This is a genomic window from Exiguobacterium sp. s28 (assembly GCF_018618135.1).
Classification (GTDB): domain Bacteria; phylum Bacillota; class Bacilli; order Exiguobacteriales; family Exiguobacteriaceae; genus Exiguobacterium; species Exiguobacterium mexicanum_A.
Genome location: NZ_JACSLL010000002.1, coordinates 288357 through 346027, shown reverse-complemented (window position 1 = coordinate 346027; position 57671 = coordinate 288357). Strand labels below are relative to the sequence as shown.

Here is a 57671-nt window from a genome sequence, read left to right as displayed (position 1 = left end):
CGTTATTATACAAAACGCTTTTTAGCGAACTGGTTTGATTTAGAGATGGACCAATTCACCCCTTATTTATCGATTCGTGAAGGAGAAGAGGCAATTCGCCACTTGTTCCGCGTCACGTCTGGACTCGATTCGATGATCATTGGGGAAACACAGATTTTAGGACAAGTGAAATCAAGCTTCTTCCGCGCCCAAGAGAACGGGACGACGGGAACGGTGTTCAATAAACTGTTCAAAGAGGCCGTGACGCTCGCCAAACGCGCCCATACCGACACACAAATTGGGGAAATGTCGGTATCGGTCAGCTCGGCAGCGGTCACGCTCGCTCAAGGGATGTACAACCGTCTCGATGACAAACAAGTCGTCGTCGTCGGTGCCGGTGAGACGGGCGAATTGACGACGCTCAACTTGTTCGAGGCCGGTGCGAAACAGATTGCCGTCTTTAACCGGACCGAGAGCAAAGCAAAAGCGGTCGCCGACAAGTTCCAAGGCCGGGCCCACTCGATCCGTGAGATCGCCTGTGGATTGCTCGACGCTGATATTTTGATCAGCTCGACCGGCGCCAAAGAAGCGGTCATCGCCTATGACGATGTCGCCGCCGCACAACTGCTTCGCCGTGAACGTCCACTTTTGTTAATCGACATTGCCGTGCCGCGAGATATCGATCCAGCGGTCCGGGCGCTTCCGGGCGTCCATTTGTTCGATGTGGATGACCTGAACGGGATCGTCAACAAAAACTTGGCGGCCCGTCTCGTCGAAGCGGAAAAGATTGAAATCAAAATCGACGAAGCGATTCAAGAGTTCCAAACGTGGCTCGTCACACTCGGTGTCGTCCCGATCATGAACGAGTTGCGCGCCCGCGCCCTCACTGTTCAAGAAGAGACGATGGAAAGCCTCGAGCGTAAGCTTGACCATCTATCGGACCGGGATAAAAAAGTCATCGGTAAACATATGAAGTCGATCATCAATCAGATGCTTCGTGAACCGATCGACTACATCAAAGACGCCGCGGCGCAACCGGATGCGAACACACGCATCAACCAGTTCGTCGAGACGTTCGGCCTTGATGTCGACGTTCCTGACGTCGAGCCGGAAATGGAAGAGACAGAAGCGATGTCAGCGAAAGCACCACTCCGCGCTTTGATGCGCTAATACAAAATCAAAAAAGGCGGCGGATCTCGTCGCCTTTTTCTATGAAGGGGATATGGACTATGCGTAAAATTATCGTCGGCTCACGCCGTTCACAACTTGCGATGACACAGACGAAATGGGTCATCGAGCAATTGAAGAAAGCCGGGGCTCAAAACGAGTTCGAGATCAAGGAAATCGTGACGAAAGGTGACCAAATCGTCGATGTCCAGTTATCGAAAGTCGGCGGCAAAGGGTTGTTCGTCAAAGAGATTCAGCAACAAATGATTGCCGGGGAAATCGATTTCGCCGTCCATAGCATGAAAGACGTGCCGGCCGAGTTGCCTGAAGAGCTCTTTATCAGCTGCATGCCGAAACGCGTTGACGCCCGTGACGTGCTCATCTGCGAGAACGGATATACGCTCGAGACGCTCCCGGAAGGTGCTGTCATCGGGACGAGTTCACTTCGTCGCGGTGCGCAGATGCTCGCCGCCCGTCCTGACTTCGAGATTCAATGGATCCGCGGAAACATCGACACACGCCTCAAAAAACTTGAGACGGAAAACTTCAACGCCATCTTGCTCGCCAAAGCCGGGCTCGAACGCATGGGGTGGACGGACCGCGTCGACTTCGAAGCGCTTGACGCTGACATGATGGTCCCGGCGGTCGGCCAAGGTGTACTTGCCATCGAAAGCCGGAAAGACGACGCTGAAGTGACGAATGTTTTGCAACTCCTGCATCACGACGTGACGGCGAAAGCGGCGACGGCGGAGCGGACGTTCCTCAAGGCGATCGAAGGAAGTTGCCACGTGCCGGTCGGCGGTTATGCGACGGTCAACGGGGACGACGTGACACTGACAGGCCTCATCGCCTCGGTCGACGGCAAAGAAGTGCTCCGCGTGACGAAGACGTCGTCTGACGCGGTCGCACTCGGGAACGAGGTAGCAGACGATCTTCTCGGACGCGGCGGGCGCGAAATTCTCGCCTCGGTCAATGCGTGACGTCTGGTACACAGGGACAAAACGACTGACCGCTACGCAACGAGCCCGGCTCGCCGCGAGCGGTCTTTCCGTGCATCACGTCCCGCTCATCGAGACGAGATTGACGCACAACCAGATGCCGATTCACCGGTTCGATTGGCTCATCGTGACGAGCCAGACGGCGGTGCCGGCGCTCCGTGACGTCCCGCGCGACGTCCGGGTCGCGGCCGTCGGGGAAAAGACGAAACAAGCACTCGAGGCCGAGGGCTTCACCGTCTCGCTCATGCCGAAGACGTATACGGGCGAGGCGCTATTCCGTGACCTCGCGGACGTCGTAACAGCAGGCGAGGTCGTCCTGTTCGCCCGGGGCGACTTGGCGAACACGGACCATATGAAGCAACTCGAAAACGTCCATGACTGGGTCGTCTATGAGACGATCGGCCGTGAACTGACAGAGGCAGAAGTCGAGGCGCTCATGAACGTGGACGCGCTCCTCGTCCTCAGCCCGTCCGCCGTTCAGGCGATCACGCCGTACCTTGAACACTTCCACGGGACGTGGTACGCCATCGGTGAAGTGACCGAGCGCGCCGTCCGGGAAGTGTCGACGTTACCGGTCCGAGTGCCTGAGTGTTATACTATGGATGCATTAATACAGTGTATAGGGGAGGATTTTTCATGAACCAGTTTGACCGTCACCGTCGCCTTCGTTCATCGAAGTCGATGCGTGCACTCGTACGTGAAAATCATGTTCGGAAAGAAGATTTGATTTACCCGCTCTTCATCATCGAAGGGACAGACATTAAACGTGAAGTCAGCTCGATGCCTGGCGTCTTCAACTTCTCGCTCGACCGTCTCGAGGACGAGATCAAGGAAATCGTCGACCTCGGCATTCAATCAGTGCTCTTGTTCGGCGTGCCGGAACATAAAGATCCGGAAGGTACGGAAGCGTATCACGACCACGGCATCGTCCAAGAAGCGATTCGCAAAGTGAAAGAGTGGGCGCCACAGCTCACGGTCATCGCCGACACGTGCCTATGTGAATACACGTCGACGGGCCACTGCGGCATCGTGAAGAACGGTGACGTCGATAACGACGCGTCGCTACCGCTTCACGTCCAGACGGCGATCACGCAAGCGCAAGCAGGCGCTGACATCATCGCACCGAGCTCGATGATGGACGGCTTCGTCGTCGCCATCCGTGAAGGGCTCGACCAGAACGGGTTCAACCATATCCCGATCATGAGTTACGGCGTCAAGTACGCATCGGCGTACTACGGACCGTTCCGTGACGCGGCGCAATCGGCACCTGGCGAAGGTGACCGTAAAGGCTATCAGATGGACCCGGCCAACCGCCGTGAAGCGTTCCGTGAATCACAATCGGACGTCGAGCAAGGTGCCGACTTCATGATCGTCAAACCGGCGCTCGCGTTCATGGACATCATCCGTGACATGCGCGACTCGCTCGATATGCCGATTGTGGCGTATAACGTGAGCGGAGAGTACGCCATGGTCAAAGCGGCTGCCTTGAACGACTGGGTCGATGAGCAACGCATCGTCATGGAGACGATGGTCGGCTTCAAACGGGCCGGTGCGGACCTCATCGTCACGTATTTCGCAAAAGACGTCTGTCGCTATTTGGAAGGAGACTATTCATGACCTACAAACAAACACGCTCAGAAGCAGCGTTCGAACAAGCACGTCCGCTCATGCCGGGCGGGGTAAACAGCCCGGTCCGTGCCTATAAATCAGTCGGCATGACGCCAATCTTCGCTGAACGCGGTGAAGGCTCACGCGTCTACGATATCGATGGCAACGAGTATATCGATTACGTCCTCTCATGGGGACCACTCATCCTCGGTCACCGCGACCCGGTCGTCACGAAGGCGATTCAAGAGCAAGCCGAGAAAGGCTGGACGTTCGGGACGCCGACCGAGCTGGAAACGAAAATGGCCGAGCTCGTCATCGAGCGCGTCCCATCGATCGAGATGGTGCGCATGGTCAACTCGGGTACGGAAGCGACGATGGCGGCACTTCGCCTCGCACGCGGCTACACGGGCAAGACGAAAATCTTGAAGTTCGAAGGCTGCTACCACGGTCACGGCGACTCGCTCCTCATCAAGGCCGGTTCGGGCGTCGCGACGCTCGGCCTTCCGGACTCACCGGGCGTGCCGAAAGACTTGGCGAGCCAGACGCTCACGGTACCGTACAACGACTTGGATGCCCTCCGCGTCGCGTTCGAGAAGTTCGGCGACGACATCGCTGGGGTCATCGTCGAACCGGCGGCCGGCAACATGGGCTTCGTGCCACCGCAACCTGGATTCCTTGAAGGGCTCCGCGAGATCACGGAACAATACGGCGCGCTCCTCATCTTTGACGAGGTCATGACCGGGTTCCGGGTCGGCTACAACTGTGCCCAAGGTTACTTCGGCGTGACTCCGGATTTGACGTGCCTCGGAAAAGTCATCGGCGGCGGCCTTCCGGTCGGTGCCTATGGCGGGAAACGCGAGATTATGGAACAAATCGCGCCACAAGGACCGATTTACCAGGCGGGGACGCTCTCAGGGAACCCGCTCGCGATGATCGCCGGCTACACGACGCTGTCGCAACTCAAGCCTGAGCACTACGCCGAGTTCGAACGCAAAGCGGACCGTCTCGCCGAAGGCTACACGAAAGCGGCCGAAAAGTATAACATCCCGCACGACACGAACCGGGCCGGCTCGATGTTCGGATTCTTCTTCACGAACGAGAAAGTAACGAACTTCGAGAAGGCGAAGACGGCGAACCTCGACTTGTTCCGCGCTTACTATCAGAAGATGGCGGGGCGCGGTGTGTTCTTGCCACCGTCACAGTTCGAAGGATTGTTCCTCTCGACCGTGCACACGGACGAAGATATCGACCAGACGCTCGCAGCGGTCGACGCGACGTTCAAAGAGCTGCAACAAGAGTTTTCACTGTAATCTTGACGGAAACAGCTTCTGTCGCTACAATTGTTTAACAGATACGAACAAAAGCTACGATGAGGAATAGTACGCAATCAACATCCTTTTTCAGAGACGCGGCCACTTGGTGCGAGGCCGCGAAGGATGGTGCGGAAGTCGCCTCGGAGCTGACCTTTTGAACGAAGTAGGAAGGTCCGGTCCATCGACCGTTATTCGATTTTGAGGGCGCCACCTGTTGGCGAACTAAGGTGGTACCGCGGAAGATACGGCTTCTTTCGTCCTTAGCGTTAAGGACGAGAGTAGCCGTTTTTTTGTCCACATTATTAGAGGAGGTTGGGCATATGGCCAACGAGACAAACGAAATCACCATGCCGACGAAGTACGATCCAAGTGCGACGGAAGCGAAATGGTATGACTACTGGTTAGAGAACGACGTATTCAAAGCAGACGAGGACGATTCAAAACAGCCGTACACGATCGTCATCCCGCCACCGAACGTAACAGGGAAACTTCACCTCGGACACGCGTGGGACACGACGCTCCAAGATTTATTGACGCGCCTTAAGCGCATGCAAGGTTATGACGTCCTCTGGCTCCCAGGAATGGACCACGCCGGTATCGCGACGCAAGCGAAAGTCGAACAGAAGCTCCGTGAGGACGGCATCATGCGTTACGACCTCGGACGCGAGAAGTTCCTCGAGAAGACGTGGGAATGGAAAGACGAGTACGCCGACACGATTCGGGCCCAATGGTCAAAACTTGGCCTCGGTCTCGACTACTCACGTGAGCGTTTCACGCTCGACGAAGGACTTTCGAAAGCAGTCCAGGAAGTGTTCGTCCGTCTCTATGAGAAGGGCTTGATTTACCGCGGCGAATATATCGTCAACTGGGACCCGGCGCAAAAGACGGCCGTCTCGGATATCGAAGTCATCTATCAAGAAGTCGAAGGAGCATTCTACCACATGAAGTATCCGCTCGCTGACGGCTCAGGCCACATCGAGATCGCGACGACACGTCCGGAGACGATGCTCGGCGATACAGCCGTTGCCGTCAACCCGAAAGATGAGCGTTACGCGCACCTCGTCGGCAAGACGATCATGCTTCCGGTCATGAACCGTGAGATCCCGATTGTCGCTGACGACTACGTCGACATGGAGTTCGGTACAGGTTGCGTCAAGATCACACCGGCGCACGACCCGAACGACTTCGAGATCGGGAACCGCCACGAGCTCCCGCGTATCCTCGTCATGGACGAAGGAGGCAAGATGAACGAGAACGCAGGCAAGTACGAAGGGCTCGACCGCTTCGAATGCCGCAAGCAACTCGTCAAAGACCTAGAAGCGGACGGCACGCTCGTCAAGATCGAGCCGCACACGCACTCGGTCGGCCACTCGGAACGTTCAGGCGCAGTCATCGAGCCGTATCTTTCGAAACAGTGGTTCGTCGACATGGAGCCGCTCGCGAAAGCAGCGCTCGAAGCTCAAGGACATGACGATACGAAAGTCAACTTCGTCCCAGAGCGGTTCGAAGGCACATACCTCCGTTGGATGGAGAACATCCGCGATTGGTGTATCAGCCGTCAACTCTGGTGGGGCCACCGCATCCCGGCTTGGTACCACAATGAGACAGGAGAGATCTATGTAGGGAAAGAAGCACCGGCTGACAGTGAGAACTGGCACCAAGACGAAGACGTGCTCGACACATGGTTCTCGTCAGCGCTCTGGCCGTTCTCGACGATGGGCTGGCCGGACACGGACTCAGCAGACTTCAAACGTTACTTCCCGACGAGCGCGCTCGTCACGGGTTACGACATCATCTTCTTCTGGGTATCGCGCATGATCTTCCAATCGCTCGAGTTCACTGGGAAGCAGCCGTTCAACGACGTGCTCATCCACGGTCTCATCCGCGACTCGGAAGGCCGCAAAATGTCGAAATCGCTCGGAAACGGCGTCGACCCGATGGAAGTCATCGACCAATACGGCGCGGACTCGCTCCGCTGGTTCCTCCTTACAGGATCGACACCAGGGAACGACCTTCGCTTCTATTGGGAGAAGATCGAATCGACATGGAACTTCGCGAACAAGATTTGGAACGCGAGCCGTTTCGCCCTCATGAACATGGACGGCATGAAGTATGAGGATATCGATTTGTCAGGTGAGAAGACGCTCGCCGACAAGTGGATTCTCACACGCTTGAACGACACGATCGACCAAGTGACGCGTCTCGTCGACAAGTATGAGTTCGGCGAAGCCGGTCGTTACTTGTACAACTTCATCTGGGAAGAGTTCTGTAACTGGTACATCGAGATGGCGAAACTCACGCTCTACGGTGAGGACGAGGCGGCGAAAGCGACGACGCGTTCTGTGCTCGCCTACACGCTCGACTCGATCATGCGTCTCATGCATCCGTTCATGCCGTTCCTCACAGAGGAAATCTGGCAGCACTTGCCGCACGAAGGCGACTCGATCGTCCGTGCGAGCTACCCGACACGTCGCGACGAGCTCCACTTCGCGGACTCGGTACCAGCGTTCGAAGCGGTCATGAACGTCATCCGTTCGGTCCGTAACATCCGTTCGGAAGTGAACGCCCCGATGTCGAAACCGATTCAGCTCTTCATCGCGACAAGTGACGACACGACACAAGGGTACTTGAGCGAAAACGAAGCGACGATCGGCAAGTTCACGAACGCGACCGAGCTCGAAATCGGACGCGGCTTGGCGGCTCCTGATAAGTCGATGTCGGCCATCATGACGGGTGCGGAACTGTTCATCCCACTCGCCGACCTCATCAACTTCGAGGAAGAAATCGCCCGTCTTGAGAAAGAAGTGGCGAAGTACGAGAAGGAAGTCGAGCGTGTTCAGAAGAAACTCGGCAACCCAGGCTTCACTGGCAAGGCGCCGGCTCACGTCATCGACGAAGAGAAGGCGAAAGAGAAAGACTACCTCGACAAGCGTGACGCAGTCCGTGCCCGTTTGGAAGAGTTGCGTAAATAATGAATCAACCTTCTTTGGAGAGCTGTTCTCCGAAGAAGGTTTTTTTGTCGTTTGGTGGAATTTAGGAGAGGAGACGATATAAAGGTGGAGTGACATGAGACGAATCGGAATGATGTTAGGTTTGGCTGTGATGGGATTGAGTGGGTGTGTGGCGGAACGAGCGGAACGAGCTGAACCGAGCGAACCGATGGAATCAGGAGTGACAATTAATGAAAGTGCAGAAGAGACGTCTTCCAAAGATATTCCCGTAACGACGGACAAAGAAGTGTTCGGCTCGATGATTGAGGACGTGCCAAAAGGGACCGTTCGATTAGTTGATGCGGTCACGGCCCAATACACACTTCAATATACAGATGGTACGTCCGAGCGACCAGCGAGAGACGGTGTAATCTATGAAACCGTCATCGATGATCTCGGGCTCATTGCCATTAAGTTACCAAACCGCGACGATTCGTTCGGCGTATTCAACTATTCACGGGACGAGGAGTGGGGGTTGCACGGGATTCAAAACTTTACGATTCCCGAGGCGGCCGAAAAAGTCCGACACGGGTTGGACTTGCCTGAAGAAGAGCTGTTTGTCGCCAACTTCGAGATGAGTCAGCTCGAGCGGCCGGTGGAGATGTGGACGTTGTATGATGAGACGCAATGCATCACGATTTTAGTGACCGATGCGTCCAGTGTGGCAGACGGAGAATTGATTGACCGGCGAGACGATTCAAATGAACGGTATCGCTTGAATCAACCGGAAGGGAACGGCTTGTTTTACGTAGACCAGGGCAAGCTCATCGTCGTGACGGGCAATGTGTCGGAAGAGGTGTTGCTCGACCTCTCGGACTCGCTACCAGAGGCGTGGTCGGTGGATTTTCCGATGAACTGATCATACTTGTGACATCAACTATTCAAGAGGAGGGAATGCCATGCCGTACACACACGAATTCGGTGTATTGGATTCAACAAATCGTCAATCATCATATGATACGTATACACCTGAACACTTCGATTGTGTCTCGGTGGATGGGGAGTGGGTGGATGAGTTTATCGAGGAGCTGAACGAGATGCGCACGTATTTCCACTCCTATGACCGTCCTGGATTCGGATTAGACGAATGCGGGATCACGCTCATTCCATATGAGTCACTGGCGCTGTTCTATCAAGTCGTCAAAGCGATGATGTACACGCATGAGTCGGAACAACTGAATCGACTTATTTCCAAAATCACACAAGCCCAAGTAGACAAGAAGGACATGATTCATTTCGGACTATGAGTCTATAGAAAAGAACGACCCCGAGCATCGTCATCGATGTTCGGGGTTTCGTTTGCGTTCGATGTAGATTATGCCAAATACAGTGGCGGCAAACAAAACATGCAAGAGGGGCGGTTGAGGATAACCAATGCGGAGTAGATGAATGACATAGACGACATAAAGGATGCTGCCGAATACTAGCGAGATGGAATAAAAAACCTTCATACGTCCTCTTCCTCCGGTTCTGTCCAAAACGGAAGGCGACCGGTTGTCACGAAGTAAGACGACGTGAGCAGAACACCAATCGCAAGGCCAGTCAATTGCGACTGAATCGGCTGACTTGTCAACGACAGATAAAAACCGTAGACGAGGTAGGATGTTGACACGACGATAAGTGTCATGAGCAAGAGTGTCGTTTTCATTTTGTTTCACTCCATTCGAGCTCGTTCAAATGCTTCATGAACTGGACGAACGAGACACCTAGGAAGAAAGCCGGCATTGTCCAGACCCAATTGCTTAGAAACGGACCTTGCCAGAGCTCGAGCGAAATCATGCAGGCAAAGCCTAAAGAAATAAGTGAAGCGAGTAGTCGCATTATAAAACCTCCAAACAGATTTTGTCTATTCTACGTGGTGAATAGCCAAAAGGTTCCAAAAAAACCATCCCGCGAAAGCGAGATGGTTCATGTGCCGCAGAACGTCTGATACGGATAAGTCCGTGGCGGTCCAGGTGAGACATAGCGTCCATAGTCGGCTTCGTAATCGTACGGCTTCCGCAATACGTCGAGTAATGCATGCGTCGGTTCAAAGTCACCGCGTTCGGCTGCCATGAGGGCGGCCTCGACGTGATGGTTGCGCGGGATGACGGCCGGGTTATGCTGACGCATGAGCCGAGTGACGTCTTCGTCCGGGAGACCTTGTTCTCCAAGACGTTTCTGCCAAGCGGCGAGCCACGCCTTGCCGTCATCTCGATTGGCGAACGCAAGGGAATCTGTATCGCCGAGCGTGAGGGCGCGGAACGTGTTCGTGAAGTCGGCCTCGGTTTCCATCATGAGCCGGAGCAATTCGTCCGTCAGTGCGTCGTCTCCGTCTTTTCGCACGTAGAGTCCGATTTTATGGGCGAGCCCAGTGAAATACGTCTCTTTATACGTTTCCGTGTAGTCGTTCAACAGCTTGTTGGCGATATCGACGGCCTTTTCTTGTGTGTCAGCGAGGAGCGGGAGCAACGTCTCGGCGAGGCGGGCCAAGTTCCATGACCCGATATACGGCTGATTCGCATAGGCGTAGCGTCCCTCGCGGTCGATCGAGCTGAAGACGGTATTCGGGTGATACGTATCCATGAACGCACACGGGCCATAATCAAGCCCTTCACCGCTGATGAACGTATTGTCCGTGTTCATGACGCCGTGGATGAACCCGACGAGCTGCCAATCCGCGATCAGTTTCGCCTGCCGGGTAATGACGCGGCCGAGGAACTGTTCATAGCGGTCCGGTTGTCCTGCAAGGTCAGGGTCGTGGCGCTGAATCGCATAATCAGCGAGCGCAACGACGTCATCAATTGATCCGGCCGCGGCGGCGTATTGGAACGTACCGACACGTAAATGGCTTGCCGCGACGCGCGTCAGAACGGCGCCGTGCTTCGGTCCTTGGCGCATGATCGGCTCACCGGTCGTGACGACGGCGAGCGCCCGGTTCGTCGGGATGCCGAGCGCGTGCATCGCCTCACTGATGAGGAATTCACGCACCATCGGACCGACGGCGGCTCGGCCATCACCGCCACGCGAGTACTCGGTCGGACCCGAACCTTTCAATTGAACGTCGACACGCTTTCCATTTGGGGCAACGTGTTCTCCGAGCACGAGCGCCCGTCCGTCACCGAGCATCGTGAAATGGCCAAATTGGTGGCCGGCATACGCTTGCGAGAACGACGTGTCGGTCTGACGATTCCCGGCGAAGAGTGCGACGTCTTGAGACGTTTCGGCGTCGAGACCGAGCGTCTTGGCGAGTGCTTCGTTCCACAGGACGAGTTCGGGCTTGTCGACCGGATGGACCGGTCCCCGGTCGTAAAAAATGTCACGGAGATCGAGGTAGGTCGCCTCGAAGTTCCAACTGTTGGTCATAGTAATTCCCCCTTCTTCGCCTCGAGTATAGCACAGCCGATTCCTTGCGTAGCGCTTCGCGAATTTTGGTAAGATGAGAGGGAAGTGTGAAAACAGGAGTGATGGAAGATGGAGACGAGACAAGACGTATTGGAATGGCTGAACGGGCAGCTGCGGTTCGGGATCAAGCCCGGGCTCGAACGCATCGAGTGGATGTTGAACGCACTACAAATCGAGGAGTTGCCGTCGATTCACGTGGCAGGGACGAACGGAAAAGGGTCGACGGTCGCTTTCTTGCGGGCGATGGCGCACGCGGAGGGGTTGAACGTCGGGACGTTCATCTCGCCATACATCATCCAGTTCGAGGAACGGATCATGTTGAACGGGGAGCCGATTCGGGAAGACGACCTCGTCCGAATTGCTAATCGGGTTCGTGACTGTGCGAGTGCGTCACCGGAGACGTTGACGGAGTTCGAACTGCTGACGGTCATGGCGTGGCTCTATTTCCATGAGCAACAGCCTGACCTCGTCATTTGGGAAGTCGGTCTCGGCGGCCGCCTTGATTCGACGAACGTGTTGACGCGACCGCTCGCGACAATCGTGACGTCGATCGGGCACGACCATCAAGGGATTCTCGGCGACACGCTCGAAGAGATCGCGCTCGAGAAGTTCGGCATCATGAAGCGGGGCGTGCCGATGTTCCACAGTTTGACGGATGAACAGTTGGTCACGTTGCTCAAGCGACAAGGGGAGACGATGGACGTATCGATTCACGACGTCACTCCACTCGTCACATCAATTGAGGACGGGACCGACACGGTCGTCACATATGATGGATTGGATCCAGTGACGCTCGGGTTGACCGGACACCATCAAGCTTATAACGGGGCGTGTGCCGTCGCCGTCGCGCGCCACCTCGGCTGGAAGGCGGAAGCCATTCGAGCGGGGCTCGAGGCGGCACAACACCCGGGTCGCTATGAGCTCATCTCGAGACAGCCCCGCATCGTGCTCGATGGGGCACATAATGCGGAAGGGGTCGCCGCGCTCGTTGAACAGTTGAAGCTCGAGCGTGACGTGACCGTCCTCGCGGCCATTCTTGCCGACAAGGACCGAGAAGCGATGATCGCGTCGCTCCAGATGGTGGCGGATGTCTATGAGACGACGTTCGATTTCCCACGTACCCGGACGAAAGAAAGTCTAATTGCCGACGGGGCCCGTTACGTGGACTGGCAAGAATGGTTGGCCGCATGGCTCGAAGCGCCGAAATCCGAGACGCTTGTCGTGACCGGGTCGCTCTACTTTATCAGTGCGGTCAGAAATCATTTAGCTAAAGATATTCAAAAAATGTAAGAAAAAGATTATAGGTGTGGGATAATAGGCTTAGATTGGGATAAACTGAATGGGAATCCACTTTGAGGAGTAGTGAGGTGCAATATGGAGAGTGAGAAAGGTTTCACATTAGTAGAAGTATTAGTTTCTATTGTTCTCCTCGGTATTATTTTTACAAGTTTTTATGGACTTCTCGTTCAAAGTGCCCAAACGAATACGGTTTCTCGGACGATGATGGATTTATCTTACGTTGCTCAAAATGAATTCGAGCTGATGAAAGCAAAAGGGCAGGAGACTAGTGCCAAGACGAGAATTCAAATAATTGAAGAACTCGGCTATACCTATCGACAAACGTCCTTAATAAATGGGACGGTATGGCTGGAATTCTCAAAACCGATTCCACTTGATAATCGGCGCATCGTTTTAAGGGTGGAGAATAGTCCCTCAGCTTTAAATCGAATCATTATCGAAGTGTTTGAAGAGGCAACGATTGACTCTAATACAAAACTGGAGGGCGTCTTGAGGTGGGGATGAAGCAATTTGTTATCAAAATCCGTAATGAATCAAAAGGCGTTACTTTAGTCGAACTACTGGTGACAATAGTCATTAGCTCAATTGTTGTAATCGTATTGGCAAATATTTTGACTGGTCTTGTTCAATTCAATCAATCCGAAAAAGTACGAGATCATCAGACGGCAGAGATGCGATTAGTCATTAAGATGATTACTACTGATGTTCGCAGAAGCAGCACGTTTGAAATGAATTCCTCAGCTTTGACTGTGAATAGTCGTACATACAAAGAGAGTAATGGAGTCATTTATCGAAACAATGAAGTGATTGCGCGAGGCATCGAATCGTTGACGTTTAATTTCAAGGATCAAATGTTAACAATCGATTTAAAACTTGAGGGTGTTAATCAACCTTCAAAAGTCGTAACGACAAAACTGTTTATCGGGGAAGGTGTGGCAGTTGAAAACTTGGAATAATTGGCGCCTCGCCAAAGAAGAAAAAGGGAATACTCTCATCTTAGTCTTGATAGTGATCTTACTGTTTTCTTCAATTGGTTTAAGCATGATTCAGTCTAGTTTGAATTCTGTGTCGCTTTCGGATGGGGAAGTCAAAGAACAATCTGCCTACTACATCGCTGAAAGTGGCATCACGTATACACTTGATCAGATTCAACAAGCGCTCGACGAGGTGGAAGATTTAAACAAAATGACGGATGAACAGTACTACAACTATGTAAATGCCAACATTTTAACTGGTACTCAACCTCGAGTGTTTTCTTCGTTTGAGAAACAGAAAGGCATTCAACCGATGGCTATGGTAACTGTAAAGATGAGTAATGTTTCATCTGATCGAACGGTTAGAGACTACATCATCACATCGACTGGTCAGGTCGGTGAGCGAAAAAAAACGTTGCAAACAAGTTACTCGTTGGATCTCGAGCGGACGCCAGGACCAACCCTTCCTTCCAACTTAGGAATATACTCCAAAGGAAAAATGAAGCTCGCTAACGGAGTTGTGACAGGTAATATCCTCCTAGAATCGAACGCTCAAAATATGTTAGAGGTTACTGGAAATCCGACAATCAACGGAGCTGTCTACACGTTACCCTCGTCTCATTCCAAAACTATTTTGGCGCCGAATTGGTGGCTGGATCAAAAGAGACCTACAATTTACAAAGAAGACTTTAATTTAGGTGTAACACTTCCTGACTTTCCGTCAGCAAATGATTTCAATTATAAGATGATTCCCGATACTACTTTTAAAGCGGGCAGCAGTCAATACCAAGTGATTTCAAAAGGTAACATCAATATTTCGAACTGGATTGTCAGTGATTATGAGCTCATTTTGGATCAAGATTATAAAGTGAACGACATTAACTTGAGTAGTAACTATCGTTTGACGATTAACGTGAAAGATAAGGATGTGTCCTTATATGTTAATTCGATTCAAGGAACCGGACATTTAGATGTGAAGAGTCAACCGGGTGGGAGTTTGACGATGTACCTAGCTGACAACATTTCATTAAACGGTCATGTGAACGAAAGCGATGGGAATGATTTGTTCATGTATATCGGACCTTCTAATGGTCAAACGAAACTAGTAAAGAGTTCTGGTTATGGGAAATTTAATGCCTCGATTTATGCGAAAGATGCCAACTTAGAGTTCGTTGGTTCGGCCTCCCTGAATGGAAGTATTTTGTCAGGTGGGGAAAATGTGAAAGTTACCGGTGGGACTCAAATCAATGTACCAAAAAAATTAATTTTTGCTCCGAACGCCCATGTCGAGATTATTGAAGGCGGTACGGTAAACGGTGGTATTGTTTCCGACACGTTTACAATTAGCGGTGGAGCGAAAGTCAATGCAGCATCAATTGAATTAGACGACTTACCCTTCTTCGGAGAGGCAAGTTCAGAAACAAACTTGATTGTAAAGAAAGGGACTGTTAGAGAAATTGCTAACCCATGAGAACTTTTACAAAGTGGAGGAATTTAAATGAAACAGTTTGGAATGCATGTCTCCATCCTCATCGGACTTGTCTTACTCGTATCGCTGCCAACGATTGGTCTTGTCAATTATCTCGAAGCATCAGCGAAGACAAATGCTACATATAAAGAGACAACGGTTGCCGGTATCGATGTATCAGGGATGACGAGAGAAGAGGCGATCATTCGACTTGATAATGCAATCAAAGATTTTAATAATACACCATTCGCATTGACACTAGTCGATGGAACGGTACTCGAGGTCGGTAAGGATACCGTCGCTTATAATGTCGAGGCAACCCTCGACGGAGTAACAGAGTCCGGTACTTATTCACTCGTTACGACGGTTGATGAAGAACGACTTACTCCGTACCTCAATAATCAACCGGTGACGCTCACCATGGTCACGCCCCCCCTCGTTGAAGCAGCTTCGAACTTTAATTCAGATGTTATTTTAGAGATGACGGCTACCGAGAGCGAAGTTGTCTCATCCATAACTATAAGTCCGACGCCTGCGATGCGTTCAGCAGTTGAACGAATGAATGGTTTCGAGATGGAGGCTGGAGATATTTTCAGTCTGAAGACGTTCGGAGAAGACTTTGACGCACTCAGTACGCTTGGTTCGTCTATGTATCAACTGTTCGCAGCGACACCGTTCCAAATCCTTGAACGTGTGCAACATGAGACGCTACCGGCCGGCGTTGAGCTCGGCTACGATGTCAAAATCGACGATCGTTCGAACTTCGCTGTGCAGAATACGGAACAAACTTCATATGCGCTGATCGTATTAGAAGAAGGGAACACAATGACAATTCAATTGCTCGGTAAAGCATTCGTTGGAGCTTATGAGTCACGTGTCGAAGACGTGACAAGCGTACCGTTCCAGAATGTCGTTCGCTTCTCATCTGCACTCACAGCAGGCAGTTCATCTGTCACTCAGTCTGGACAGACGGGTGAGTCGGGCAAGTTATATCGTGTCCGTATTACGGAGACTGGTGAGTCATTAGAACTTCTCGGTTTTGATTTCTACGAACCAATTCCGGAAATCGTGACAAAGAGTTCTGTACCGGTTCCTGAGCCCGAGCCTGAACCAGAACCGACTGAACCGATTATTATTCCAATTTTGCCGGATAATCCGGAAGAATGGCTAAATGAATGGCTACTAAATGACGATGTACAAGATAACAACGACGACGGATATGAACAACAGCCGCCGGTTCAACAAGAAGATCCAACCGCGGTACCAAATGAGGGGGCAGTCGGATGATTGGATATTTGATATTGGTTGCCTTTTGGGTACTCGCAACTCTGACCGTGTTCGCCTTATCCATTCCACACACACGAAAGCGTGAGACGAAAGGTATTATTTCACTTTTTGTGGCTTTGCTTTCACTTGGAGTATACAGCGTTTATAACGAAGGGCTCGAGCGAACGTGGTGGATTTGGGCCCTCCTTGCACTCGTTTTAATTAGCGGTGCGGCGCTCAGTTCGTTCGTTGAACAACGAGGCTCCGCACAGGTGGTGCCTCAGGAGGAACCACAGAGGATGGTGAAGTAAGGTGAGACGAACGAAAAAACGACTTGGCGAGATGCTCGTCGAGGCGGGGTTAATTACGCAAGAACAACTCGACGAAGCGCTCGTTCAAAAGCGGACCGGGGAAAAGCTCGGGGATGCGCTCATGCGATTGAACTATTTGACCGAGACACAATTGATTCAAGTACTGCACGAACAATTAAATGTACCAGTCATTTCTTTATACGCGCAAGACATCAATGTGACGGTGACGAAACTCGTCCCGAAAGTTATTGCTCAAAAACATGACATTATGCCAATTGAGTTACAAGGGAACACGCTGTTCATCGCAACGGCGGACCCGCTCGACTTGATCGCCATCGATGACGTCCGGCTTCAGACGGGAATGAACATCGAGGTCGGGATCGCCACGCGCGAACAGATTCGTAAAACGATCAGCCGCTATTATGAGATGGATGCGTCACTCATCGAGATTCTGAAAGAAGAAGCGCCTGAACTCGAGCGCGAGGAGACGGCGTCGCGCGATGACGCCCCGGTCATCCGGCTCGTCAATCAGCTCTTCTTGAGTGCGATCGACCAGCGCGCCTCGGATATTCACTTCGACCCGCACGAGAAGCAGTTGCACGTCCGCTTCCGGGTCGACGGTGATCTTCGGACCGAAACGATTTATCCGAAGAAGATTCAAAGCGTCATGCTGACGCGCCTTAAGGTCATGAGTAACTTAGATATCACCGAGAGCCGTTTGCCGCAGGATGGACGTATCAAATATACGCTCCGGGGCCGCCCGTACGACTTCCGCGTCTCGACGCTCCCAACGATGTATGGCGAGAAAATCGTCATCCGGGTGCTCGACTCGTCGGAAGGATTGACCGATTTGACGAAGCTCGGCTTCGGCGACCAGAACGAGGCGGTGTACCGCGACATGTTGAAACGGCCGAACGGGATAATTCTCATCACCGGGCCGACGGGATCAGGGAAGTCGTCGACGCTCTATGCGTCGCTACGCGAACTGAACGAGGAATCGAAGAACATCATCACGGTCGAGGACCCGGTCGAGTATCAACTCGACGGCATTAACCAAGTCCAGGTCAACGCCAAGGTCGGCTTGACGTTCGCGTCGGGTCTGCGTTCGATTTTGCGACAAGACCCGAACATCGTCATGGTCGGGGAGATTCGGGACACCGAGACGGCCGAGATTGCCATTCGAGCGTCGTTGACCGGTCACTTGGTGTTGTCGACACTACATACGAACTCGGCCATCAGCTCGATCACCCGCTTGATTGACATGGGAGTCGAACCGTTCCTTGTCGCCGCCTCGACATCCGGGCTCGTCGCCCAGCGGCTCGTCCGGCGCGTCTGTCGCGACTGCGGTCATGAACAGCCGGTCTCGAAGCGCGAGCAGGAACTGTTTGCCGCTGAAGGGATTCCGGTTGAACGAATCATGCGCGGCAACGGTTGTGCCTCATGTAGCTTCACAGGTTATCGTGGACGGCTCGCCATCCATGAGGTCGTGCCAATCGATGAAGGGTTGCGCCGATTGATTATGAACCAGGCGACGGAAGCCGAGATGGTCGCCTACGCGAAAGCGCAAGGTGCCCGCTTCCTCCTTGCCGATGGGCTCGAGAAAGTCGCGTTCGGACTGACGAATACCGAGGAAATATTGAGAACAGTGATAACGGAGTGAGTCTATGATCCATCAGTCGATTGAAGTGATTTTAACGAAAGCGGTCGAACAACGCGCCTCGGACATCCATTTGACCGCCGGCTCACCGCCGATCATCCGGGTTGACGGGAGCCTCATCACGATGGGTGATGAGAAAGTGTTGCCGCTCCATATCGAAAGCTATTTGAAAGACATCATGACCGAGGAGATGCGGGGGCGGCTCGAGATGCAGCGCGACCTCGACTTCTCGTTCGGGGTCCCGAGCGTATCGCGGTTCCGCGTCAACGCCTATTACCAGCGGGGCACGGTCGCGATCGCGTTCCGTTCTATTTCCGGGGAAATCCCGACGATGAACGAGCTCGATTTGCCGCAAGTGCTGAAACGTTTGATTGAAAAGCCGTACGGGCTCATCCTCGTCACCGGACCAACGGGGTCGGGGAAATCGACGACGCTTGCCGCGATGATTCATGAAATCAACCGCACACAGCGGAAACGCATCATCACGCTCGAAGACCCGATCGAGTATTTGCATTCGCACGACCAAAGCATCGTCGACCAGCGTGAGATTGGCTCCGACGTCATGAAGTTCGTCGACGGTCTTCGGGCCGCGCTCCGTCAAGACCCGGATGTCATTTTGCTCGGGGAGATGCGTGACCTTGAGACGATTTCGACGGCGATGACGGCCGCTGAGACGGGGCATCTCGTCATGGCGACCCTCCATACGTCGAGCGCGATGTCGACCGTCAGTCGGGTCATCGACGCGTTTCCGGCCGAGCAACAGGATCAGATTCGGACCCAGCTCGCCAACGTCCTGCTCGGTGTCGTCAGTCAGCGCTTGTTCCCTCGCGTCGACGTCCCGAAAGGTCGTGTCGCCGCGATGGAGATTATGATTGGCAATCCGGCCGTCGCCAACTTGATTCGGAACGAGAAGGAGTTCCAACTCCCGACCGTCATCCAGACGAACCGGCAGAACGGGATGCAGACGATGGACATGGCGATTGAACAGCTCGTCCGTCAAGGCGTCATCAACCCGAACGCCGTACCAAATGAAGAGAGGTGACTGAATGGCCATCTTCCAATACGAAGGTAAACTGCTGAACGGGAAGCGTAAGAAAGGGCGGGTCACTGCCGTCTCGCTCCGCGAAGCGAAAGAAAAGCTGCGCCAAGAATCGATTCTCGTCACCGAGCTCGCTGAACTCGAGTCGACGGGATTGAATAAAGAAGTCAACCTGCTCCCTGAGCGGGTCAAGATTGAACATTTGATTATGTACGTGCGCCAGTTCGCGACGCTCATCCGGGCCGGTGTGCCGATTGTCCGGGCGACGTCCATCTTACGCGTCCAGACCGAATCGAAAGTGTTGAAGAAGACGCTCAGCCAAGTCGAGGACGATTTGCGCGAAGGGATCGCGTTCTCGGAGGCGATCAAGAAACATCCGCGCGTGTTCTCGAACTTCTTCAGCTCGATGGCGCTCGCGGGTGAGGCGAGCGGGAATTTGGAGGAGGCGCTCGACCAAATCGGGCTCCAACTCCAAAAACAATATGACGTCAAACGGAAAGTCATCTCGGCGTTGACGTATCCGCTCGTCGTGTCGATCGTCGCCATCGGCGTCGTCGCGTTCCTCATGGTGAACGTCGTCCCGACGTTTGCGAGCATCTTCGGACAGCTCGGTGGGGAACTCCCGCTCATCACGCGTATCGTCGTCGCCGTCTCCGATTTCGTTGCCGCCTATTGGTGGCTCATCTTCGGTGGGGCGCTTCTCGCCCTGCTCGTATTCACATGGATGTTGAAGCGCGATAAGGAACGGTATGTGATCGATGGATTGTTGTTGAAGATGCCGATTTTCGGGCCGATCGTCCTAAAGTCGCAAATCGCCTTATTGACCCGAAGTTTGGCCGTCTTGCTGCAAGCGGCGGTCCCGATTTTATCGGCGATCGAGATCACCGAGAAAATCGTCTCGAACCGGGTCATCCGCAAAGGTCTTGCTCAAGCACGTAAGATGATGGCGCAAGGGATCCCGCTCCATGAACCGCTCGAACGGAACGATAGCTTCCCGCCGCTCATGACGCAAATGATTGCGGTAGGCGAGGAGAGCGGGGATTTGGACTCGATGCTGAACGAAGTCGCGGAGTTTTATGAGACCGAAGTCGAGACGACGACAGACCGTTTGAAGTCGATCATCGAGCCGCTGTTAATTGTCGTCTTGGCGAGTATCGTCGGCGTCATCGTCATCGCGATTGTCGTCCCGATGTTCCAAATTTATGGCGATATCCAAAATCAGTAGAAACTTTTTATTTATTTGCAGATTTGCATCTTTTCAATCCTAAATTTTGAATGTATAGTAAAATTGTTCTACTAGTATTAGGTCAAAGGTAATGAATCTAGCTTACATCACAGCAAAACACACAAAAGGGGAGAATGAATCATGTTAGAAAAAATGAAAATGATTTGGCAAGATGCCAAACAATTGAAAGATGAGCGCGGACTCACACTCGTCGAGTTGCTCGTCGTCGTCGTTATCTTGGGGATTATCGCAGCGATCGCCGTTGTCGCAATCGGTGGGATTATCGAGAACTCGAAGAAGGACGCGATGGTTGCCGATGCGAAACAAATGGTAAGTGCGGCGAAGTTGTATACTGTTTCTAACAGTGTAGAAACAACTGAAGCTCTTGATTTTAAAACTACTGATGGTAAAGAATTTATTGCATCTATGAACGATCCTTTTAATACAGATAATGAATACGGCACAGCAGTTGTCGATATTACTAACACAGACGGTAAATATTCATACACAGTTCATTTAGTTGGTTCGAAATTCCAATTCGCGGACAATACTTCAGAAAGTTCATTGAAGAAAGATAATCTGGCAAAAGTAACTGCAAAATAATAATAAGTTCATCTCCGGCTGGCGCTGGGCACTCGCTCAGCCTAGCCGGTTTTCTGTTTTTGGCATATACTTACAAGTAAGGGAAGTGACCTTGATTGGTTGAACTTATTGGACTCATTTACAGCCTCGTCCTCGGGGCCGTCATCACGTCATTCACGAACGTCGTCGGGCTCCGCGTGCCACGCAAACAGTCCATCGTCACGCCGCGCTCGCACTGTCCGTCATGCGGACACGTCCTCTCCGCTGGGGAACTGATTCCGGTCTTCGGTTACGTGTTCCTGCGCGGGAAATGCCGCGGCTGTGGCGGGCGGATCGCGCCGACGTACCCGCTCTTTGAATTACTTGGAGCGGTCGGTTACGCCTATAGCTTCTGGTTGTATGGCTTCAGCCTCACGACGCTCCTCGCCTTCGTCTTCTTGTCGACGCTCCTTGCTTTGGCAATGTCGGATCTGTCGACGATGCTCGTCCCGAACGTCATCTTGCTGTTCACGGCACCGGTCCTCCTCTTGCTCGCGTATAGCGCGGGTATGGCCTGGTGGAGCCCGCTTGCAGGAGCGGCGCTCGGCTTTTCCGTCCTCGCCACCGTTTTTTTCGTTTCCAAGGGGGGACTTGGGGCCGGCGATGTCAAACTATTTACAGTAATCGGGCTCGTCCTCGGGCCACGCGACGTACTCGTCGCACTCTTTTTATCGAGCTTGATCGGCGCGATCGTCGGCTTGACGCTGATCGGCTTGAAACGGATGGATCGCAAACAGCCGATCCCGTTCGTGCCGTCAATCGCACTCGGCACGATGCTGACGTTTTGGTTCAGCGAAAACTTCTTTGAATGGTATTTTGATTTGATGTAGGGGGAAACCAGCATGAGCCGGTCTATAGAGAAAGGAACGGTCGCGTATTTCTCGTTTGATGCACTCAGCATCCACGGGGCCGTGATTAAACAAGGCGTGTTCAAGCGCAGCGCCTCCGTCCAATTGGCGAAAGGCGCCTATACAGGGGGACGCATCGAAGACGAGAACGCATTCGGTCTCGCCTTCGATGAACTGTGCCGTAAACTGAAAGTACGAAAAGGGATGGTCTGTGCCGTCGATATGGCCGAGACCGAGGTGTTGTCCCGTAAAGTCGAGATTCCATCGACGATCCCGAAAGATGAGATCCGGGGTTATCTGTTCATGGAAATCGGTAGCTCGATCATCTTGCCGTTCGACGACGTCGCCTTCGACTACGAGGTGCTCGGCGAGACGGAGACGAAGACCGAGGTCATGCTCCACGCCGTCTCGGTCGATTTGACAAAAGCCATCCGCGCTTACATGAAAAAACGCGGGTTCCAATTGAAGAAAATCGTTCCACGCCCGGTCGCGATCGCGAACGGCGTGAGCCGACTCGAGACGCTCGACCCGCTCAAATCGACGCTCCTCTGGCACGTGACGCCGTTCGCGCACCAGTTGCTCGTGCTTGAGGAAGGGCAGGTCCGCTTTATCCGCGCCATCGAGACGGACCTCTCGTATCGCGCCGAGACGACGGACGGACTTGTCACATATACATATAGTGGCTCGAAGGAGACGCTCGCGAACCAGACGGACGAGTGGCTGAACGAACTGGCCCGCTTCCTCGACTTCTATCGCTACTCGCTCCGGACGGACGGTCGTCCGATTGACGAGTTGCTCGTCTCGGGGACGGTCCCGAACCTTGACGATCTCGTCCAGACGATTGAAAGTGAGGCGATGGTGCCGGTCAAACGGATCGCCGACCCGCTTCCACTGTCTCACGCGACGCCATTGTCGCATCAGATGTTGCCGCTCCTCGGGATGGCGACGCTCGACAAAGAGCACGACGCCAACTTCATCAACTCGACCGATGTGACGCTCCGCTGGCCAATCATCGCGAGCCTGCTCGCACTCTTGATCGGCGGCGGGGCGACCGGTTACTTGTTCTATGAAGTGAACGAGTTAAAGCGGAACGAGGCCCAGGTCGAGGAGCAGTTGCAGCTCGTCCGCATCTATCAGACCGAGCAAGTGAACTCGAAAGGTCAGCAAGTCCTATCGCTCGACCAGACGGTGACTGCGCTCACAGCTGAAGAACGATGGGCCGTGCCAGCGCTCCGGGCGTTGACCGAGCAATTGCCGCCGACGGGCTACGTATTGACGTATAACTACGCCGACGGTTCGCTCATGAGCGTGCGTACTCAGTTCGAGACGCTCGCCGATTTGAATGCGTTCCAACGCTCGCTCTTGAACGACCCACGGTTTGAGAACGTCAAACTGCTCGGCGTGACGACCGAGACGAAAGCGGAGACCGAGCAGGATGAGACGGACACCGATGAGCCGCTCAGTCCGAGCGTGCTCGATTCGACGAACGAACCGCTCCCACGCTACATCGGCGAGTTCACTTTCACGTTCATCGATGCCGAACCGGAGACGCCGGAAGGGGAGACCCCAGATGGTGAGACACCGGACGGCGAGACGGAAGAGACGACCGATGAGGAGGTGGTGAGCGAATGAAACGCTCGACGATTTATTTGATTTTTACAATCTGTTTGTTCGCGGCCATCGCCGTACCGTCTTATTTCGGCTACCAATACTTCATCCACCAAGGCAACGTCAAGTCACTCGAGCGGGAACTGTCGCTCGAGCAGACGAAGCTCGAACTGTTGCGCCAAGAAGGGGAAGTCGTCGACGTCGCCGACTCGCAGCGCCTCCAGACGCGTGTCCCGACCGAGGCAGCCCTCGACACGGTCGTCGAGACGTTATCGCAGGCGAGCCAACTGTCTGACGTGCGCGTCACGAGCATCGCTTTCGACGACGGTGTCATCGCCGAATCGGAAGTGCCGGAAGACATCGACGAGCCGGAACCGAACGATGTGAGCGCGACGGCTGAACCGGCCGAACCGGTCGAAATCACGCCGGTCAACGCCTCGTCAATCCGCTCGACGGTGTCGCTTCAAGCCGACACGTACGAGTCGCTCGTCCTGTTCCTCGAGTCGGTCGAATCGATGAACCGGATTCACATCTTGCGCACGGTCCAATTCACTGGACCGACGGAGACGGGGCCGAACACGACCGAGACGGCCCAGCCGCTCGACTTCACGGTCGAACTCGATGCGTTCTATCGTCCGGACCTCGATCAACTCACAGACGATCGTTACGTACCGGCGCAGACGTTCACCCCGAAAGACATCCCGGTGTACGACTATACGACGCCATGATGCAAACGTCCCTTCAAAAAGAAGGGGCGTTTTTTTGAGGCGTCTTGGATTGTAAACGCCTGCCCGTTTGCCTACAATCGACAGTGAAGTGTGATACGGAAAAGAAGCCCGTTACGCACATATGGAAGGAGTCGTTACAATGAAACCAACACAGAAACGTGTCATCCTCGCCTCGATGTCGCCACGGCGGACTGAGCTGTTGAGCCAGGCCGGCATCACGCATGAGGTCATCCCATCGAACGTCATCGAAGGGACGAACGGTCGGGAACATCCGGACGAGTACGTCGGACGCCTCGCTCGCGAGAAAGCGATGGACGTCGCCCGTGACAACCGTGACGCCATCGTCATCGGCTCGGATACGGTCGTCGTCTTAGACGGGACGATCTTAGAGAAACCGAAAGACCGGGACGACGCGCGAGATATGCTACAGCGCTTATCGGGGGCGACCCACGAAGTGCTCACCGGCGTCAGCATCATCGGGCCCGAGCGGCAAGACTTGTTCGTCACGACGACGCACGTCACGTTCATCGACATCCCGAACGCTTGGCTCGACGGCTACCTCGATTCGACGGAGCCGTACGATAAAGCTGGCGCCTATGGCATCCAAGGGTCGGGCGGTCTGTTCGTCGAACGGCTCGAAGGGGACTTTTATAATGTCGTCGGTCTGCCGATTCGTCCGCTCGTCGAGACGCTCGAGCGACACGGGGTAGCGCCGCGCTTTCTGTGAATGAAGCGAAAGTTGGTGAAGGAATGACCATGGTGCTCGACCGAAGTGTTGAATCCGCGATCGCCCGGCTGCTCCAAATCGGGGGCAGGGGCGGCGACCCGCATGAGACGGCCCGACGGCTGTCCGATGTGTATCCGACGCTCCGGGCGCTGTCGCAAGCGTCCGTGAGCGACCTCTGTCAAATCGAGGGTATGACGAAGAAGAAAGCCGAGCAGTTGCTCGCGGCGTTCGCAATCGGTCTCCGTTACGTCGAGGAACCGAAAGTGGAGACGCCGACGATCCGTTCGCCACAGGACGCCTATGAACTGCTCCGTGATGAACTCCGGCTGTTGAATCAGGAACATTTCATCTGTCTGTATTTGAACACGAAGAACCAGCTCATCGCCCGGAAGACGCTGTTCGTCGGTGGGCTCAATTCGTCGATTGTCCATCCGCGCGACGTGTTCCGGGAAGCGCTCAAACTGTCGGCGGCGTGTTTCATCGCTGTCCATAACCACCCGAGCGGCGACGCGACTCCGAGCCGGGAAGACATCGAGGTGTCAGAGCGTCTCGTCGAGGCGGGCCACATCGTCGGTATCGCTTGCCTCGACCACGTCATCATCGGGGAGGACCATTACGTCAGTATGAAACAGCGGGGCTATATGAACGGTTGAAACTGGGATTTATTTTCCAAATGAGACATCCGTTTGTTATACTGACAGACGAGGTGTTCATATGGAAAAATTGATTTGGTTATTGATGCTTGTTGTCGCGCTCGTCGCCAGTTTCGTCCCGCTCGAGCCACTCGTGTTGTCGCTTCTCGTATTCGCGATGTTCGTCTTCATCAGTGTGGCGCTGTTTCAACGGTTCCAACGTGAGGATCATTGGCTCGACCGCGTCTCACCGCTCGTCGGTGTCGGCATCGGGATTGGCGCATTGATCGCGTATGCTGCTCTATTTGTCGCCTGGTTCAATTCATCGATCGACCTTCAGGCGTGGCAAGTCATCCCGCAACTCGTCTTCATGTATATCGGAATTTACTTATTCGTGGTGACGGTGTCGAGTTTTTTGGCAGGGGCGACCCGCGTCCGTCCGTCCCGATTCTTTCGGCCGGTGCTCATCTTCTCGGTCGTTTTTTATGGGTCGATGCTTTTGCTCCCGCTCCAACCAGGTCTCTAATCTTCAACTTGTCATTCGAACGAAGCAGGCGCATCCGTGCCTGCTTTTTGTCTGTTTAGAGGAGTCATCAAACGCGGCGTCGAACACGGAGAGTATACGGTTCTATACGACCTACGAAGAGGGAATGTGATCAGATATGAATGAGGAAACCATCTATCAGGCACGGGATTTGAAGTTGATGTTGACGGACATCAAGGACGGGATGGTTCGGTTACAGGAATTAGATGAGGAGCGGGTCATCCAATCGATGCTCCATCATATTGGCTCGACGGATGCGGAGCTCCGAGATCAGTTGATTTACACGCTCTTTTATCGGTTCATCATCGAAGACGAACACCTGACGAACGAACAACTGACTAATCTATCCAATACGACGCTCAAATACCACTTGTTTCATGGTATCGGGGAGACGTCATCAGATACCGTCTTCACGCGGGCGTTCTCGACGCTATTGATCGCCTTGATTTTGTACCAAGACCGTCAACAAGGATTTTTATCGGAAACGAATCTCGAGATGTTGAAAGCGAAGCTCCTGGCATATCTCGATTGTGAAATCGATACGAGAGGGTACGTGCCCACAAAAGGTTGGGCCCATGCGATCGCCCATGTGGCCGATGCCTTCGACGAGCTCGTCCTGCATCCGCACCTCGACGAGACGGAGTTCGTTGAGATCCTCGAGGCGTTGTGGGACAAAGTGATGTTTCCGACCGTTTATTTGCACGATGAGGATGAGCGCTTGCTGAATCCCATCTTCGCCTTGCTAGAGCGCGGAATGGACGAGCACGAAATCGTCGTTCTATTAGACGGCCTGCCGGCTCAACTGAGCGCACAAAAACAGCAACTCGAGCCCGAGCAGTATTGGCACGTCGTCCACAACATGAAAACGTTTCTAAAGAGCTTCTTCGTGAAATTGTACGATGCAAACCGACCGATGCTTCAAACCGCAGTATTCGAGACGTTAAAGCAGATTTGACGAGAACCTATAAAAATCTAGGCAGGCGCTTTCACGCGCTTGCTTTTTGATTTGCGTTTTTGTCGAAAAGAAGGCACACTAATATACGGTGAGACAGGACTGAGATGAACGTTATTGTAAATAACCTGTAATCGAATGAACGTTTTCAAACATGATTTTTCCGTTATAATAAAAAATAGTGTAACCAAGAGAGGAGCAGCACGTATGTTTCGTAGTTTTAACCGAGAAATCGGAATCGACCTTGGAACGGCAAATACGCTCGTTTATGTAAAAGGTCAAGGCATCGTTGTTCGTGAACCGTCCGTAGTGGCGTTCCGTACAGATACAGGTAGAATTGAGGCCGTGGGTAACCAGGCCAAGGATATGATTGGACGTACGCCGGGTAACGTCACGGCACGCCGTCCAATGAAAGATGGGGTTATCGCTGATTTTGAAACGACAGCGACGATGATCAAATACTTCATGGAGCAAGCTCAGAAGTCGAAGAGCGGTTTGTTCTCATCGAAGACGAACGTCATGATCTGTGTGCCAAGCGGCATCACGTCAGTCGAAAAACGTGCCGTGGAAGACGCAGCCAAGCAAGCGGGCGCGCGTGAAGCGTACACGATTGAAGAACCGTTCGCGGCAGCAATCGGTGCCGGTCTCCCAGTTTGGGAACCGACAGGCTCGATGGTCGTCGATATCGGTGGCGGTACGACCGAAGTCGCAGTGATTTCACTCGGCGGCATCGTGACGAGCCAATCGATTCGTGTCGGCGGTGACGAAATGGATGACGCCATTATTCGTTACATCAAAAACAAATACAACCTCATGATCGGGGAGCGGACGTCAGAGACGCTCAAGATGGAAGTCGGTTCGGCTCGCATCGACGCTTCGAACGAAAATGAGAAAATGGAAATCCGTGGTCGCGATCTCGTGACAGGTCTTCCGAAACAAATCGAAGTCTCGGCTGCTGAAGTGTGTGAAGCACTCTCGGATACGGTCGAAGCGATCCTCGCTGGCGTGAAACAAACACTCGAGCAGACGCCACCGGAACTTGCGGCTGACGTCATGGACCGCGGTATCGTCCTCACAGGCGGTGGAGCACTCCTTAAAAACTTGGATGACGTGATCTCGGACGAGACACACATCCCGACACTCGTCGCGGATGAGCCGCTCGATTGCGTCGCTATCGGGACAGGAAAATCTCTTGAAATGATGGACGTCCTCCGTTCAAAATCAGGCATCTCGTCGCGTCGATGAGTGGTGACACACGATGAGCCGGTTCGTACGGAATAAAAAGCTCATCATCACGCTGATCGGTATCATCTTATTCGTTGTGATTTTAGGGGTTTCGATTCGAGGACGGTCGGAATCCGCCTGGTACCAAGACGTCACGCGTGATGTGGTCGGAACGTTCCAACGGGTGTTCACGGTGCCGATCGGCTGGATGGACAGTACCGTGTCCTCGATTTCGAACGTACGAGATATTTATGAAGAGAACCGTCAATTGAAACAACATTTGACGAAATACGCGGAAGTGTCGGTCGAAGCCGATGACCTGCGCCGTGAGAACGAAGAATTGCGGCAAATGGTCGAGGCGTCCGACACGTCGCTCCGTGACTTCGACTTGATTCCCGCCGAAGTGATCGGGCGTACGCCGAACGACTGGCAGCGCTACGTAACGGTCAACGTCGGGGAAGAGCGCGGTGTCGAGAAAGGCATGGCCGTCACGGCCGCCGGCGGTATGGTCGGTCGTGTCATCCAGACGAGCGCCTATACGTCGCAAGTGCAACTCCTCTCTGACAACAACCGGACGAACAACGTCTCGGCCGTCGTCAAGGACGCGGACGGCAAAGCGACGTACGGGACGATCGACGGCTTCGACAGCGAGACGAACGAGCTCTTCTTCACGAAGGTCTCGAACAGCGTCAAGTTGAAAGAAGGCGAGATCGTATCGACGTCAGGTCTCGGTGGGCGCTATCCGGCCGGTCTCGTCATCGGTACGGTCGAGTCGATCGAAACCGACGAATACGGCGTGTCTCAAGTCGCCCGCATCAAACCTGAGGCGGACTTCAACGAGTTCTCGCAAATGTTTGTCATCGATCGAACGCTAGACGAACCGTTCTTGACGGGTCCCGAGGAAGGAGGAGCAGCGGGTGAGTAACATGAAAGTGTTCATCGCCCTGTTCCTCCTCTTTCTTATTGAAGGGACATGGGCCGCCATCTTCTCATGGCACTATGTGACGCCGTTCTTGTATTTGACGTTGATCGGCTTGATGTACGTCAGTTTGTATGGCCGCTGGGAGTCGGCGCTCGGATTCGGTCTCGTCTTCGGGCTATTGTATGACATCGTCTACACCGACTTGCTCGGAATTTACTTATTTACTTTTTCACTCATTCCTCTCTTAGTCAGCTTCGTGTTAAAATATATAGGTGAGAACTTCTTCTCGGTCGTCATCACGTTCACATTCATGATCCTCGTGTTTTCTTTCGGGATTTTCAGTGTCATGACGGCGGTCGGTGGGACGACCATGACCATTCAAACACTATTAGTTGAACAGATTCCAGGGACGCTCGCCGTCAATGCTGTCGCCATCGCACTGTTATACGTGCCGATGACACGATACGTGGCGCCGCGGCCTGTAGCGAAAAGAGGGTAGCCATGATGGAGCGTAAACGACATATTACGATAAAAGGACATCGCAACGGTATTGCAATCCACTTCAATCCACGGAGTGGCATCGATGAGGTGCTCGGAGAGCTTGAGGCCACGTTACAAGAAATGGAGCCGCCCTCTGGGAAGATTGCACTCAAATTGCACGCGGGTACTCGTTACATCGACGAGGAGCTGTCACGTCAAATTCGTGAAGTCGTCGCTCGTCATGGCGTTTTTTATATCGAGGAGCTGTCGAGCGAGGTCATGTTGACCGAAGAGGCGAAAGCGACCTACGGCAAAAAGACGTTCCACTACCATAGCGGGACGATTCGAAGCGGGCAAATGCTCGATTTCGATGGCTCGGTGCTCATTATCGGAGACATCAACCCGGGGTCCGAGGTTCGGGCAACGGGCAGCATATATTGTTTAGGGACGATACGAGGAAATGTGCGTGCCGGTGTCGAAGGATGGGAGGAAGCGGTCATCACCGCCAGTCTGCTCCATCCGAAGTTTTTAGCGATCGGTGAACATGTGCTCGCGTCGGACGACGACGAAGAGCTTCCGGAGATCGAGATGGGATGCGCGTATCAGACGAATCAGGGCATTGAAATGACGCGTCTTCGTCAAGTCATGACTGGGCTGAAAGACGCATATGCAATGGAATTACAGAGAGGGTGAGTTTGATGGAGCAAGTAGTAGAGCCTGTACATACAGCTAAAGAAGTGAAGAAAGGTCGGGCCATCGTCGTGACGTCGGGGAAAGGTGGCGTCGGGAAGACGACCACGACCGCGAACCTCGGGACGGGCCTCGCATTGTCTGGCCACTCGGTCTGTCTCGTCGATACGGATATCGGTCTACGGAACTTGGATATCATCTTAGGACTCGACAACCGGAGCATCTATAACCTCGTTGACGTCATCAACGGGCAGTGCAAGCTGCATCAGGCGCTCGTCCGTGACAAGCGGTTCGAAGAGATGTATCTCTTGCCTGCGGCCCAGTCGAAAGACAAGACGTCGGTCCAACCGGAGCAAGTGAAAGAGATCATCGACCAGTTGAAGACCGAATACGACTTCGTGTTGATCGACTGCCCGGCCGGTATCGAGCAAGGTTTCATGAACGCCATCGCCGGCGCCGACGAGGCTGTTGTCGTGACGACGCCTGAGAAGGCTGCCGTTCAAGACGCGGACCGCATCATCGGCATGCTCGAGCAAGCGGAACACGTCGCGGCACCGAAACTGATCGTCAACCGCGTCAAGAACCATCTCGTCGAATCAGGCGACATGCTCGACATCGATGACATCATGCGTATCTTGTCGATCGACTTGCTCGGCGTCGTCGTCGACGATGAAGAAGTCATCGCCGCTGCGAACCGCGGAGTGCCGGTCACGATGAACCCGGACAATAACGCCGGACAAGCGTATCGCAACATCACGCGCCGCATTCTCGGCGAGTCGGTGCCGCTCATGTCGATCCAGACCGAACAAAAACCGGTCGGCTTCTGGACGCGGCTCATGATGAAGTTTGGAATGAAAAAAGCCTAAGGCAACGAAAGTTGCCTTTTTGTGTCGAAAGGAGAGATACGTGTGCGATTGATCTATGAACGGACCCCGTCCATCGAACGGGCCATGCTCGTCGATGGGGAACGCCTCCTCGAGGTCGAGGAACGCTTCATCGACCAACTGTCGGTCGGGACGATTCTCGAGGCCGCGATCGAACGGATTCACCCGTCGCTCGGCGCCGCGTTTTTGACGACCGGCGAGACGACGTTCTTCCTGCCGATTGCCGAGACGCTCAAAGCGCTCGAGGCGTATCCGAACGTGCCGGGCATCGGCCAGGCGGCCGTCGTCGGTGACAAACGCCTCGTCCAAGTGACGAAAGAAGGCATCAACGGCAAACATCATAAAGTGACGGAGAACATCCGCTTCGGCGGACGCTACATCGTCTACTTCCCATACGGCCGGCGTAAGCTGTATAGCCGGAAGCTCGACCTCGTCACCCAGGACCGGTTATCAAAAGTGTTCGAGCTCGAAGAAGCGGAAGGTGTCTTGTTTCGGACGGAGTCAGGGCAAGCGAGCCCGGACGTCCTTCAAGAAGAACTTGCCTTGCTTCGGCGTCGCGCCGCGGACGTCGTGACGGCACGACGCGGGCAGGATGAGCTGCTGTGTGAACAGTTCGTGCGCCGCCATGCGGTCGAGTCGGTCATGTTGAACGACAAGGAAGCACAAGAGCGGTTATCACGGCTCGAGGTCAACGTCGAACGCCATGTCGGTAAAGGCCGGATGAAAGAAGCGGCCCGGCTCGACGGGGCGATCGAAAAGCTCGGGCAGCGCGTCGTCTGGCTTGAAGGTGGTTCTTACGTCTTGGTCGAACAAGTTGAGACGATGACCGTCATCGACGTCAACAGCGGCAAGAACGTCGCCGTCAAGGACAAGGGACGGGCGGCCGACACAATCAACGAGGCCGCACTCTACGCGGTCATGGAGCAGCTCCGGCTGCGCAATATCGGCGGCATGGTCGTCATCGACTTCTTACGCGGGTCAAAAGACGGGCAGAACCGGCTCTTGAAAAAGATGAAAGAGCTCGGCGCCCGTGATCCACGCCGCGTCGAAGTGTACGGTTTCACGCGTATGGGCTTGTTCGAGCTGTCCCGGGAACGCACGGGACGTTCGATTCAAGACCGGATGACGCACGACGGGAAGCCGTCGAAGCTCGCCGTCTTCTCTCGGATTGAACGTGCTTTGATGGAGCTCGCGCCGGAAGTCGAAGCGGTCGTCTTGACGCTCCCGGGCAAGTGGCACGACGCGTCGTGGGATGGGTTTGCCTGCACGGTCCTCCTCGTCGAGGGAGAACCGGATGTGGCGTTCTACGGGACGCTCGAGGAATGTCAGAATTTCGTATCTCGTCATTGACAACGATGAAACGAGAGTGGTATTATCTATAACGTTAGTTCGTTTGGAAGCACCCAAATGGCTACAACCGCACAGAACGGGTTGAAACGGTTTCGCCCTGCCCTGGATGGCGAGTCTGAGTTTAATAAGGAGGTGCACGTATATGTACGCAATCATCAAAACTGGTGGTAAGCAAATCAAAGTTGAAGCAGGTCAAGAGATCTACATCGAAAAACTCGATGCTGATGTCGAGGGTACTGTAGAATTCGGTGAAGTTCTTTTCGTTGGTGGTGACGATGTTAAAGTCGGAGCTCCACTCGTAGAGGGCGCTAAAGTTGTCGGTACTGTGGTAAAACACGGCCGCGCTAAGAAGATCACTGTCTTCAAAATGAAAGCTAAGAAAAACTACCGTCGTAAGCAAGGTCACCGTCAGCCTTACACGAAAGTTCGCATCGAGAAAATCGAAGCGTAAGCTATGATTCGAGTAACGGTCAGACGAGACGAGACGAAGTCGATTCGTTCCGTCGAAGTGACAGGTCACGCCAACTTTGCCGAACCCGGTTCTGACTTGGTATGTGCCGGCGTTTCTGCCATCATCTTTGGGGCATACAACGCTGTCGAGGTACTCGCCGGTCAGTCGCTTCTTGTAGAAATGGCAGACAAAACAGAGGGTGGCTACTTTTATGTCGAGACGTATCCTGACCTATCACCGGAGGATATGACTCGCACCCAATTGTTATTAGAAGGGATGCTCGTGCAACTAGACACGATCGCCCAGAGTTACGGTGATTATATCCAAATTGAACAATAGGAGGTGGACCTCATGTTACAATTGAACCTTCAGTTCTTCGCATCGAAAAAGGGAGTAGGATCGACTAAAAACGGTCGTGACTCGATTTCGAAACGCCTCGGCGCTAAACGCGCTGACGGACAAACGGTTTCAGCTGGATCGATTCTCTACCGTCAACGCGGTACGAAAATTCACCCAGGTGAAAACGTCGGCCGTGGTGGCGACGACACATTGTTTGCTAAAGTTGACGGCGTAGTACGCTTCGAGCGTCTTGGTCGCGACAAGAAACAAGTGAGCGTTTACCCAGTTGCGTAAGTAGAACCACGCAGAAGACTCTAGCCACTTATTTGGTTAGAGTCTTTTTTACTAGTTTTACCTAGGAGAGGATTGCATGAACTCACAGGCAGCACTGAAACTATTATCGACCGTCCGTCACGAATGGATGAATCGGCTTCAGATGATCTCCTTGTATGCGGCGCTCGAGCCTGAAAAACTCGAGGAGCTGTACGAGCGATATCGTCAGCACGCCGACGAGGAGAGTGCGCTCATTCGTTTGGATTTGCCGATGACGAGTCTCGTCATCATACAAGCGAATTGGGAAGGACGGTTGACCTACAAGGTATCGGCCGACCGTGTGTCGCTCGACGACGCGCGTGTGGCGGACAAACTTGTCCGTCTTCTGTCAGGAACGGATGGACCGATTCATGTGACGTTCACGGACGGACTGATGGTCCGCGTCTTCGGTCATGTGCCGGACGACGTGTTCACGTCAGACGAAGTGTACGAGCAGACAGTAGAATGTTCTACGTTCGTTATAAAGGAGGGGAATTAAATGTTTGTCGATCAGGTTAATATTTTTGTAAAAGCTGGAGACGGCGGTAAAGGGATGGTCGCGTTCCGCCGCGAGAAGTATGTTCCAGACGGTGGACCAGCAGGAGGAGACGGCGGTCACGGTGGTGACGTCGTATTCGAAGTAGAAGAAGGATTGCGCACGCTCGTAGATTTCCGCTTCTCGAAAAAGTTCATCGCCCATGACGGTGAAAAAGGGATGTCGAAAGGCATGCACGGACGAAAAGCGAAGCCGCTCGTCGTCAAAGTCCCACCAGGTACGATCGTATTTGATGCATCGACCGATACGGTCATCGCCGACCTTACCGAGCACGGCCAACGGGCCACGATCGCCAAAGGCGGACGCGGTGGCCGCGGGAACTGTCGTTTTGCGACGCCAGCCAACCCGGCACCAGAGATTGCCGAGAACGGGGAGCCAGGTCAAGAGCGCGAATTGCGTCTTGAGTTGAAATTGCTCGCTGACGTCGGTCTCGTCGGATTCCCGTCAGTCGGGAAATCGACGCTCTTGTCAGTCGTCTCGTCGGCACGCCCGAAAATCGGTGCGTACCACTTCACGACGATCACACCGAACCTCGGTGTCGTCAAGACGGCGGACGATCGTGACTTTGTCATGGCCGATCTTCCAGGACTCATCGAAGGGGCGAGCCAAGGCGTCGGTCTCGGTCACCAGTTCCTTCGTCACATCGAGCGGACGAAAGTTATCGTCCACATGATCGATATGAGCGGCATGGAAGGGCGCGACCCGTTCGAAGACTACACGACGATCAACCGCGAGCTCGAGTCGTATAACTTACGCCTCCTCGAGCGTCCGCAAATCGTTGTCGCCAACAAGATGGACATGCCGGATGCGCCGGAATTATTGGAAGAGTTCCAAAAGAAAATCGGAGACGACGTCAAAGTCTTCCCGATCTCGGCACTCGCCAAAGAAGGACTCCGCAACCTGCTCATCGAAGTAGCTAATCTCGTGGACTCGACACCTGAGTTCCCACTCGAAGAGCTCGAAGAGAAGACGGCCACACCACGTGTCGTTTATCGTTACGAGAAGGAAGAGAAAGGGTATCAGATTCATGTCGATGAATACGAACGCTTCGTGATCACGGGGCCGCGCATCGAGAAGCTCTTCAAGATGACGAACTTCGATCACGACGAGTCGATCAAACGCTTCGCGCGTCAAATGCGTCAAATGGGCGTCGATGACGACCTTCGCAAGTTGGGTGCCGAAGACGGTAGCGTCGTCGCTATCTTGGATTTTGAATTCGAATTTGTCGAATAATCTTTTATTAATGAAATGGAGTGTGAAGTAAACGTGGACCCTGTGCCCTCGTCTAGTTTAATTCTTTATGCAGTTTTAGTTATGTTGTCAGCCTTTTTCTCTTCTGCCGAGACCGCGCTCTCGAGTGTGAACCGCGTCCGGATGATTCGTATGAGTGAAGACGGGGACAAGGGCGCCAAGCGCGTCCTCCACCTCGTCGACCGCTTCGATGACACGCTCTCGACGATTCTCGTCGGGAACAACATCGTCAACATCGGTGCCGCGACGGTGTCGACGGCCATCGCCACGAGTATTTACTCGGGTGGGGCCGGACTCGTCATCTCGACGTTCGCGACGACGATTGTCATCTTGATTTTCGGTGAGATTTTACCGAAGTCGCTCGCGAAAGAGTTCGCGGAGAAGTATTCGCTTCTCATCAGCGGCATTTTGTTGTTCCTCGTCAAAGTCTTGAAACCGGTGACGATGATCTTTACCGGATTGAAGAAGTTGGTGCTCCGCATGATTGGGATGAACGACAAAGAGCCGTCGGTGACGGAAGAAGAGTTGAAAGTGCTCGTCGATATGGGAGAAGAAGAAGGGGTGCTCGGCGAGACCGAAGCGGAACTCGTGCATAGCGCCTTCGCCTTCAACGACATTACCGTCGACGATGTGTTGACGCCGCGGATCGATATCCTCGCCGTCGACATTGACGATACGCTTGAAGAGATCAAAGACACGATCTTTAGCGGTGGACATTCTCGTCTGCCGGTGTATAAAGACTCGATTGACAACGTCATCGGGGTGTTGTCAGAGCGTGATTTCCTTCGTTCGATGATGCGTGATGAAGTGACGGACGTCCGTTCGCTCATTCGTCCGCTCACGTACGTATCGCCGCAGACAAAATTGATTGAGCTGCTTCCTGTACTCCAGCAAAAACAATCGCACATGGCCGTCGTCCTCGACGAATTCGGCGGGACGGCCGGTCTGATCACACTCGAAGATATGCTCGAGGAGCTCGTCGGAGACATTTGGGACGAGCACGACGAATCGATCGTCTATTTGAGACGACTCCGTGACGGCGTCTACGAGTGTATGGCCGACATGGATGTCGATGAGTTCGCTGATGAGATGGGAATTAAAGAACCTGAAGTAGATGCCAACACGATGGGTGGTTGGATCGTCGAACTATTAGGAGACATTCCAGAGAAAGGTGCGCGTGTCACGTACGATGACATGACGTTCACCGTTCTACACGTCGAAAAGCGTCGGATTCGCAAATTGCTCGTCGAGACGGGTCAATCCGAACCGGTCGAACAAGCGTAAACGAACTGAAGGAGGGACCGCCAACTGGCGGTCCCTCCTTTTGTTTAGACGGTATGATGGCGCTCGACGCGTTCGAGCAGCTCGTATGGCCGAACTTTATAGATGGCGTGCGGCATATACGTCGGGTCGATCGCATCAACGAGACGCATTTGGAAGTGCTCCCGTTTGATGTAGTCGCCGACGTTCGACGCATCGACCTTGAAGAAGCCGACCTCTTGCGTCTCGCCTTCCTGCGGTTGCAGGTCGCCGGAGACGTAGCGGGCACGGAACGTGACGCAGAGCACGCGCGAGGAGACGTTTTGATAAATACCGGTGATGCCTTCGACTTCAATATCGACACCGGTCTCTTCTTTTACTTCACGATGCACGGCGTCGACAATCGATTCATGCTCCTCGACTTGTCCGCCCGGCATCTCATACGTGTCGCTCCGGTGCGTGTTTTGAACGAGCAACACTTCACCGGCCTCGTTCGTGACATAGGCGGTCACGGAGACAATTGTGCGCGGTGGCGTATAGTGACCGGTCGGCATCATGAACTCCTCACTCGACTTGATATATAAATCTTTCCCGAGACGGGCTCGCTTCTTCATCGCCTCGCGGCGCAAGCCGCTCGAACGGTAATCGCGTTCGACTTGCTCGTAGTGCTCGCGGTCGCGGTATTCCCACAGGGCCATGACCTCGCTCTTGTCTTCGGTCACCCAACGACCGACGAGCCGTGCGCCGTGCGATACCTGAATCGGATACAGGTATGTATGGAAAAATTCGGTGAATTCATCTAAGCGTTCAGGACGGATGGTGTACGTTTTTCGACGATGGAACATGGTAATTCCTCCTTTGAAGGTGGCTGTCTCTATTCCGAGAAAAAAACGCTTTCCTCATAACTCTATATTCGTCATCACGATCCGTTTTCCCTCTATATCAAAAAAAGTCAGCTCGAGCGCATCTGCTCAGGCTGACTTTTTAAATAGGCGCGGATTCGCACGGATATAGCGGATGAGAAAGAACAGCACGATGGTGATGCCGACGTACGGCAAGAACCCGTGTGTGACTTCACCGATGTGACGCCAATTGTCGCCGAGCATCATCCCGAGTTTGACGAAGATGAACGACCAGACGGCGAAGATGAGGACGGTCACCGTCAAAAACTTCCGGAACGATAACCGCATGACCCCGGCGCTGACGGCGAACAGTTGGCGCCAAATGACGCTCAGACAGACGATCCAAGCGCCGTACGTCTCGAACCAAGTCTCGGCCCGGCGTTGCTTCGCCTCGCTGATGCGGAACGACCGATAGAGGCGAAGGGCGACAGGGCGTCCTCCGTAGCGGCCGATCCCATATAAGACGATTTGACTGATGACGAACGCCGCCCAGGCGAGCAGGAAGACGAACAGGAACGAGGTGTCGAGAGATCCGGTCAGGTAGCCGCCGTAGGCGAGCACGAGCTCGTTCGGGATGAGTTGGATGAAGATGCCGAGCGGGACGCTAAAAACGCCACACCCGAGCAACAGTTGCTCGAGAAAGTGCCACATGACCGTTTCCCCCTTTCCAAATTTTGTACAGGATGCATTCCATCCATCAGTATAACGAACATGAGTCGAAAGCAAAAGAAAAGATGTCACGTATTTGTGACATCTTAGTCGAGCTCGGAGACGAGGACGCCGAGCCGTTCAAGTTCTGAGACGGCGGCATCGATGGCGTCTTCACTATCGGCCTCGAGCGTATGAATGTGGAGACCACCCGTCAAATGCGACAGCGGGGCGGCTTGGTTCGCCTCGACCCGTTCGAGGAAAGCACGGACGTCGCGACGGCTCTTCACCATCAATTGCCCCGTCAATGAACCGTAGACCGGATGGTCGATGATGACGTCGCGAATCGTGACACCCTCGTCGACGATGGCGTTCATCTCCGCATCCATGTCCTCGGCCTCGTGGCGACAGACGATTTTACGGGTATAGGCGGACGGTGACGCCTCACCTGGTAAATAGACGTACCCGCGGGCGGTCGCGACGATCTGATGGCCCTTCGCCTTCAAGAGCGACAAGTCTTGGACGACGACTTGTCGGCTGACGGCGACGCGACGGGCGAGCTCGGAGCCGGTGATCGGCTCTGAACTCTGTTCAATCATTTCCAGTAACGTGCGCCGGCGTTCTTCACCGGCTAAGCGTTTGTTCATAAGATCCAACTCTCCTTGCTAAAGTGACGATGGCTTCGGCGAGTGCCGTCGTGGCCTCGACGGTCGTGTCTTCGCCGAAAGAAATGCGGACGAGCCCGTGACAGGCGCTCGTCTCATAGCCGAGCGACTCGAGCATTCGGTTCGGTCCGTTCTGGCCGGCCCGACAGGCCGACCCTGCCGACACTTGGAACCCGAGCCCGTCGAGTTCGGTCATCCACCATTGCCCGTCCCGCTGTTTCGAGACGAACGAGAAGATGGCGGGGCTCTGCTGGTCGAACTCGAGCCAATCCACGTAAGACGATGTCTTCTCTTTCAAGATAGCACGAAACGCCAAGAAATTTCTTTCATGACGTGTCCGTTGCTCGTGACGGTCGGTGAACGCTTTGACGAAAGCGCAGATGCCGGGCACGTCGATGGTGCCGGGACGGATGCCGTATTGATGGTGTCCCGGATAATAGGGCGGGGGCAACAGCCGTTCCATATAGAGGCCGCCGACGCCTTTCGGGCCCCCGACTTTATGGGCGCTGAACGAATAGGCGTCAATCCCGTCGACGGAGACCGGGATCTTGCCGAGCGCCTGGACGCCGTCGACGTGGAACAACACTTTCTTATATTTCAATTGGCAGAGGATGTTGTGGAGCGGTAGCGTCCAGCCGGTGTCCGAGTTGACGTGTTGAAACGTGACGAGCCCGATGTCACGGTCGAGCAAATGCGTGAACGTCTCGTGGTCGAACCGTCCGTCCTTCAGCTTCAAGCGGTGAACGATCACGCCTTCTGCTTCCCACTCGTCAAGCAGAAGCGCGACCGAGTCGTGCTCTTGCCACGACGTGATGACTTCACTGCCTTTCATGCGCTTCCTGAGACTCGTGAGGGCGATGTAGTTGCTCTCGGAGCCGCTTCCGGTGAAGAGGAGCTTGCCGCGGAGCATGTCGAGCCCGAGCGCCTGCTTCAACAACCGTCGGGATTCGGTCAAGTAATCTTCCGCCATATAGCCGTGCGTGTGGAGGGAAGACGGGTTACCGTATACGCTTCGTGCCATGGCCACGTAATGGTCGAGAGCGGATTTTGTCATCGGGTGCGTCGCCGCATAATCAAAGTAACGGTTCATCGTAAGTTCCCCTTTTCTCATGTTGTCTTCTTCACAAAATTATGCGAAACTAGTTTACAAGTCAACATTACATATGAAAAACAGGTGATATACAGATGTCTTTACAGTTTGAACGGGTCGATGTGTTGATCGTTGGGGCTGGCTTGGCCGCCGTGACGGTGGCACTCCATTTGCCTCATTCATTGAACGTCCTTGTCGTCTCTAAGCATGAAGTGACAAGCGCGAACTCAGATCTGGCCCAAGGCGGGATTGCGAGCTCGTATTTGGAGCCGTCGAGTGTCGACCATGAGCGGGATACGCTCGTCGCCTCGAAACTCGCAGCCGTGCCCGACCGTGTCTATACACTCGTCGAAGAAGGACGGAGCGCGATCCGCGATTTGGAGCGCTTCGGTGTCGTCTTCGACCGGGAGGGTGCTGAGTACGCCGTCGGACGTGAAGGGGCGCATGGCATGAATCGAATCTTTCACGTCGGCGGGGACGAGACCGGACGTCACGTGATGGCTACGCTTCGTCGTCAATTGCCGGATAACGTGACCGTCATGGAACACGTATTGATCGATTCGTTGGTGAAGACCGACGACCGCGTGACCGGGGCGACCGGATTCAACGGAGAGACACGTCTTCACGTCCAGGCCGGAGCCGTCGTCTTGGCGACCGGGGGAATCGGTGGACTCATCGATTGGACGTCGAACTGTCGCTCGGTCACGGGGGACGGGCTCGTCTTGGCGGATGAGATCGGAGCGAGACTCACGAACTTGTCTCGTATCCAATTCCACCCGACGTTACTCGCGGTCGATTCGCCCCACCTCGTCACGGAAGCGTTAAGAGGAGCAGGCGCGACGCTCGTCGATGCGTCAGGACGTCACGTGATGGCCCACCATCCGCTCGGAAGCCTCGCCCCTAGGGACGAGGTCGCTCGGTCACTCACGCGTCATGACGGCACCGTCTACTTGGATACGAGTCGCGTCGAGCGAATTGATGAACGGTTCCCGAAACTCGTCGAGACGTGCCGGATGTATGGGCTCGACTCGACGCGAATCCCAGTGCGGCCCGGGCTACATTTTCATATGGGCGGTGTGGACGTCGACGTAGACGGGCGGACGACCGTCGCTGGGTTATATGCGGTTGGTGAGGTCGCCGATTCGGGCGTCCACGGGAAAAATCGACTGGCGTCAAATTCGTTACTCGAATGCTGGGTGTTCGGAAAGCGGGTGGCGGCAGCGGTGATGGTGGAGGAGAAGCCGTTCACGGTGAACGAGACGACCGTGTATGAGGTTTCGGATGATCTGTTCAGCCGCTATCGGCAACAGATTGGGGAATGGTTGACAATCTCGCCTCAGATTGGCGAAATCGTAAGTTTCTTAGAAAATACCCAACAACTGGCACAGACGAAACACGTGTCAAGACAATTAAGTGAACAGACGTTGAGTCTGAAAGCGGCACGCCTGTTGGCCAGTGCCGTCATAAGAACGGAGGATTCAGATGAACAAAATCGCCTTGCGCGAACAGCTGACAGCATTTTTACATGAGGACATCGGGTTTGGGGACGCCTCGAGTGCCTTGATTGACCACCGCGAGACGTCGCTCGCCACGGTCAGCGCCAAGGCAGACGGCGTCTTCTGCGGCATGGACGTCGTCCTCGAGCTGGCGCAGTTGCAACGTCTCGTCGTCGAATCGTGCCAACCGGACGGCACGAACGTCACGGCAGGTGACACGCTCTTTATTTTGCGAGGCAAGACGCGGACGCTCCTTGAGACGGAACGGGTGCTGTTGAACCTCGTCCAGCACTTGAGCGGGATCGCGACGATGACGCGGCGCTGCGTCGAACGGCTCGACGACCCGACGATCGCCGTCACGGACACCCGAAAGACGACGCCCGGGCTTCGTATGCTTGAGAAACATGCCGTCCGTTCGGGTGGTGGGAAGAACCATCGGCTCCGTCTCGACGATGCCATCATGATCAAAGACAACCACATCACGGCACTCGGCGGGATCACGAACGCGGTCGCACGGGCTCGGATGCTTGCCGGCCACACGACGCCGATTGAAGTCGAGGTCGAGACGCTCGAACAATTGCATGAGGCGATCGCGGCGAACGCCGACATCATCATGTTCGACAACCGGGCGCCCGAAGAACTGAAGGCGTGGCGTGCGCTCGTGCCAGAGCATATTAAAACGGAGGCGTCAGGAGGCATCACTGTCGAAACGATTGCAGCGTATCGCGGTACGGGTGTCGACGTCATCTCGATCGGACAGTTGACGCATTCGGTGACGGCGCTCGATTGCAGTCTAAATCTTGTAGGAGGAATCAAACATGCAATTACTCGGAACGATGCCAGCGCAGTACGCTGAGTTGACGATTGAACAGATGGAACAACGGATTGAAGCCATCAAATCCAGGCTCGGCAGCCGCCTGTTTTTACCGGCCCACCACTATCAAAAAGATGAGGTCGTCCAGTTCGCGGACGCGACCGGAGATTCGCTCCAGCTCGCACGGCTCGCCGAACAGATGAGCGAGGCGGAGTTCATCGTCTTCTGTGGCGTCCACTTCATGGCTGAGACGGCCGACATGCTGACGCGTGACGACCAGCTCGTCATTTTGCCGGACATGCGGGCCGGATGCTCGATGGCCGACATGGCTGATATTGATCAGACGGAGGTCGCTTGGGAAGAGCTGACCGATACGTTCGGCGATGATATCATTCCAATCACGTACGTCAATTCGACGGCGGCGATCAAGGCGTTCGTCGGCAAGAACGGGGGCGCGACGGTCACATCTTCCAATGCCCATGATATCGTGCGCTGGGCACTCGAGGCGGGCGAACGGATTCTGTTTTTACCGGACCAGCATCTCGGGCGGAACACGGCGTTTGATTTGGGCGTGCCACTCGAGGCGATGGCCGTCTGGGACCCGCTCCGGGAACGACTCGTCTATGAGGGTGACATCGAGGACGTGCGGGTCATTCTGTGGAAAGGGCACTGCTCGGTCCATGAGAAGTTCAACGTCGCCCAAATTGAGGCGTTACGGAAGAACGACCCGGAACGACGCATCATCGTCCATCCCGAGTGCACGTTCGACGTCGTGCAGGCGGCGGACGAGGCCGGGTCGACGTCATATATCATCGACCAAATCGAAGCGAGCGCGCCGGGGACGAAGTGGGCCGTCGGCACCGAGATGAACTTGGTCAACCGTCTCGCGGCGACGCACCCCGAGCTCGATATCATCTCGCTCAATCCGTACATGTGTCCGTGCTTGACGATGAACCGCATCGATTTGCCGCATCTGCTCTGGGCGCTCGAGTCGCTCGAGACCGATCCGGTCAACGTCATCCGTGTCGATCTAGAGACGACGAAGTGGGCGACACTCGCCCTCGAGCGGATGCTCGCGCACTGAGGACAGGCAATCGCCTGTCCTTTTTTCGTGGCGGTGGTTATGGTACAATGAATGCAGTTTTCCCATGAAGAGGAGATATGACCGTGATTGAATTCGTAAAAGGCTCCGTCGCCTATGTGTGCGCGGAATATATAACGTTGGATGTTTCGGGCGTCGGCTACAAAGTACATGTGCCTAACCCGTTTTTTTATCGTGAACAAGACGAACATGTAATCGTGTTTACGCATCATTATGTACGTGAAGATCAACAGACACTGTACGGTTTCCGCTCACGTCGGGAACGCGAACTGTTCAATAAACTGCTCGGCGTCAACGGGATCGGACCGAAAGGCGCACTCGCCATCGTCGCCTCAGGCGATATGGACGCGCTCATCGACGCAATCGAGACTGAGAACGAGAAGTATTTGACGAAGTTCCCGGGTGTCGGTAAGAAGACGGCGAAGCAGATGGCGCTCGATTTGAAAGGCAAGCTGTCCGAGCTCGCTCCGGATTACGTACCGAACACCGGACTGTTCGCTCAAGGCGCTTCCGAACTCGACGAGGCGTGCGAAGCGCTCGTCGCGCTCGGTTATTCAGAGCGTGAGATCACCCGTGTCCGCAAGGAACTGAATTCAGAAATATTGACGACAGACGCTTACATAAAGCGCGCCCTGCAATTGCTATTGAAATAAGGAGGAGACCATGGACGAACGATTGTTGTCACAATCCCATCAACAATATGAAGACTCTGAAGAGTGGAGCTTGCGTCCGCAAAAGTTCGAGCAGTACATCGGACAGGAGAAGGCGAAAGGCAACTTGTCGATCTTCATCCAAGCCGCGAAGCTCCGCAGCGAGACGCTCGACCACGTCCTCCTTTACGGTCCTCCGGGACTCGGAAAGACGACGCTTGCCCAAATCATTGCCAACGAGATGGGTGTCGGCATCAAGACGACGGCCGGCCCAGCCATCGAACGCCCAGGTGACCTCGCGGCGATCCTGTCGACGCTCGAACCGGGCGACGTCCTGTTCATCGACGAGATTCATCGCTTGAGCCGCACGATCGAAGAGATTCTCTATCCGGCGATGGAAGACTACTGTCTCGACATCGTCTACGGACAAGGCGAGATGGCGCGAAGCGTCCGTATCGATTTGCCACCGTTCACGCTCGTCGGCGCGACGACGCGGGCCGGCATGTTGTCGGCGCCGCTCCGTGACCGTTTCGGTGTGACGTTGAAGCTCGAATACTACGAGCCGCATGAGCTCGCCGCCATCGTCAGTCGGACGGCCCAGCTGTTCCGCCTGTCGATCTCACCAGAGGCGAGCGGTGCCATCGCGAAACGTGCACGCGGTACGCCGCGGATCGCCAACCGACTGTTACGCCGGGTTCGTGATTTCGCCCAAGTGGCAGGAACGAAAGAAATCGATCCGGTGCTCGCCTCAGACGCGCTCGACCGGTTGCATGTCGACGCCCTCGGGCTCGACGAAGTCGACCATCGGCTGTTACGGGCGATGGTCGAACGGTTCGGCGGTGGTCCGGTTGGACTTGAGACGCTCGCCGCGACGATTGGGGAAGATGCCCAAACGATCGAGGACGTGTATGAGCCGTACTTGTTGCAACAAGGTTTTCTGCAACGGACGCCGCGCGGCCGGATGATCACCCAGTACGCAAAGACGCATTTTGGCTATGAAGAGGAGTAACGATATGCAAGACATTCAATTGAACGTAAACGACTATGATTTTGACTTACCGGAAGAACTGATCGCCCAAGTACCGCTCCTTGACCGGACGAGCTCACGACTGCTCGTCCTCGACCGCGACACTGGCGATATCGAGCACCGTCATTTCCGTGACGTGCTCGACTACTTGCAGGCAGGCGACGCTCTCGTCGTCAACGACTCGCGCGTGCTCCCGGCCCGATTGTTCGGGGCGAAGCAGGAGACGGGCGGGAAAGTCGAACTGCTCTTACTCAAACAGACGGAAGACGATGTCTGGGAAGCGCTCGTCAAACCGGCGAAGAAAGTGCGCGTCGGCGCCATCGTCGAGTTCGGCAACGGGTTGCTCCGGGCTGAATGTGTCGAAGAACTCCCGGAAGGTGGCCGCCGCTTCAAGTTCGACTACGACGGCATCTTCTATGAGATTTTAGATGAGCTCGGCACGATGCCGCTTCCGCCATACATCCGTGAACAGCTCGACGACCAAGACCGTTATCAGACGGTGTACGCCCGTGAACGCGGGAGTGCGGCCGCACCGACGGCAGGCCTCCACTTCACGGAAGAACTGCTCGTAGCGGCAGAGGAGAAAGGCGTCAAGCTGATCCCGCTCACGCTCCACGTCGGTCTCGGTACGTTCCGTCCCGTCACGGCCGATACGATCGAAGAGCACACGATGCATAGCGAGTATTTCGAACTATCGGCCACTTCGGCCGAGGCGCTCCGCGACGTCCGTGCAAGCGGCGGCCGCGTCTTTGCCGTCGGGACGACGTCGACCCGGACGCTCGAGACGATCGTGCGCGACCATGGGAATTTCGTCGAGTCATCGGGCTGGACGGATATCTTTATTTACCCGGGCGTCGAGTTGAAGGCGATCGATGGACTGATCACGAACTTCCATCTGCCGAAGTCAACGCTCGTCATGCTCGTCTCGGCGTTCGCGTCGCGCGACATCATCTTGAACGCGTACCGCACGGCGGTACAAGAACGTTACCGCTTCTTCAGCTTTGGGGACGCGATGCTCATCACGAGGAAGGAAGAGAACAAATGACCAAACACGCAGTCACATACGAACATATCCACACATGTAAACAGACGGGAGCGCGGCACGGAATCGTCCATACGCCGCACGGCTCGTTCGAGACACCTGTCTTCATGCCGGTCGGCACGCAGGCAACCGTCAAGACGATGGCCCCGGAACAAGTCAAGGCGATGGGAGCGAACATTATCCTCTCGAACACGTACCACCTTTGGATTCGTCCAGGACATGAGGTCGTCAAACAAGCCGGCGGCCTTCATAAGTTCATGAACTGGGACGGCGCGATTTTGACGGACTCGGGCGGCTTCCAAGTCTTCTCGCTCGCCGACCTTCGCAACATCCAAGAAGAAGGCGTCCATTTCCGCAACCACTTGAACGGCGACAAGTTGTTCTTGTCACCGGAGAAGGCGATGGAGATTCAAAACGCGCTCGGTTCGGATATCATGATGGCGTTCGACGAATGCCCGCCATTCCCGGCGACGCATGAATACATGAAGAAATCGGTCGAGCGGACGAGCCGTTGGGCAGAGCGTTGCCTCGCGGCACACGAACGTCCGGAAGACCAGGCATTGTTCGGTATCATCCAAGGCGGCGAGTACGAAGATCTCCGTCGTCAAAGTGCGGCCGACCTCGTCTCGCTTGATTTCCCAGGTTATGCCGTCGGTGGATTATCGGTCGGTGAACCGAAAGACGTCATGTACCGCGCACTCGAGTTCACGACACCGTTCATGCCGGAGAACAAGCCGCGCTACTTGATGGGCGTCGGTTCACCGGATGCGTTGATTGAAGGCTCGATTCGCGGCATCGACATGTTCGACTGCGTCTTGCCGACCCGGATCGCTCGCAATGGGACGCTCATGACATCGAAAGGCCGTGTCACGATCAAACATGCGAAACATAAGACGGACTTCGGACCAATCGACGAGAAGTGCGATTGCTACACATGTAAGAACTATTCGCGCGCGTACGTGCACCACTTGATTCGCGCCGACGAGATGTTCGGGCTTCACCTCTGTTCGACACACAACCTTCACTTCCTCGTGAACTTGATGAGTCAAGTACGTCAAGCCATCCGCGAAGACCGTCTCTTGGACTTCAAGGAAGAGTTTTTCGAAGAATATGGGTATAACAAACCAAACGCCAAGAATTTCTAAATTGTTCTGACAGCGATTATGTGACAACGTTTCAGTTTCACGGTATAATGAACCTGATATTGAAGGAAAGGGTGAATTTTACGCATGGAAACTCTCGTAGCACTATTACCGATGATCCTTATTTTCGTCGTGTTCTACTTCTTGTTGATCCGTCCGCAGACGAAACGTCAGAAGGAAGTACAATCGATGCAAAACGCGCTTGAGCGTGGGGATCACGTCGTAACAATCGGCGGCCTTCACGGCGTCGTCCACCAAATCGAAGACACGCAAGTCACATTGAAATGTGACCAGTCACTCCTTAAGTTCAATCGCAGTGCGATTGCTGAAGTGACGAAAAAAGGCAACTCATCATTCGCTGAGTAACCAAACAACGCCTGGCCATCACTGGTCAGGCGTCTTTTTTTGTCATACTTTGAAAAATGATTTATTTTTGACAAACTTCGTCAATCCGACGAATCATCCACCTTATTTCCAAAAATCAAATTGAATCGTGAAAACGTTTGCATTATCGTCAAGTTGAGAAGAATTGGAAAGAAGGAGAAGAGGACATGGATGTGAAACGATTGCTACGCCCACTCAAAAATTGGAAGGTACGACGTCGCCCTGACCGCGTGAAAGGACGCTCGTCGATGCGCCGTAAGATGGCGATGGCGCTCGTGCCGACACTGATCGCCTTATTGATCGTCGGTGCGCTCGGCTCGTATCAATTACACAACGCGACGTCTGAGTACGACCGCGTCTTGAACGAGCGGCTCCAAGATATGCTCGTCGCTGAAGATTTGGCGTTGACCGTGACCGATGCCGAGCGTTATTTGAACTACTACCTGCTCGTCTCGAACCCGAAAACGTTGATTAGCCTTGAGGCTTCCCAAACGAAACGGGACGAATTGATGAATACGCTCCAACAGTCGACAGAAGATCCGAAAGTGCTCGCCTGGCTTGATGATCTCGAGAAGTTCAATCAACATCTCGACACGGAGATGGCGCGCGTCATCGACCTCCGTCAACAACAAGACGAGATCGGCTATAAGACCGTGCTCAATACGAGCGTGACACCGACGACGGATCGCGTCCGAATGACGGTGACCGACCTCGTCACGTATCAGGGCGAAGCGCTCGCCGCTGAGTCGGAAGCGGTCCAGGCGAGTGCCGGGCAATCAATCATCTGGATGGTCGTCATCAGCATCATCGGCGTCGCTGTCGGTCTACTTTCACTAGTAGCCCTCCAAAAGCTGTTCTTGAAGCCGATCAATCGACTCGTCAGCGAAGCGCGCGTCGTTGCCGAGGGAGACTTGACCGGAGACGATATCGAGGTTGGTTCAAACGATGAGCTCGGTGACCTCGTCACGGCGTTCAACGATATGAAACGGAACCTCGTCGGTCTGATTCGCCAAGTCGGTGCAGCCTCGGATAAAGTGACGGCCTATTCGGAAGAGCTGTACGCCAGTACGGACCATGTCGCCACGACGACGCAAGGCGTGGCCGGTCTGTTCGAACAGATGAACCTCGCCGCCCAAGCCTCGGCGAAACGGGCCGAGGAAGGGACGTCCGGCGTCAACCAAGCCGTCGTCGGCTTGAGCCAAATTGCTGCGGCCTCGCAAGGCGTGAATGAACAGACGATTCATACGCTCGAAGCGGCAAGTGGAGGACTCGAGACGATCCAGTTGGCGGAACGGCAAATGCGTGAGATTCAGCAAGCGAATGATTTGACCCAACAAATGGTCGAGCGTTTGTCGAATCAGTCGCTCGAGATCGAGAAAATCACGCGCTCGATCACCGCCATCACGGAACAGACGAACTTGCTCGCCTTGAATGCTGCGATTGAGGCGGCCCGGGCCGGTGAACACGGGAAAGGGTTTGCCGTCGTCGCGGCCGAGGTCCGAAAACTGGCCGAAGAGTCGAAACAGTCGGCGAAACAAATCCAAGCGGTCGTCGCCGATATCCAGCGCGATACGTCCGAAGTCGAATCCGCGTTTGACGTCACGAGTCAACACGTGACGAGCGGTGTCACCCAAATGGGAGAAGTCGCGGGCGCATTCCGCGAAATCGTATCGGTCATTCAAGAGACGTCCCGCCAAATGAGTGAGATCGCGGCGGCGACAGAAGAAGTGAGCGCGAACACGACCGAGGTCGCGGTCTCGGTCGAAGACATGTCGACGAATGCCGTGTCGACGCAACGAAGCGTGGAAGAAGCAGGCGCGAACGTTGAAGAACAACTCGCCGCCATTCAAGAGATCAACGGCATCGCCGAGACGATGAGCCATATGTCCGTCGAATTGAAAGATCTTGTTCATTTATTCAAGACTTCTGCCCCGCCATCTAACGAGGTATAAAGATGGACCCTCTTACATTGATTGAAATATTGCTCGATAAAACAGCGAGTGACGCGGAGCGGGATGACGCTGCAATGGACTTAGGGTTTATTTTGAATGACGAGACAGTGGAAGTCGCTTTGCTGACCGTTGCGAATGACAAGAAAACGGATGAAATGATCCGAGCTAGTTGCGGAGAATCGTTGGCCCAAATCTGGATTGGACATAACCAGGTAAGCCGTGAAAAATTGGCGTTACTTACTGGAATCGCTATGGATGAAGCAATGGCGGTAATCAAGAAGGAAAATATGGAATATATGCTAGAGTAGACAACTGTTACGCATGTTTAGTACAAACAAAAAGAGGCCGTGGAAACGAATTGTTCCTACGGCCTCTTCCTATTATGCGAGCGTTCGGTTCATTACATTAACAAAATCAGACTGGCTGCCATGACCATCATACCGGCGACCATGCCGTACACCGCATGGTGGGCCCGTCCGTATTCACGAGCAGCTGGGAGTAACTCGTCGAGCGAGATGAACACCATGATGCCGCCGACGCCTGCGAACAAGAGGCCGAACACCGTGTCACTCAAGAATGGCATCAAAAGAAGGAAACCGACGACCGCTCCGAGCGGTTCGGCAAGTCCGGACAAGAAGGACAGTTTCAGCGCCTTCTTCCGAGAACCGGTCGCATAATAAATCGGGACCGAGACGGCGATGCCTTCCGGAATGTTGTGTAACGCGATCGCGATCGCGATAGCGAGACCGACCGCTGGGTCATCGAGGGCCGAGATAAACGTCGCTAAACCTTCCGGAAAGTTATGGATGGTGATGGCGAGCGCCATGAACAGACCCATTTTATGAAGCCGCTGTTTCGTCTCTTGGTTCAACGGGACACGTTCGGTCGCCGTCGTCGCAAGTTCCTGGGACGACGGGTCGTTTTGCATCGTCTCGACGAATTTGACTTCGTGTGGGTTTTCCGGAGACGGGATGAACTTGTCGATCAAGGCGATCAACAACATCCCGCCGAAGAAGGCGAGGACGGTATAGAGCGTCCCAGCCTGCTCTCCGTGGGCCCCGACGAGTTCATCGAGCGCTTTCGGAAAAATCTCGATAAAGGATACGTAAATCATGACCCCACCTGAGAAGCCAAGGGATACCGACAAGAATGCCGTGTTGGTCCGTTTGGCGAAGAAGGCGATCATACTTCCGATCCCCGTCGCGAGTCCAGCGAACAGCGTCAGTAAAAAGGCATAGAGTATCGTACTATCCATTAGAAAGGACTCCTTTGCATGTAGTGTGTAAGTTGATAATCACATCATAGCTCAAGTTTTGCCCTAATGCAACTTTTAGTCGCGAGTGCAAAAAAGCGTGGGAAATCAACGTGTGGGTGTTACAATTTCAGGAAAACGATTGATAAATGTTTAGAATATTTGTAATGTTAACGAGAGAAGTTTTTTTACGAGAACATGTGTTTAGAAAGGAAATAGTCGTATGTACAAAAAAGGGAATATCGCGATTTTTGCGGTCATCATGATTGCAACGATCCTGCTCGCCGCCTTGTCGACGCCATGGGTCGTCAAGAACACGAACCTCGGCCTCGATCTTAAAGGCGGGTTCGAAGTGCTGTACGAAGTCCAGCCGCTCGAAGACGGCGATGTCATCGATCAATCAGCGATGAATGCAACCGTTCGCGCCATTAACAACCGTGTCAACGTCCTCGGTGTCTCGGAACCGGACATCCGGATTGAAGACGAGAATCGCATCCGCGTCCAACTCGCTGGCGTAGAGAATCAAAACGACGCCCGTGAAGTGCTCTCGTCGACCGCCCAGCTCACGTTCCGCGATGTGGATGATAACGTCCTACTCGACGGGAAAGACCTCGCTCCGCGTGGCGCAGCACTCAGCTATGACCCACAAGGCAACCCGGTCGTTGAACTGACGTTGCAATCGGCGGACCAGTTCGGTGAAGTCACGTCGCAAGTTGCCCAGCGTCCGGCACCGGAAAACCGGCTCGTCATCTGGCTTGATTATGAAGAAGGCGACACGTACGCCGAAGAGATTCAAAAAGAGAACTCGAAGATCGTGTCGGATGCATCCGTCACGTCTCCGATCCTATCGGATAAAGCCATCATCTCAGGTGGCGGCATCGATGCCGAGAGTGGTCAACGTCTCGCTGACATCTTGAACGCCGGGGCGCTCCCGGTCAAACTTGAAGAAATCTATTCGACGTCGGTCTCGGCCCAGTTCGGTCAAGACGCGCTCGACAAGACCGTGTTCGCGTCTCTCATCGGGATTGCAGCCATCTTCTTGTTCATGTTGTTCTTCTATCGTTTACCCGGTCTCGTCTCGATCATCACGCTCATTTTGTATATCAATTTGATTATGTTGTTCTTTAACGGCATTAACGCCGTCTTGACGCTCCCTGGTATTGCCGCTCTCGTCCTCGGTGTCGGGATGGCGGTCGATGCGAACATCATCACGGCCGAGCGCATCAAGGATGAACTCCGGTCAGGGAAATCGGTCCTCTCGGCATTCCGTGCCGGGAACCGGCGCTCGCTCAGTACGATCATCGATGCCAACTTGACGACCCTCATCTCGGCAGCGGTCTTGTTCTATTTCGGGACGAGCTCGGTCCGTGGGTTCGCCATCATGCTCATGATCTCGATTGCGATGACGTTCATCTCGAACGTCTTCATCTCGCGTTATTTGATGCACCTCCTCGTCTCGAGTCGTCTGTTCGACAAACGAAAAGGCTGGTTTGGTGTGAAGGAGAGTGAAATCCGTGAACTTTAAGCTCACTGAATTAAACTATGTGAAACATATGCGCACGATGTTCATCGTCTCGTGTGCCATCGTCATCATCGGTCTCGGCATCTTGTTCTTCCGTGGCTTGAACCTCGGGATTGACTTCGCATCCGGTACCCGGGTCGAAGTGTTGACCGAATCACAAGTATCGCAAGAAGAATTGGCGTCGGCATTTGAAGAAGCCGGTGTCGATGAAGAGATTTCGTCGGTCCAATACGCGGAAGGCGGAACGCTCGCCAACGTGACGTTCGTCGGCCAGCTCGCTCAAGACGAAGTCGCGTCGGTGAAGACCGTGTTCACGGAAACGTTCGGGAACGACCCGAACATCAGCACCGTGTCGGCCGAAGTCGGCCGTGATATCGCTCGGAATGCCATCTATGCGGTCGCACTCGCGTCGCTCGGGATTATCCTCTATATCACGTTCCGCTTCCAATTCTCGTATGCGGTCGCAACGGTCGTCGCCATGCTTCACGATGCGTTCTTCATGATCGTGGCGTTCTCGATTTTCGGTATCGAGGTCAACTTGTACTTCGTCGCCGCCATCTTGACGATCATCGGTTACTCGGTCAACGATACGATCGTCACGTTCGACCGCGTCCGTGAGAACATCCAAGCGTATGAGAAAGAACGGAAAATCAAATCGATGGACGTGTATCGTGACATCGTCAACACGTCGATTCAAGAGACGATTGTCCGCTCGGTCAACACGGTCGTCACCGTGCTCTTGACGGTCATCGCCTTGTACGTGTTCGGTGCCGAGTCAATCCGTGGCTTCTCAATCGCGTTGCTCATCGGTCTCGTCATGGGGATGTACTCATCGATTTTCATCGCCTCGTACTTGTGGATGCTCCTCAAAGGCATGTCGCTCAACAAAAAGAAAGAAACCGCCCCAGAGGCGTAACAGCAGGTCTCCCGCATCGTTCGGGGGACCTTTTTTGAATGTCAAGACGGCACTTCACTCGCTCGTTCTGATATAATCAACAATTGATTGGAGTGAAGGACTATGTATCATGCAAAGAAACGATGGGTGTATCCGGAGACGGATACGGCCGCGGTTGAACAGCTACAGACAGAATTGAATATATCGGAGCAGCTCGCGACGCTCCTCATGCAGCGGGGGCACCGTGACGTCGATGCGGCGAAAGCGTTCCTGCACATCGAGGACGAGTTGACGTTCCACGATCCGTACTTATTTGAACAGATGAACAAAGTCGTTGACCGTTTGAAACGCGCGGCCGATGACGGGGAGATGGTGCTCATTTACGGCGACTATGACGTCGATGGTGTCAGCGCCTCGGCCGTCATGTGGCACGCCTTGACCGAGATTGGTGTCATGGCGGAATGTTATATCCCGAACCGGTTCACGGAAGGATACGGTCCGAACAAAGAGGCGTTCAGCTGGGCCGCGGGTGAAGGGTTCACGCTCATCATCACGGTCGACTGTGGGATCTCAGGAATCGAAGAGGCGGCGCTCTTAAAAGAGCTCGGTGTCGATTTGATCATCACCGACCACCACGAACCGAAAGAGACGCTCCCAGATGCGTTCGCCATCATCCATCCTCACATCGATCCGTCATATCCGTATGACAAGCTCGCTGGGGCGGGCGTCGCACTCAAAGTAGCTCATGCCGTGCTCGGACGGATGCCGGAAGAGTTGCTCGACTTGGCCGTGCTCGGCACGATTGCCGACCTTGTCCCGCTCGACGGGGAGAACCGTTTGCTCGCGAAGCTTGGTCTGAAGGCGCTCGATGACTCAAAACGTCCAGGCATTCTCGCGCTCCGCGAAGTGTGCGCGTTGACGGACGGGACATTGAACGAAGAGTCGGTCGGTTTTGCGTTTGGACCGCGCATCAACGCTGCCGGTCGTCTTGACTCGGCGATGCCGGCGCTCCAAATGTTGCTCGCCGAGAGCGTCGAGGAGGCACTCGAACTGGCTCAAAAGCTCGACAAACAGAACAAAGAACGTCAAGACATCGTCAAGACGATCGCCAAAGAAGCGACGGAACTCGTCGAGGCATCGATGACGGACGACCGCGTTCTCGTCGTCGCCAGCGAACGATGGAATCCGGGTGTCGTCGGGATCGTCGCCTCAAGACTCGTCGAGGCGTACTATCGTCCGGTCATCCTATTGTGCCACGACCCGAAAACAGGGAAGGCGAAGGGGTCGGGCCGTTCGATCGACGGTTTCGACTTGTTCAAAGAACTGTCGAAAAATGAAGACATCTTGCCGCACTTCGGCGGACACCCGGCCGCAGCCGGGATGACCTTGTTATCGGAGAACGTGGCCGAACTGCGCCGGCGTCTGAACGAACAAGCCGAATCGATTCCGGACGAGACGTTCGTCGCCCGCGTCAACGTCGACTTGAAGCTCGACGTGAACGACGTGTCGCTCGACTTGATCTCAGAGATTGGCAAGCTCGCCCCGTTCGGGATGGGTAATCCGTCACCGCGTGTCGTCGTGGCAGACGCTAGACTTCGCGATATCCGTCAAATCGGGCGCGACAACACCCATTTGAAGGTTCAGCTCGCCGGGGATAAGCGGGAACTTGATGGCATCGGCTTCGGTTTCGGTCACGTCGTCTCTGAAATCTCGAAGATGGCCCACGTCTCGGTCATGGGCAGTCTGCAAGTAAATGAATGGAACGGGATGCGCAAGCCGCAGCTCATGATTCAAGACATCCGTGTCGACGGGTTCCAAGTGTTCGATTATCGGGGCAAGAAAAATTCGCTCGACGAATTGAAACAGCTCCCGGGCGACACGACGTCGTTCATATCGTTCCAAGGCCGGGACGACTTCCCGCTCCACGATCTCAGCACGCCGCTCAAACCGTTCGTCGTCCTGCTCGATTTGCCGGACGAGGAAGATGTGCTCGCAGACATGTTGACCGAGGATGTCGAGCGCGTGTACTGTGCGTTCGGACAAGGCGGCTCATTTTTTGAGAAGTTGCCGACGCGAGAAGATTTCCGAACATATTACGTCCATATGGCGACGTGCGAACGGAAAAACCTGCGCGAAAACTTGATTCGTTTGTCAATCGAGCGAAAATGGTCAAAAAATACGATTCAATTTATGCATCAAGTATTCTCTGAACTCGAATTTCTTGTTACAATGGAAGACGGACTGCCTGGAGTGAATCCAGAAGCGCCGAAACGTGATTTGACCGAAGCGCCATGTTATAAGCGCCGGGTCGGACGAGTCCAACTCGAGGAGCGTTTCATCTATGCGTCGTTGGCAGAACTGAAAGAGCGGTTACAATCATTGCGATCGAACAAGATGCAGGAGGCTTACACATAAAATGGATTTCAAACAGCATATTAAAGAAGTAGCGGATTACCCGAAAGAAGGGATCAGCTTCAAGGACATCACGTCACTCATGCAAGACGGCCCGGCCTATAAAAAAGCGGTCGACGAGCTCATCGCTTACGCACAGGAGCGCGGTGCTGAACTCATCGCCGGCCCTGAGGCACGCGGCTTCGTCGTCGGTTGCCCGGCAGCGTACGCACTTGAGCTCGGGTTCGTCCCGGTCCGTAAAGAAGGCAAGTTGCCACGTGAGACGGTTCGCGTCTCTTACGGACTCGAATACGGCACAGACATTTTGACGATGCACAAAGACTCGATCAAACCGGGCCAACAAGTCGTCATCTTGGATGACTTGCTCGCAACAGGCGGAACGATCGAAGCGACAATCAAAATGATTGAACAGCTCGGCGGCGTCGTCGCTGGGATCGGATTCTTAATCGAGCTTGATGGACTTGGTGGACGTGAGCGTCTCGAAGGATACGACGTGTTCTCACTCATCCGTTACGAAGATTAATCAAAGGGAAGCGATGGCTTCCCTTTTTTAAATAGTTTTTTAAGTAAAACAACCCACAACCTTTGACAGGTCGTCAGATTTTTTCGATAATAGTAAGTAAAATTAGAACAACCACGTACGTTAACTACTACCATGCTGCGACTTGTCCGAGTCGATTGGAGCGGTAAGAAAAAGGGTGTCGAATGTTATGACCAAAAAACAAATCGTAAGTATTGAGGACCTTCTCGACGCGCTCGGGGAGTATATGGGTGAAGACGAGATTGCCGAAGTGAGACGCGCTTACGAATACGCCAAACTGCATCATACCGGTCAGTTCCGACGTTCAGGCGAACCCTACATTCTGCATCCGGTCCAAGTGGCCGGTATTCTCGTTGATATCGGGTTAGACGCGACGACCATCATCGGGGCGCTCTTGCACGACGTCGTCGAGGATACGGACGTCACGCTCAAAGAACTCGCCGATGAGTTCGGTGTCGATGTGGCCATGCTCGTCGATGGAGTGACGAAGCTCGGTAAAATCAAATATAAATCGAAAAAAGAAGAACTCGCTGAGAATCACCGTAAAATGATTATCGCGATGGCAGAAGACGTGCGCGTCATCTTGATCAAGCTTGCCGACCGTCTGCACAACATGCGGACGCTTCAACATATGCCGAAAGAGAAACAAGTTCAAAAGGCGGAAGAGACGCTCGAAATCTTCGCCCCGCTCGCCCACCGGATGGGGATCTCGACGATCAAATGGGAGCTCGAGGATATCTCGTTACGTTATATCAACCCGCAGCAATACTATAAGATCGTCTCGATGATGAAACAGAAGCGCACTGAACGCGAAGCGCTCGTCACATCGGTCATCACGGAAGTGAACACCGTCCTCGAGGACGTGAGCATCGAGGCCGATGTCAACGGCCGTCCGAAGCATATCTACTCGATTTACAACAAGATGGTGAAGCATAAAAAAGAGTTCAATGAAATTTATGACTTGATGGCCGTCCGCATCATCGTCGATTCGATTCGCGACTGTTACGCCGTCCTCGGCATCATCCACACGCAGTACAAGCCGATGCCAGGCCGATTCAAAGACTACATCGCCATGCCG

The 57671-nt window shown here is 54.2% G+C and carries 60 protein-coding genes and 2 other annotated features (2 of these 62 cut by a window edge); of the genes, 52 read left to right on the top strand and 8 right to left on the bottom strand.

Annotation, left to right across the window (positions count from 1 at the left end; all coding sequences use genetic code 11):
- The 8 genes from hemA to KNP78_RS04085 form a co-directional block, all read left to right on the top strand.
- A protein-coding gene (gene hemA, locus KNP78_RS04120) for a glutamyl-tRNA reductase (protein ID WP_034776818.1) crosses the window boundary here: on the top strand, positions 1-1149 show its 3' portion. It extends 195 nt beyond the left edge of the window; the window shows 1149 of its 1344 coding nt (coding positions 196-1344); the start codon falls outside the window, past its left edge; its stop codon occupies positions 1147-1149.
- Between the two features lie 59 nt (positions 1150-1208).
- The gene (gene hemC, locus KNP78_RS04115) at positions 1209-2126 is read left to right on the top strand and encodes a hydroxymethylbilane synthase (RefSeq protein ID WP_214823310.1); all 918 of its coding nucleotides are present in this window, start codon (positions 1209-1211) and stop codon (positions 2124-2126) included.
- A complete protein-coding gene (locus KNP78_RS04110; RefSeq protein ID WP_214823309.1) occupies positions 2119-2784 on the top strand; it encodes a uroporphyrinogen-III synthase in 666 nt (221 codons plus the stop codon). Before hemC ends, KNP78_RS04110 begins: the two co-directional genes overlap by 8 nt.
- Positions 2781-3761 carry a porphobilinogen synthase gene (gene hemB / locus KNP78_RS04105; RefSeq protein ID WP_214823308.1) on the top strand — a complete coding sequence of 327 codons (981 nt, stop codon included), beginning with the start codon at positions 2781-2783 and terminating at the stop codon, positions 3759-3761. The genes KNP78_RS04110 and hemB overlap by 4 nt, the downstream gene beginning before the upstream one ends.
- Positions 3758-5062 carry a glutamate-1-semialdehyde 2,1-aminomutase gene (gene hemL / locus KNP78_RS04100; protein ID WP_214823307.1) on the top strand — a complete coding sequence of 435 codons (1305 nt, stop codon included), beginning with the start codon at positions 3758-3760 and terminating at the stop codon, positions 5060-5062. Before hemB ends, hemL begins: the two co-directional genes overlap by 4 nt.
- Before the next feature lie 47 nt (positions 5063-5109).
- Positions 5110-5330: a binding site (T-box leader), on the top strand.
- A gap of 55 nt (positions 5331-5385) precedes the next feature.
- Positions 5386-8037, top strand: coding sequence for a valine--tRNA ligase (locus tag KNP78_RS04095; RefSeq protein WP_214710482.1), 2652 nt, complete (start codon positions 5386-5388; stop codon positions 8035-8037).
- A gap of 94 nt (positions 8038-8131) precedes the next feature.
- On the top strand, positions 8132-8914 hold the full coding sequence (locus tag KNP78_RS04090) for a hypothetical protein (RefSeq protein WP_214823306.1): 783 nt from the start codon (positions 8132-8134) through the stop codon (positions 8912-8914).
- Positions 8915-8954: 40 nt separating this feature from the next.
- Entirely contained in the window at positions 8955-9302 is a 348-nt protein-coding gene (locus KNP78_RS04085; protein ID WP_029595848.1) for a hypothetical protein, read from the top strand.
- A 200-nt stretch (positions 9303-9502) separates the two neighbouring features.
- Here KNP78_RS04085 and KNP78_RS04080 read toward each other — a convergent pair whose 3' ends face one another.
- From KNP78_RS04080 to KNP78_RS04070, 3 genes are all read right to left on the bottom strand, one after another.
- Positions 9503-9703 carry a hypothetical protein gene (locus KNP78_RS04080; protein ID WP_214823305.1) on the bottom strand — a complete coding sequence of 67 codons (201 nt, stop codon included), beginning with the start codon at positions 9701-9703 and terminating at the stop codon, positions 9503-9505.
- The gene (locus tag KNP78_RS04075) at positions 9700-9876 is read right to left on the bottom strand and encodes a hypothetical protein (RefSeq protein WP_167491820.1); all 177 of its coding nucleotides are present in this window, start codon (positions 9874-9876) and stop codon (positions 9700-9702) included. Before KNP78_RS04075 ends, KNP78_RS04080 begins: the two co-directional genes overlap by 4 nt.
- Positions 9877-9963: 87 nt before the next feature.
- Positions 9964-11400 (bottom strand): protein adenylyltransferase SelO, encoded by a 1437-nt coding sequence (locus KNP78_RS04070; protein WP_214823304.1) that lies wholly within the window; start codon positions 11398-11400, stop codon positions 9964-9966.
- A gap of 108 nt (positions 11401-11508) precedes the next feature.
- On the opposite strand from KNP78_RS04070, the gene KNP78_RS04065 reads away from it, so the two are divergent.
- From KNP78_RS04065 to KNP78_RS03925, 29 genes are all read left to right on the top strand, one after another.
- The gene (locus KNP78_RS04065; protein WP_214823303.1) at positions 11509-12729 is read left to right on the top strand and encodes a bifunctional folylpolyglutamate synthase/dihydrofolate synthase; all 1221 of its coding nucleotides are present in this window, start codon (positions 11509-11511) and stop codon (positions 12727-12729) included.
- A gap of 84 nt (positions 12730-12813) precedes the next feature.
- Complete coding sequence (locus tag KNP78_RS04060; protein WP_214823302.1) at positions 12814-13242, top strand: type IV pilus modification PilV family protein; 429 nt, start codon at positions 12814-12816, stop codon at positions 13240-13242.
- Entirely contained in the window at positions 13239-13694 is a 456-nt protein-coding gene (locus KNP78_RS04055) for a prepilin-type N-terminal cleavage/methylation domain-containing protein (protein WP_251130117.1), read from the top strand. Before KNP78_RS04060 ends, KNP78_RS04055 begins: the two co-directional genes overlap by 4 nt.
- Positions 13678-15183 carry a DUF7305 domain-containing protein gene (locus KNP78_RS04050; RefSeq protein WP_214823301.1) on the top strand — a complete coding sequence of 502 codons (1506 nt, stop codon included), beginning with the start codon at positions 13678-13680 and terminating at the stop codon, positions 15181-15183. Before KNP78_RS04055 ends, KNP78_RS04050 begins: the two co-directional genes overlap by 17 nt.
- Before the next feature lie 27 nt (positions 15184-15210).
- Complete coding sequence (locus KNP78_RS04045) at positions 15211-16467, top strand: VanW family protein (protein WP_138859750.1); 1257 nt, start codon at positions 15211-15213, stop codon at positions 16465-16467.
- Positions 16464-16757 carry a hypothetical protein gene (locus KNP78_RS04040; protein ID WP_138859749.1) on the top strand — a complete coding sequence of 98 codons (294 nt, stop codon included), beginning with the start codon at positions 16464-16466 and terminating at the stop codon, positions 16755-16757. The genes KNP78_RS04045 and KNP78_RS04040 overlap by 4 nt, the downstream gene beginning before the upstream one ends.
- Position 16758: 1 nt before the next feature.
- Positions 16759-18417, top strand: a complete 1659-nt coding sequence (locus KNP78_RS04035) for a GspE/PulE family protein (RefSeq protein ID WP_138859748.1) — start codon at positions 16759-16761, stop codon at positions 18415-18417.
- 4 nt (positions 18418-18421) lie between these two features.
- A complete protein-coding gene (locus KNP78_RS04030) occupies positions 18422-19456 on the top strand; it encodes a type IV pilus twitching motility protein PilT (protein WP_214791637.1) in 1035 nt (344 codons plus the stop codon).
- Between the two features lie 4 nt (positions 19457-19460).
- Entirely contained in the window at positions 19461-20678 is a 1218-nt protein-coding gene (locus KNP78_RS04025; RefSeq protein WP_029595836.1) for a type II secretion system F family protein, read from the top strand.
- Between the two features lie 141 nt (positions 20679-20819).
- The gene (locus KNP78_RS04020) at positions 20820-21281 is read left to right on the top strand and encodes a prepilin-type N-terminal cleavage/methylation domain-containing protein (protein ID WP_214791635.1); all 462 of its coding nucleotides are present in this window, start codon (positions 20820-20822) and stop codon (positions 21279-21281) included.
- Positions 21282-21376: 95 nt separating this feature from the next.
- Positions 21377-22129, top strand: coding sequence for a prepilin peptidase (locus KNP78_RS04015; RefSeq protein WP_214791633.1), 753 nt, complete (start codon positions 21377-21379; stop codon positions 22127-22129).
- A gap of 12 nt (positions 22130-22141) precedes the next feature.
- A complete protein-coding gene (gene pilM, locus KNP78_RS04010; RefSeq protein WP_214823300.1) occupies positions 22142-23779 on the top strand; it encodes a pilus assembly protein PilM in 1638 nt (545 codons plus the stop codon).
- Positions 23776-24483, top strand: a complete 708-nt coding sequence (locus KNP78_RS04005) for a hypothetical protein (protein ID WP_214791629.1) — start codon at positions 23776-23778, stop codon at positions 24481-24483. The genes pilM and KNP78_RS04005 overlap by 4 nt, the downstream gene beginning before the upstream one ends.
- A 139-nt stretch (positions 24484-24622) precedes the next feature.
- Entirely contained in the window at positions 24623-25210 is a 588-nt protein-coding gene (locus KNP78_RS04000) for a Maf family protein (protein ID WP_251128437.1), read from the top strand.
- Positions 25211-25239: 29 nt separating this feature from the next.
- Positions 25240-25863: a RadC family protein gene (gene radC, locus KNP78_RS03995; RefSeq protein WP_235420135.1), complete on the top strand. Its 624-nt coding sequence runs from the start codon at positions 25240-25242 to the stop codon at positions 25861-25863.
- Positions 25864-25924: 61 nt separating this feature from the next.
- Positions 25925-26368 (top strand): hypothetical protein, encoded by a 444-nt coding sequence (locus KNP78_RS03990; RefSeq protein ID WP_251128436.1) that lies wholly within the window; start codon positions 25925-25927, stop codon positions 26366-26368.
- A gap of 136 nt (positions 26369-26504) precedes the next feature.
- On the top strand, positions 26505-27341 hold the full coding sequence (locus tag KNP78_RS03985; protein WP_214823298.1) for a DUF2785 domain-containing protein: 837 nt from the start codon (positions 26505-26507) through the stop codon (positions 27339-27341).
- Between the two features lie 204 nt (positions 27342-27545).
- Positions 27546-28583 (top strand): rod shape-determining protein, encoded by a 1038-nt coding sequence (locus KNP78_RS03980; RefSeq protein WP_021066877.1) that lies wholly within the window; start codon positions 27546-27548, stop codon positions 28581-28583.
- A 13-nt stretch (positions 28584-28596) separates the two neighbouring features.
- Entirely contained in the window at positions 28597-29487 is an 891-nt protein-coding gene (gene mreC, locus KNP78_RS03975; RefSeq protein WP_034776861.1) for a rod shape-determining protein MreC, read from the top strand.
- 1 nt (position 29488) lies between these two features.
- Positions 29489-29983 carry a rod shape-determining protein MreD gene (gene mreD / locus KNP78_RS03970; RefSeq protein WP_052090206.1) on the top strand — a complete coding sequence of 165 codons (495 nt, stop codon included), beginning with the start codon at positions 29489-29491 and terminating at the stop codon, positions 29981-29983.
- A 5-nt stretch (positions 29984-29988) separates the two neighbouring features.
- Positions 29989-30657, top strand: a complete 669-nt coding sequence (locus KNP78_RS03965) for a septum site-determining protein MinC (RefSeq protein ID WP_240731247.1) — start codon at positions 29989-29991, stop codon at positions 30655-30657.
- A gap of 5 nt (positions 30658-30662) precedes the next feature.
- Complete coding sequence (gene minD / locus KNP78_RS03960) at positions 30663-31520, top strand: septum site-determining protein MinD (protein ID WP_051627738.1); 858 nt, start codon at positions 30663-30665, stop codon at positions 31518-31520.
- Positions 31521-31562: 42 nt separating this feature from the next.
- Positions 31563-32888 (top strand): ribonuclease E/G, encoded by a 1326-nt coding sequence (locus tag KNP78_RS03955; protein WP_214797100.1) that lies wholly within the window; start codon positions 31563-31565, stop codon positions 32886-32888.
- 55 nt (positions 32889-32943) lie between these two features.
- Positions 32944-33015: a sequence feature (ribosomal protein L21 leader region), on the top strand.
- 15 nt (positions 33016-33030) lie between these two features.
- On the top strand, positions 33031-33339 hold the full coding sequence (rplU, locus tag KNP78_RS03950) for a 50S ribosomal protein L21 (protein WP_015881153.1): 309 nt from the start codon (positions 33031-33033) through the stop codon (positions 33337-33339).
- A 3-nt stretch (positions 33340-33342) separates the two neighbouring features.
- Positions 33343-33678, top strand: a complete 336-nt coding sequence (locus tag KNP78_RS03945; protein ID WP_034776866.1) for a ribosomal-processing cysteine protease Prp — start codon at positions 33343-33345, stop codon at positions 33676-33678.
- Between the two features lie 12 nt (positions 33679-33690).
- Entirely contained in the window at positions 33691-33972 is a 282-nt protein-coding gene (gene rpmA / locus KNP78_RS03940) for a 50S ribosomal protein L27 (RefSeq protein ID WP_016508537.1), read from the top strand.
- A gap of 76 nt (positions 33973-34048) precedes the next feature.
- Positions 34049-34489 (top strand): Spo0B domain-containing protein, encoded by a 441-nt coding sequence (locus KNP78_RS03935; protein WP_034776867.1) that lies wholly within the window; start codon positions 34049-34051, stop codon positions 34487-34489.
- Positions 34490-35779 (top strand): GTPase ObgE, encoded by a 1290-nt coding sequence (obgE, locus tag KNP78_RS03930; protein ID WP_034776868.1) that lies wholly within the window; start codon positions 34490-34492, stop codon positions 35777-35779.
- Between the two features lie 15 nt (positions 35780-35794).
- Positions 35795-37081: a hemolysin family protein gene (locus KNP78_RS03925; protein ID WP_034776869.1), complete on the top strand. Its 1287-nt coding sequence runs from the start codon at positions 35795-35797 to the stop codon at positions 37079-37081.
- A gap of 44 nt (positions 37082-37125) precedes the next feature.
- Here the strand turns inward: KNP78_RS03925 and KNP78_RS03920 are convergent, their stop codons facing one another.
- The 4 genes from KNP78_RS03920 to KNP78_RS03905 form a co-directional block, all read right to left on the bottom strand.
- Complete coding sequence (locus KNP78_RS03920; protein ID WP_034776870.1) at positions 37126-37902, bottom strand: NUDIX domain-containing protein; 777 nt, start codon at positions 37900-37902, stop codon at positions 37126-37128.
- A 126-nt stretch (positions 37903-38028) separates the two neighbouring features.
- Positions 38029-38610 (bottom strand): DedA family protein, encoded by a 582-nt coding sequence (locus KNP78_RS03915; protein ID WP_214823297.1) that lies wholly within the window; start codon positions 38608-38610, stop codon positions 38029-38031.
- 104 nt (positions 38611-38714) lie between these two features.
- Positions 38715-39254, bottom strand: coding sequence for a transcription repressor NadR (locus KNP78_RS03910; RefSeq protein WP_214823296.1), 540 nt, complete (start codon positions 39252-39254; stop codon positions 38715-38717).
- On the bottom strand, positions 39232-40362 hold the full coding sequence (locus tag KNP78_RS03905) for a cysteine desulfurase family protein (RefSeq protein ID WP_240731246.1): 1131 nt from the start codon (positions 40360-40362) through the stop codon (positions 39232-39234). The genes KNP78_RS03910 and KNP78_RS03905 overlap by 23 nt, the downstream gene beginning before the upstream one ends.
- A 95-nt stretch (positions 40363-40457) precedes the next feature.
- Between KNP78_RS03905 and KNP78_RS03900 the strand changes: the two genes are divergently transcribed.
- The 10 genes from KNP78_RS03900 (at position 40458) to KNP78_RS03855 (ending at position 50279) form a co-directional block, all read left to right on the top strand.
- Entirely contained in the window at positions 40458-41891 is a 1434-nt protein-coding gene (locus KNP78_RS03900; protein WP_214823295.1) for an L-aspartate oxidase, read from the top strand.
- Positions 41845-42714 carry a carboxylating nicotinate-nucleotide diphosphorylase gene (gene nadC, locus KNP78_RS03895; protein WP_214752550.1) on the top strand — a complete coding sequence of 290 codons (870 nt, stop codon included), beginning with the start codon at positions 41845-41847 and terminating at the stop codon, positions 42712-42714. Before KNP78_RS03900 ends, nadC begins: the two co-directional genes overlap by 47 nt.
- Positions 42677-43756 (top strand): quinolinate synthase NadA, encoded by a 1080-nt coding sequence (gene nadA, locus KNP78_RS03890; RefSeq protein ID WP_214823294.1) that lies wholly within the window; start codon positions 42677-42679, stop codon positions 43754-43756. The genes nadC and nadA overlap by 38 nt, the downstream gene beginning before the upstream one ends.
- 83 nt (positions 43757-43839) lie before the next feature.
- Positions 43840-44427 (top strand): Holliday junction branch migration protein RuvA, encoded by a 588-nt coding sequence (gene ruvA, locus KNP78_RS03885; RefSeq protein WP_034776877.1) that lies wholly within the window; start codon positions 43840-43842, stop codon positions 44425-44427.
- A gap of 10 nt (positions 44428-44437) precedes the next feature.
- Positions 44438-45433, top strand: a complete 996-nt coding sequence (gene ruvB, locus KNP78_RS03880) for a Holliday junction branch migration DNA helicase RuvB (RefSeq protein WP_034776878.1) — start codon at positions 44438-44440, stop codon at positions 45431-45433.
- 19 nt (positions 45434-45452) lie between these two features.
- Positions 45453-46496, top strand: coding sequence for a tRNA preQ1(34) S-adenosylmethionine ribosyltransferase-isomerase QueA (gene queA / locus KNP78_RS03875; RefSeq protein ID WP_214823330.1), 1044 nt, complete (start codon positions 45453-45455; stop codon positions 46494-46496).
- Complete coding sequence (gene tgt, locus KNP78_RS03870) at positions 46493-47638, top strand: tRNA guanosine(34) transglycosylase Tgt (protein WP_021066897.1); 1146 nt, start codon at positions 46493-46495, stop codon at positions 47636-47638. The genes queA and tgt overlap by 4 nt, the downstream gene beginning before the upstream one ends.
- A gap of 84 nt (positions 47639-47722) precedes the next feature.
- Positions 47723-48001 (top strand): preprotein translocase subunit YajC, encoded by a 279-nt coding sequence (gene yajC, locus KNP78_RS03865; RefSeq protein ID WP_021066898.1) that lies wholly within the window; start codon positions 47723-47725, stop codon positions 47999-48001.
- Between the two features lie 185 nt (positions 48002-48186).
- A complete protein-coding gene (locus tag KNP78_RS03860) occupies positions 48187-49971 on the top strand; it encodes a methyl-accepting chemotaxis protein (RefSeq protein ID WP_214823293.1) in 1785 nt (594 codons plus the stop codon).
- Positions 49972-49973: 2 nt separating this feature from the next.
- Entirely contained in the window at positions 49974-50279 is a 306-nt protein-coding gene (locus tag KNP78_RS03855; protein ID WP_214797088.1) for a hypothetical protein, read from the top strand.
- A gap of 92 nt (positions 50280-50371) precedes the next feature.
- Here the strand turns inward: KNP78_RS03855 and zupT are convergent, their stop codons facing one another.
- Positions 50372-51226 (bottom strand): zinc transporter ZupT, encoded by an 855-nt coding sequence (zupT, locus tag KNP78_RS03850; protein WP_034776881.1) that lies wholly within the window; start codon positions 51224-51226, stop codon positions 50372-50374.
- Between the two features lie 220 nt (positions 51227-51446).
- Between zupT and secD the strand changes: the two genes are divergently transcribed.
- The 5 genes from secD to KNP78_RS03825 all read left to right on the top strand — a co-directional run.
- Complete coding sequence (gene secD / locus KNP78_RS03845; RefSeq protein WP_214823292.1) at positions 51447-52748, top strand: protein translocase subunit SecD; 1302 nt, start codon at positions 51447-51449, stop codon at positions 52746-52748.
- Positions 52738-53661 (top strand): protein translocase subunit SecF, encoded by a 924-nt coding sequence (secF, locus tag KNP78_RS03840; protein WP_200881476.1) that lies wholly within the window; start codon positions 52738-52740, stop codon positions 53659-53661. The genes secD and secF overlap by 11 nt, the downstream gene beginning before the upstream one ends.
- Before the next feature lie 102 nt (positions 53662-53763).
- The gene (gene recJ, locus KNP78_RS03835; RefSeq protein WP_214797087.1) at positions 53764-56055 is read left to right on the top strand and encodes a single-stranded-DNA-specific exonuclease RecJ; all 2292 of its coding nucleotides are present in this window, start codon (positions 53764-53766) and stop codon (positions 56053-56055) included.
- 1 nt (position 56056) lies between these two features.
- Positions 56057-56575 carry an adenine phosphoribosyltransferase gene (locus tag KNP78_RS03830; protein WP_034776883.1) on the top strand — a complete coding sequence of 173 codons (519 nt, stop codon included), beginning with the start codon at positions 56057-56059 and terminating at the stop codon, positions 56573-56575.
- A gap of 244 nt (positions 56576-56819) precedes the next feature.
- Positions 56820-57671 carry the 5' end (the start) of a RelA/SpoT family protein gene (locus tag KNP78_RS03825; RefSeq protein WP_371743396.1) on the top strand. It continues 1281 nt past the right edge of the window, so 852 of the gene's 2133 nt are visible here — the first part of the coding sequence; it begins with the start codon at positions 56820-56822; its stop codon lies off the right edge, out of view.

Excerpts from the sequence above, each read along its gene's own strand:
- KNP78_RS04080 (WP_214823305.1), bottom strand. The coding sequence starts at position 9,703 with ATGAAAACGACACTCTTGCTCATGACACTTATCGTCGTGTCAACATCC.
- KNP78_RS03980 (WP_021066877.1), top strand. The coding sequence starts at position 27,546 with ATGTTTCGTAGTTTTAACCGAGAAATCGGAATCGACCTTGGAACGGCA.
- KNP78_RS03910 (WP_214823296.1), bottom strand. The coding sequence starts at position 39,254 with ATGAACAAACGCTTAGCCGGTGAAGAACGCCGGCGCACGTTACTGGAA.
- rplU (WP_015881153.1), top strand. The coding sequence starts at position 33,031 with ATGTACGCAATCATCAAAACTGGTGGTAAGCAAATCAAAGTTGAAGCA.
- nadA (WP_214823294.1), top strand. The coding sequence starts at position 42,677 with ATGCAATTACTCGGAACGATGCCAGCGCAGTACGCTGAGTTGACGATT.
- KNP78_RS04060 (WP_214823302.1), top strand. The coding sequence starts at position 12,814 with ATGGAGAGTGAGAAAGGTTTCACATTAGTAGAAGTATTAGTTTCTATT.
- KNP78_RS04090 (WP_214823306.1), top strand. The coding sequence starts at position 8,132 with ATGAGACGAATCGGAATGATGTTAGGTTTGGCTGTGATGGGATTGAGT.
- tgt (WP_021066897.1), top strand. The coding sequence starts at position 46,493 with ATGACCAAACACGCAGTCACATACGAACATATCCACACATGTAAACAG.
- KNP78_RS03830 (WP_034776883.1), top strand. The coding sequence starts at position 56,057 with ATGGATTTCAAACAGCATATTAAAGAAGTAGCGGATTACCCGAAAGAA.
- KNP78_RS04085 (WP_029595848.1), top strand. The coding sequence starts at position 8,955 with ATGCCGTACACACACGAATTCGGTGTATTGGATTCAACAAATCGTCAA.
- KNP78_RS04005 (WP_214791629.1), top strand. The coding sequence starts at position 23,776 with ATGAAACGCTCGACGATTTATTTGATTTTTACAATCTGTTTGTTCGCG.
- hemL (WP_214823307.1), top strand. The coding sequence starts at position 3,758 with ATGACCTACAAACAAACACGCTCAGAAGCAGCGTTCGAACAAGCACGT.
- KNP78_RS04095 (WP_214710482.1), top strand. The coding sequence starts at position 5,386 with ATGGCCAACGAGACAAACGAAATCACCATGCCGACGAAGTACGATCCA.
- secD (WP_214823292.1), top strand. The coding sequence starts at position 51,447 with ATGTACAAAAAAGGGAATATCGCGATTTTTGCGGTCATCATGATTGCA.
- KNP78_RS03965 (WP_240731247.1), top strand. The coding sequence starts at position 29,989 with ATGGAGCGTAAACGACATATTACGATAAAAGGACATCGCAACGGTATT.
- KNP78_RS03945 (WP_034776866.1), top strand. The coding sequence starts at position 33,343 with ATGATTCGAGTAACGGTCAGACGAGACGAGACGAAGTCGATTCGTTCC.
- KNP78_RS03915 (WP_214823297.1), bottom strand. The coding sequence starts at position 38,610 with ATGTGGCACTTTCTCGAGCAACTGTTGCTCGGGTGTGGCGTTTTTAGC.
- pilM (WP_214823300.1), top strand. The coding sequence starts at position 22,142 with ATGAGCCGGTCTATAGAGAAAGGAACGGTCGCGTATTTCTCGTTTGAT.
- KNP78_RS04025 (WP_029595836.1), top strand. The coding sequence starts at position 19,461 with ATGGCCATCTTCCAATACGAAGGTAAACTGCTGAACGGGAAGCGTAAG.
- KNP78_RS03905 (WP_240731246.1), bottom strand. The coding sequence starts at position 40,362 with ATGAACCGTTACTTTGATTATGCGGCGACGCACCCGATGACAAAATCC.
- radC (WP_235420135.1), top strand. The coding sequence starts at position 25,240 with ATGGTGCTCGACCGAAGTGTTGAATCCGCGATCGCCCGGCTGCTCCAA.
- mreD (WP_052090206.1), top strand. The coding sequence starts at position 29,489 with ATGAAAGTGTTCATCGCCCTGTTCCTCCTCTTTCTTATTGAAGGGACA.
- zupT (WP_034776881.1), bottom strand. The coding sequence starts at position 51,226 with ATGGATAGTACGATACTCTATGCCTTTTTACTGACGCTGTTCGCTGGA.
- KNP78_RS03855 (WP_214797088.1), top strand. The coding sequence starts at position 49,974 with ATGGACCCTCTTACATTGATTGAAATATTGCTCGATAAAACAGCGAGT.
- obgE (WP_034776868.1), top strand. The coding sequence starts at position 34,490 with ATGTTTGTCGATCAGGTTAATATTTTTGTAAAAGCTGGAGACGGCGGT.
- yajC (WP_021066898.1), top strand. The coding sequence starts at position 47,723 with ATGGAAACTCTCGTAGCACTATTACCGATGATCCTTATTTTCGTCGTG.
- KNP78_RS04075 (WP_167491820.1), bottom strand. The coding sequence starts at position 9,876 with ATGCGACTACTCGCTTCACTTATTTCTTTAGGCTTTGCCTGCATGATT.
- KNP78_RS04065 (WP_214823303.1), top strand. The coding sequence starts at position 11,509 with ATGGAGACGAGACAAGACGTATTGGAATGGCTGAACGGGCAGCTGCGG.
- KNP78_RS03860 (WP_214823293.1), top strand. The coding sequence starts at position 48,187 with ATGGATGTGAAACGATTGCTACGCCCACTCAAAAATTGGAAGGTACGA.
- KNP78_RS03985 (WP_214823298.1), top strand. The coding sequence starts at position 26,505 with ATGAATGAGGAAACCATCTATCAGGCACGGGATTTGAAGTTGATGTTG.
- KNP78_RS03900 (WP_214823295.1), top strand. The coding sequence starts at position 40,458 with ATGTCTTTACAGTTTGAACGGGTCGATGTGTTGATCGTTGGGGCTGGC.
- KNP78_RS04020 (WP_214791635.1), top strand. The coding sequence starts at position 20,820 with ATGTTAGAAAAAATGAAAATGATTTGGCAAGATGCCAAACAATTGAAA.
- mreC (WP_034776861.1), top strand. The coding sequence starts at position 28,597 with ATGAGCCGGTTCGTACGGAATAAAAAGCTCATCATCACGCTGATCGGT.
- KNP78_RS04040 (WP_138859749.1), top strand. The coding sequence starts at position 16,464 with ATGATTGGATATTTGATATTGGTTGCCTTTTGGGTACTCGCAACTCTG.
- KNP78_RS04045 (WP_138859750.1), top strand. The coding sequence starts at position 15,211 with ATGAAACAGTTTGGAATGCATGTCTCCATCCTCATCGGACTTGTCTTA.
- KNP78_RS03925 (WP_034776869.1), top strand. The coding sequence starts at position 35,795 with ATGGAGTGTGAAGTAAACGTGGACCCTGTGCCCTCGTCTAGTTTAATT.
- KNP78_RS03990 (WP_251128436.1), top strand. The coding sequence starts at position 25,925 with ATGGAAAAATTGATTTGGTTATTGATGCTTGTTGTCGCGCTCGTCGCC.
- KNP78_RS04030 (WP_214791637.1), top strand. The coding sequence starts at position 18,422 with ATGATCCATCAGTCGATTGAAGTGATTTTAACGAAAGCGGTCGAACAA.
- ruvB (WP_034776878.1), top strand. The coding sequence starts at position 44,438 with ATGGACGAACGATTGTTGTCACAATCCCATCAACAATATGAAGACTCT.
- hemC (WP_214823310.1), top strand. The coding sequence starts at position 1,209 with ATGCGTAAAATTATCGTCGGCTCACGCCGTTCACAACTTGCGATGACA.
- KNP78_RS04000 (WP_251128437.1), top strand. The coding sequence starts at position 24,623 with ATGAAACCAACACAGAAACGTGTCATCCTCGCCTCGATGTCGCCACGG.
- hemB (WP_214823308.1), top strand. The coding sequence starts at position 2,781 with ATGAACCAGTTTGACCGTCACCGTCGCCTTCGTTCATCGAAGTCGATG.
- rpmA (WP_016508537.1), top strand. The coding sequence starts at position 33,691 with ATGTTACAATTGAACCTTCAGTTCTTCGCATCGAAAAAGGGAGTAGGA.
- nadC (WP_214752550.1), top strand. The coding sequence starts at position 41,845 with ATGAACAAAATCGCCTTGCGCGAACAGCTGACAGCATTTTTACATGAG.
- KNP78_RS04055 (WP_251130117.1), top strand. The coding sequence starts at position 13,239 with ATGAAGCAATTTGTTATCAAAATCCGTAATGAATCAAAAGGCGTTACT.
- KNP78_RS04110 (WP_214823309.1), top strand. The coding sequence starts at position 2,119 with ATGCGTGACGTCTGGTACACAGGGACAAAACGACTGACCGCTACGCAA.
- KNP78_RS03935 (WP_034776867.1), top strand. The coding sequence starts at position 34,049 with ATGAACTCACAGGCAGCACTGAAACTATTATCGACCGTCCGTCACGAA.
- recJ (WP_214797087.1), top strand. The coding sequence starts at position 53,764 with ATGTATCATGCAAAGAAACGATGGGTGTATCCGGAGACGGATACGGCC.
- KNP78_RS03920 (WP_034776870.1), bottom strand. The coding sequence starts at position 37,902 with ATGTTCCATCGTCGAAAAACGTACACCATCCGTCCTGAACGCTTAGAT.
- minD (WP_051627738.1), top strand. The coding sequence starts at position 30,663 with ATGGAGCAAGTAGTAGAGCCTGTACATACAGCTAAAGAAGTGAAGAAA.
- KNP78_RS04070 (WP_214823304.1), bottom strand. The coding sequence starts at position 11,400 with ATGACCAACAGTTGGAACTTCGAGGCGACCTACCTCGATCTCCGTGAC.